40 protein-coding genes and 2 tRNA genes (1 of these 42 running past the window's edge) are annotated in these 53,985 nt (G+C 41.2%); 18 read left to right on the forward strand and 24 right to left on the reverse strand.

The genetic code is table 11. From position 1 onward, the window contains the following. The 8 genes in view from Q0M21_RS05700 to panC are tightly spaced (at most 56 nt apart) and all read right to left on the reverse strand, a layout consistent with a single transcriptional unit that may run on beyond the window. Window positions 1–452 carry the 5' portion of a PQQ-dependent sugar dehydrogenase gene (locus Q0M21_RS05700; RefSeq protein ID WP_295335509.1) on the reverse strand. Its footprint begins 922 nt before the window's first position, so 452 of the gene's 1,374 nt are visible here — the first part of the coding sequence; the start codon lies at window positions 450–452; the stop codon falls past the left edge of the window. A 51-nt stretch (window positions 453–503) separates the two neighbouring features. Beyond that, complete coding sequence (locus Q0M21_RS05705; RefSeq protein WP_295335511.1) at window positions 504–2,456, reverse strand: transglycosylase domain-containing protein; 1,953 nt, start codon at window positions 2,454–2,456, stop codon at window positions 504–506. Continuing rightward, window positions 2,456–2,917 (reverse strand): hypothetical protein, encoded by a 462-nt coding sequence (locus Q0M21_RS05710; RefSeq protein ID WP_295335513.1) that lies wholly within the window; start codon window positions 2,915–2,917, stop codon window positions 2,456–2,458. The genes Q0M21_RS05705 and Q0M21_RS05710 overlap by 1 nt, the downstream gene beginning before the upstream one ends. 54 nt (window positions 2,918–2,971) lie before the next feature. Next, window positions 2,972–4,333: a DNA repair protein RadA gene (gene radA, locus Q0M21_RS05715; protein ID WP_295335515.1), complete on the reverse strand. Its 1,362-nt coding sequence runs from the start codon at window positions 4,331–4,333 to the stop codon at window positions 2,972–2,974. Then, complete coding sequence (locus Q0M21_RS05720) at window positions 4,333–5,598, reverse strand: alpha/beta hydrolase-fold protein (protein WP_295335517.1); 1,266 nt, start codon at window positions 5,596–5,598, stop codon at window positions 4,333–4,335. The genes radA and Q0M21_RS05720 overlap by 1 nt, the downstream gene beginning before the upstream one ends. A gap of 56 nt (window positions 5,599–5,654) precedes the next feature. Next, entirely contained in the window at window positions 5,655–6,620 is a 966-nt protein-coding gene (locus Q0M21_RS05725) for a lysylphosphatidylglycerol synthase transmembrane domain-containing protein (protein ID WP_295335520.1), read from the reverse strand. A 3-nt stretch (window positions 6,621–6,623) separates the two neighbouring features. After that, window positions 6,624–6,974: an aspartate 1-decarboxylase gene (panD, locus tag Q0M21_RS05730; protein WP_295335523.1), complete on the reverse strand. Its 351-nt coding sequence runs from the start codon at window positions 6,972–6,974 to the stop codon at window positions 6,624–6,626. A gap of 13 nt (window positions 6,975–6,987) precedes the next feature. Further along, window positions 6,988–7,836 carry a pantoate--beta-alanine ligase gene (gene panC, locus Q0M21_RS05735; protein ID WP_295335526.1) on the reverse strand — a complete coding sequence of 283 codons (849 nt, stop codon included), beginning with the start codon at window positions 7,834–7,836 and terminating at the stop codon, window positions 6,988–6,990. A 105-nt stretch (window positions 7,837–7,941) separates the two neighbouring features. Between panC and Q0M21_RS05740 the strand changes: the two genes are divergently transcribed. From Q0M21_RS05740 to bioA, 11 genes are all read left to right on the forward strand, one after another. Next, window positions 7,942–8,748 carry a glycogen/starch synthase gene (locus tag Q0M21_RS05740; protein ID WP_295335528.1) on the forward strand — a complete coding sequence of 269 codons (807 nt, stop codon included), beginning with the start codon at window positions 7,942–7,944 and terminating at the stop codon, window positions 8,746–8,748. Between the two features lie 16 nt (window positions 8,749–8,764). Next, complete coding sequence (locus Q0M21_RS05745; protein ID WP_295335531.1) at window positions 8,765–10,426, forward strand: DUF4270 domain-containing protein; 1,662 nt, start codon at window positions 8,765–8,767, stop codon at window positions 10,424–10,426. 11 nt (window positions 10,427–10,437) lie between these two features. Then, window positions 10,438–12,285: a glutamine--fructose-6-phosphate transaminase (isomerizing) gene (gene glmS / locus Q0M21_RS05750; RefSeq protein WP_295335533.1), complete on the forward strand. Its 1,848-nt coding sequence runs from the start codon at window positions 10,438–10,440 to the stop codon at window positions 12,283–12,285. A 285-nt stretch (window positions 12,286–12,570) separates the two neighbouring features. Further along, window positions 12,571–15,408: a TonB-dependent receptor gene (locus Q0M21_RS05755; RefSeq protein ID WP_295335535.1), complete on the forward strand. Its 2,838-nt coding sequence runs from the start codon at window positions 12,571–12,573 to the stop codon at window positions 15,406–15,408. 29 nt (window positions 15,409–15,437) lie between these two features. Next, on the forward strand, window positions 15,438–16,970 hold the full coding sequence (locus Q0M21_RS05760; RefSeq protein WP_295335537.1) for an SGNH/GDSL hydrolase family protein: 1,533 nt from the start codon (window positions 15,438–15,440) through the stop codon (window positions 16,968–16,970). 215 nt (window positions 16,971–17,185) lie between these two features. After that, window positions 17,186–18,697 (forward strand): F0F1 ATP synthase subunit beta, encoded by a 1,512-nt coding sequence (atpD, locus tag Q0M21_RS05765; protein WP_295335539.1) that lies wholly within the window; start codon window positions 17,186–17,188, stop codon window positions 18,695–18,697. Window positions 18,698–18,769: 72 nt separating this feature from the next. Beyond that, window positions 18,770–19,051, forward strand: a complete 282-nt coding sequence (locus Q0M21_RS05770; RefSeq protein WP_295335541.1) for a F0F1 ATP synthase subunit epsilon — start codon at window positions 18,770–18,772, stop codon at window positions 19,049–19,051. A gap of 235 nt (window positions 19,052–19,286) precedes the next feature. After that, window positions 19,287–20,444, forward strand: coding sequence for an 8-amino-7-oxononanoate synthase (locus Q0M21_RS05775; protein ID WP_295335543.1), 1,158 nt, complete (start codon window positions 19,287–19,289; stop codon window positions 20,442–20,444). Between the two features lie 41 nt (window positions 20,445–20,485). Then, window positions 20,486–20,887 (forward strand): GxxExxY protein, encoded by a 402-nt coding sequence (locus Q0M21_RS05780; protein WP_295335545.1) that lies wholly within the window; start codon window positions 20,486–20,488, stop codon window positions 20,885–20,887. 36 nt (window positions 20,888–20,923) lie between these two features. Beyond that, entirely contained in the window at window positions 20,924–21,547 is a 624-nt protein-coding gene (bioD, locus tag Q0M21_RS05785; RefSeq protein ID WP_295335547.1) for a dethiobiotin synthase, read from the forward strand. 35 nt (window positions 21,548–21,582) lie between these two features. Beyond that, the gene (bioA, locus tag Q0M21_RS05790) at window positions 21,583–22,854 is read left to right on the forward strand and encodes an adenosylmethionine--8-amino-7-oxononanoate transaminase (RefSeq protein WP_295335549.1); all 1,272 of its coding nucleotides are present in this window, start codon (window positions 21,583–21,585) and stop codon (window positions 22,852–22,854) included. 239 nt (window positions 22,855–23,093) lie between these two features. Here bioA and Q0M21_RS05795 read toward each other — a convergent pair whose 3' ends face one another. Beyond that, window positions 23,094–23,234 carry a hypothetical protein gene (locus tag Q0M21_RS05795; RefSeq protein ID WP_295335551.1) on the reverse strand — a complete coding sequence of 47 codons (141 nt, stop codon included), beginning with the start codon at window positions 23,232–23,234 and terminating at the stop codon, window positions 23,094–23,096. A 301-nt stretch (window positions 23,235–23,535) separates the two neighbouring features. Between Q0M21_RS05795 and Q0M21_RS05800 the strand changes: the two genes are divergently transcribed. Then, window positions 23,536–24,750, forward strand: a complete 1,215-nt coding sequence (locus tag Q0M21_RS05800) for a beta-ketoacyl synthase N-terminal-like domain-containing protein (protein ID WP_295335606.1) — start codon at window positions 23,536–23,538, stop codon at window positions 24,748–24,750. 522 nt (window positions 24,751–25,272) lie between these two features. Here the strand turns inward: Q0M21_RS05800 and Q0M21_RS05805 are convergent. Next, window positions 25,273–25,743, reverse strand: a complete 471-nt coding sequence (locus Q0M21_RS05805) for a regulatory protein RecX (protein WP_295335553.1) — start codon at window positions 25,741–25,743, stop codon at window positions 25,273–25,275. Window positions 25,744–26,904: 1,161 nt separating this feature from the next. Here Q0M21_RS05805 and Q0M21_RS05810 point away from each other — a divergent pair. Further along, entirely contained in the window at window positions 26,905–34,101 is a 7,197-nt protein-coding gene (locus Q0M21_RS05810; protein ID WP_295335555.1) for a T9SS sorting signal type C domain-containing protein, read from the forward strand. Window positions 34,102–34,167: 66 nt separating this feature from the next. Here Q0M21_RS05810 and Q0M21_RS05815 read toward each other — a convergent pair whose 3' ends face one another. The 4 genes from Q0M21_RS05815 to Q0M21_RS05830 form a co-directional block, all read right to left on the reverse strand. Further along, complete coding sequence (locus Q0M21_RS05815) at window positions 34,168–35,037, reverse strand: cupin-like domain-containing protein (protein ID WP_295335557.1); 870 nt, start codon at window positions 35,035–35,037, stop codon at window positions 34,168–34,170. 100 nt (window positions 35,038–35,137) lie between these two features. Further along, window positions 35,138–36,223, reverse strand: a complete 1,086-nt coding sequence (gene bioB / locus Q0M21_RS05820; protein ID WP_295335559.1) for a biotin synthase BioB — start codon at window positions 36,221–36,223, stop codon at window positions 35,138–35,140. A gap of 78 nt (window positions 36,224–36,301) precedes the next feature. Next, window positions 36,302–36,742 (reverse strand): hypothetical protein, encoded by a 441-nt coding sequence (locus Q0M21_RS05825; RefSeq protein WP_295335561.1) that lies wholly within the window; start codon window positions 36,740–36,742, stop codon window positions 36,302–36,304. A 120-nt stretch (window positions 36,743–36,862) separates the two neighbouring features. Further along, window positions 36,863–37,795, reverse strand: a complete 933-nt coding sequence (locus Q0M21_RS05830; RefSeq protein WP_295335563.1) for a bifunctional riboflavin kinase/FAD synthetase — start codon at window positions 37,793–37,795, stop codon at window positions 36,863–36,865. 214 nt (window positions 37,796–38,009) lie between these two features. Between Q0M21_RS05830 and Q0M21_RS05835 the strand changes: the two genes are divergently transcribed. Then, entirely contained in the window at window positions 38,010–40,673 is a 2,664-nt protein-coding gene (locus tag Q0M21_RS05835; RefSeq protein ID WP_295335565.1) for a reprolysin-like metallopeptidase, read from the forward strand. A gap of 46 nt (window positions 40,674–40,719) precedes the next feature. On the opposite strand, the gene pth is transcribed toward Q0M21_RS05835, so the two are convergent. From pth to Q0M21_RS05850, 3 genes are all read right to left on the reverse strand, one after another. Further along, window positions 40,720–41,340, reverse strand: coding sequence for an aminoacyl-tRNA hydrolase (pth, locus tag Q0M21_RS05840; RefSeq protein ID WP_295335567.1), 621 nt, complete (start codon window positions 41,338–41,340; stop codon window positions 40,720–40,722). Window positions 41,341–41,536: 196 nt separating this feature from the next. Continuing rightward, the gene (locus Q0M21_RS05845; protein ID WP_295335570.1) at window positions 41,537–42,145 is read right to left on the reverse strand and encodes a 50S ribosomal protein L25/general stress protein Ctc; all 609 of its coding nucleotides are present in this window, start codon (window positions 42,143–42,145) and stop codon (window positions 41,537–41,539) included. 196 nt (window positions 42,146–42,341) lie between these two features. Continuing rightward, window positions 42,342–43,283: a ribose-phosphate pyrophosphokinase gene (locus tag Q0M21_RS05850; protein WP_295335608.1), complete on the reverse strand. Its 942-nt coding sequence runs from the start codon at window positions 43,281–43,283 to the stop codon at window positions 42,342–42,344. A 419-nt stretch (window positions 43,284–43,702) separates the two neighbouring features. Here Q0M21_RS05850 and Q0M21_RS05855 point away from each other — a divergent pair. Next, window positions 43,703–43,782 (forward strand) — tRNA-Leu (locus Q0M21_RS05855). 165 nt (window positions 43,783–43,947) lie between these two features. On the opposite strand, the gene mgtE is transcribed toward Q0M21_RS05855, so the two are convergent. The 6 genes from mgtE to serS form a co-directional block, all read right to left on the reverse strand. After that, window positions 43,948–45,300: a magnesium transporter gene (gene mgtE / locus Q0M21_RS05860; RefSeq protein ID WP_295335573.1), complete on the reverse strand. Its 1,353-nt coding sequence runs from the start codon at window positions 45,298–45,300 to the stop codon at window positions 43,948–43,950. Continuing rightward, window positions 45,290–46,069 carry a 16S rRNA (adenine(1518)-N(6)/adenine(1519)-N(6))-dimethyltransferase RsmA gene (gene rsmA / locus Q0M21_RS05865; RefSeq protein WP_295335576.1) on the reverse strand — a complete coding sequence of 260 codons (780 nt, stop codon included), beginning with the start codon at window positions 46,067–46,069 and terminating at the stop codon, window positions 45,290–45,292. The genes mgtE and rsmA overlap by 11 nt, the downstream gene beginning before the upstream one ends. A gap of 41 nt (window positions 46,070–46,110) precedes the next feature. Next, window positions 46,111–46,332: a GIY-YIG nuclease family protein gene (locus Q0M21_RS05870; protein WP_367273710.1), complete on the reverse strand. Its 222-nt coding sequence runs from the start codon at window positions 46,330–46,332 to the stop codon at window positions 46,111–46,113. A 136-nt stretch (window positions 46,333–46,468) separates the two neighbouring features. After that, window positions 46,469–46,780 (reverse strand): DUF4286 family protein, encoded by a 312-nt coding sequence (locus tag Q0M21_RS05875; protein ID WP_295335579.1) that lies wholly within the window; start codon window positions 46,778–46,780, stop codon window positions 46,469–46,471. A 77-nt stretch (window positions 46,781–46,857) separates the two neighbouring features. Continuing rightward, window positions 46,858–48,636 (reverse strand): tetratricopeptide repeat protein, encoded by a 1,779-nt coding sequence (locus tag Q0M21_RS05880; protein ID WP_295335582.1) that lies wholly within the window; start codon window positions 48,634–48,636, stop codon window positions 46,858–46,860. A gap of 79 nt (window positions 48,637–48,715) precedes the next feature. Next, entirely contained in the window at window positions 48,716–49,987 is a 1,272-nt protein-coding gene (gene serS / locus Q0M21_RS05885) for a serine--tRNA ligase (protein WP_295335585.1), read from the reverse strand. Between the two features lie 179 nt (window positions 49,988–50,166). Between serS and Q0M21_RS05890 the strand changes: the two genes are divergently transcribed. From Q0M21_RS05890 to Q0M21_RS05900, 3 genes are all read left to right on the forward strand, one after another. Beyond that, window positions 50,167–52,086 (forward strand): M1 family aminopeptidase, encoded by a 1,920-nt coding sequence (locus Q0M21_RS05890; protein WP_295335587.1) that lies wholly within the window; start codon window positions 50,167–50,169, stop codon window positions 52,084–52,086. 78 nt (window positions 52,087–52,164) lie between these two features. Beyond that, window positions 52,165–53,511 (forward strand): RIP metalloprotease RseP, encoded by a 1,347-nt coding sequence (rseP, locus tag Q0M21_RS05895; RefSeq protein ID WP_295335590.1) that lies wholly within the window; start codon window positions 52,165–52,167, stop codon window positions 53,509–53,511. An 83-nt stretch (window positions 53,512–53,594) separates the two neighbouring features. After that, window positions 53,595–53,668: transfer RNA gene (locus Q0M21_RS05900), tRNA-Asn, on the forward strand. Window positions 53,669–53,737: 69 nt separating this feature from the next. On the opposite strand, the gene Q0M21_RS05905 is transcribed toward Q0M21_RS05900, so the two are convergent. Continuing rightward, the gene (locus tag Q0M21_RS05905) at window positions 53,738–53,869 is read right to left on the reverse strand and encodes a hypothetical protein (RefSeq protein WP_295335593.1); all 132 of its coding nucleotides are present in this window, start codon (window positions 53,867–53,869) and stop codon (window positions 53,738–53,740) included. Window positions 53,870–53,985 lie beyond the last annotated feature (116 nt).

Below are 53,985 nucleotides of genomic sequence, written 5' to 3' on the forward strand. Positions count from 1 at the left end.
CCAAACTTAATCGAACCGCCATTATGGTTGCTAAAAGGTTGGTTCACGGTCAGTAAAACCACTCCGCTGGAGGCATCGGCTATGTTAGGATCGGAAGAAACCGTGTAGCGGGCAATAACTGTTGCGCCATCACCGGCACGGGTATAATTCACATAAAAATAGCCGTTGGAAGCATAATTGGGATGAAAGGCCAAACCCAACAATCCTCGTTCACCACCCGATAAGATCGTGGAAGCGGTTAAGGTTAAAAAAGGAGTGGTATTGATGGTGCCGTTCGGATTTAAAATGCGAATCAAACCGCTTTGTTGTACCACAAACAAACGAGCATCGTTTGGCGGATGGGCAATTTCAACCGGTGAAGAAAATCCGGAGGCAAAACTTTGTAAGCCTACAGTTTGGGCTGTAATTACGGTACAACAAAATCCAAAAAAAGAGAGTAATAGTTTTTTCATAGCAGTTGGTTTTGGGTAAAGTTAAAAAAAACCAATTACTAATACAAGTGTTTAAAAATCAAACTCTTCCATATTCAGGCTGTCGTTTTCCACAGTTGCTATGGTTTTTTGTTTTAAGTACTGTTGTGCCGCCCCTGAGATGGTTAACGGGAAATTGCCGATAGTGTCTGTGTCGGTCAATAGTTTTCTTCTCAACATCAATCGGGTTAGAAAATCGTTTTGTTGGCGTGCAAAGGGTTTAAGTTGTTGTTCGCCGTCAAAGCGGTACATAAATCCTTTGGGTTTCGGAACTATGGTGGCCAAAAACAAGCATTCATTCAAATTCAAATCGGCCGGTCTTTTTTGGAAGTAAAACTGAGCCGCTTCACCAATACCGTAAACATTCGGTCCCCATTCGATAACGTTGAAATACACTTCCAACATCCGCTCTTTGGAACTGATTCGATTGTTTTCTAGGATATAAACCAGTAAGATTTCTTCCAATTTACGGGATAGGGTTTTTTCGCGGGTAAGAAAAACATTTTTCACCAACTGCATGCTAATCGTGCTGGCACCGCGGGCGAATTTTTTGGTTTTGATGTTTTTGACAATCGATTGTTTAAAGGCTTCTCCGATAAATCCGCGATGGTTAAAAAACGATGGATCTTCACTGGTGAGTACGCATTTTTGTATGTAAGGCGAAATCTCGGCTAGAGGTGTGAAATTAGGATTCGACGGGCCAACCACAATCGGGCGTTGCGGGATACCTTTTTCAATGGCGCGATAAGTAAATTCTCCGTTGATTTTATTTAAATCGGCTTCTCCGTATTTGGTAATTTTAAGGCCTTCGGGTTGGAGTTTGCTCTCAAAAACCAACTCTTTGGGTTTGTGATTATTGTATTCAAAGCGCAAAGCATAACTGAAGTTTCCTTGGGCTTCCATACCCTCAAAATGACGAAACAATCCGGTTGGTAACGAGTTGATGAAATCTTGTGCTTGCATTTTCTGAATGTCCAATTGCAGGGCGTAAATTTTGTCTTCTTGGTTGGTGTAAGACATATAAGGACGGCATTTGATGTTGTTTAATTGCAAAGCCGAAGTGCTGTCGAGCGCCAAAAAGCGTGAGCCGACAATCCAACGGTAATCAAATCTGGCGTTTTGGATAACCACATCTTTAGAAGCAATTTTAGGATGGTTGACTACTAAATTTCGTATGGAAGAATAACCGTCGATGTGTAATTCGCCACGGTTCATTGTGAGATTTTCCAAGTTGAAATGAATTGATTGAAATCCGGTTTTCAACTGAAATTTTTGGTCTAAATAAGGCAGTCGAATCGTATCACTTTTCGGATTGAAGAACTCCAAATCGGCTTTGCGTTCCCGCGGATCGGCAAATCCGTTAATGGCCCATTGCTGGGAGAAATTTTCCGAAGTTACGGTAATCAAAGTCGTCAATTTTTTATCGGATAGCGCCAATTGATTGAAATCGAATACCACTTGATGTCCCAAATCGTCAATTTTTACGACAAATCCTTTCACTTGCATGTTGGTAGGCACCAAGTCGAGTAAGTTAGACGTAATACGATTAAGTAATTTGGCGTAATTGACTTCGGTAGTTTCTTGTTTTTCCTTTTTGGACCGAAGAAACGCCTCGAAGTTGCTGCCGTTTTTGGTTTTGACCAACTGTATATAACCACGGTTGATGTCGAGTTTGCCCAATTGGATGTCGCCCGTGAATAGTTTCCAAAAATTCACTGTGGTCTTTAAATTATCTATACGTACCAAAGTGTCAGCTTGGTTCGGCACCAGCGTAATGTGTTGGAACTCTAAGTCGGACAATCCCTGAAATTCCGCTTTGGCCACCTGAAATCGACATTGGTAGTCGCGTTGCATTTTGGCATCAATCCTATCAATCACTTTGTTCAAAAGACTGCCCCGAAACACAAAAAGCAATACTAAGCCCAACAGCAACAAAACGCTGCCAATTTTCAAGCCTAGAAAAACTTTTTGTCGAGTAGTTCTCATCAGTTCGATTTTTCAATGGTAATGCCCAAGTTAGAGATATTGGGCACATAAGGATGTCCAAATTTATGAAAAACCGTAAAAGTATATTTCCCTTTCCTCAGTGGGAAATTGGTTTTAAAAGTCTGTTCCAAATCGCAGATATCGCCCAGGCAGTCGCCTAAGTCTTTTCCTTGCGCATCTTTGAGGATTAGATCGAAGAACACTACTTCGGTTTTTCCTTCCGGATAGGTGATGCCAACGCCTAACGGAATCCGGTCAAATTGGTAATCGTAAACGTGACTGATGTTGAGGGACAAGTGGTAGTTTTGAGCCGTTTGGTTGTCAAATTCAAACGACTTGACATCGTCTTTCATCCACTGATTGGCAGTGAAATCGGAAGTGCTTTCGGAGTAAATGAATCTTTCTTTACAAGAAATGAAAAATACGAACGAAAACAGGAGTAAAGTTGGTTTTAGTTTCATAAGGGTTTCGTTTACCATAACAACGAGTGAAAGCTTGGTTTATTGTGTTGGAAATCAGCCAAACAATTGTTCGACCACTTCTTCGATTTTAGAAACCAAGACAATTTTGATGAGCGGATTTTTGATGGCAATTTTATTGTATTTGGAAACAAATATGGTGGCAAAGCCTAATTTTTCCGCTTCCTGTATGCGTTGCTCTACGCGGTTCACGGGGCGAATTTCTCCCGACAGACCTACTTCTCCGGCAAAACAAACGTCTTTTCCAACTGCAATATCTTCGTTGGAGGACAAAATGGCCGCGACTACCGCCAAATCAATCGCCGGATCATCTACCGAGATACCGCCGGTTACGTTCAAAAACACATCTTTAGTACCTAAGCGAAATCCGGCACGTTTCTCTAAAACGGCCAAAATCATATTCAATCGTTTGGCGTTATAGCCGGTAGTGCTGCGTTGCGGTGTTCCGTAAACAGCGGTGGAAACGAGTGCTTGAATTTCAATCATCAACGGGCGCATGCCTTCTAACGTAGAGGCAATGGCTGTGCCCGAAAGTTCTTCTTCCCGATGGGAAATGAGGATTTCCGAAGGATTAGAAACTTCTCGTAAACCGGAACCTTGCATTTCGTAGATGCCCAATTCGGCTGTAGAACCAAAACGGTTTTTGAGCGATCGCAAAATGCGGTAAACGTGGTTTCGGTCGCCTTCAAACTGCAACACCGTGTCAACCATGTGTTCCAAAATCTTCGGTCCGGCTATGTTGCCGTCTTTGGTGATATGACCAATCAGGATGACCGGGATATTGGTTTCCTTGGCAAATTTGATTAATTCAGCCGTAGTTTCCCGAATTTGAGAAATGCTTCCGGCAGTCGATTCTATATGGTCGGTATGCAGGGTTTGAATGGAATCAATAATCACTATATCCGGTTCCACTTCCACTATATGTCGGAAGATGTTTTGGGTTTTGGTTTCGGTTAAAATTAAGCAGTTTTCACTGTTGGGGTTGATGCGTTCCGCACGCATTTTGATTTGCTTCTGACTTTCTTCGCCCGAAACATAGAGCGTTTTATAAGGTAATTTTAGTGAAATTTGAAGCAGTAATGTACTCTTTCCAATACCGGGTTCACCTCCCAAAAGAATCAATGAGCCGGGAACGATGCCGCCACCTAATACACGGTTCAATTCGCCGTCGGTGGTGTCCATACGGACTTCCTGCGTCGAATCGATTTCTTTTATTTTTAAGGGCTTGGAAACCCTTTTGTTTTCGGTTGCGGTAGGTTTCCAACTTGTTTTTTCTTCTTTTTGAATAATTTCCTCCGCTATGGTATTCCATTCTTTACAAGCATTGCATTGCCCTTGCCATTTGGCGTATTGAGTGCCGCAATTTTGACAAAAGAAAGACGTTTTGAGTTTAGACATTATTCTGATTTTTTCTCTTCCGTAGGGGTTTCTGTCGGGGTTTCACTTGGCGTTTCTGTCGGCACTTCTTCTACAGGAGTTTCTTCTATAACTTCTTTTCCTTTTTGGCCTTTTTTAGGAAGTGATTTTTTCAATTCATCGGCTCTTTCCATCATCATGTCTTTGGTCAAATCACCTACTTCTGCTTGTTGGAATGCGGCCAGGTACGATTTTACAGCTCGAGCGTTATCGCCTTGTTTTTCATACATCTGTGCCATATGGTAGTCGGCCAACATGGTTTTCGGATAATGTTTTCGGGCCAGTTGTGACAATTGATCGAATTCGTTGTACGCTTTGTTTTTCAGGATGGCGGCTTCAATCGCTTTGAAATCATTCATTCTGATTTGTAGTTTCAGGTTGAATGATTTTTCCAACACATCGTATTTCTGAATCAAATAATCTACATAACCTGAAGGCAAAACGGCGATTTTCTCCTGAAATTCGATAGTGGAAATCGGTTGGTAAACCGAGAATATTTGGTACAATGCACTCGGAATGGCATGTAAAACCAAGGAGTAATGCGAAGAACCTTTGAAATCATCGTAACGGTAATTTACTTTCGGATTGTTAATTTTACTTGCCAATTCATCCAAAGCCTGTATGCGCGTTCTCATTTTTTTGACATCGCCGTCGGCAGAACAATGGTAGTAAAAAAGCGGTTGTTGTAGCGTTGTTAAACGTTCCAAGATACGTTCTTCCATTTCGGCACCCAACTCCGGACTCATCGAAATAAAAGCGTTAAAAATAGGTTGGTCTTTGTACAAATAGCAATTTAAAAATCCGGCTGTTGTGTCTAATCCGGCGGCAATGCGGAACGGGGCAACACGGAAGTTTTTCTCAACCATCGGAATCAATTCCATCCCAATGAATTCAAAGAAAGCTTCTCCTTTTTCAGAGGGTAAACCGGTAGTTTCATCCAACATACAGTCGGTTTCGCGCTCATTGTTTTTATTTTGACTGATGGCTACTACAATCACTTCAGGCAAATCATCCCAATAGTAGCCGTAACTCAAAGCACCTTGAAAGGCATCGTGTAGGAACTCGCCGTCCAACAGTAACAACATTGGGTATTTTTGTGCTTTGTTTTTGGAATAGGAAGGCGGCAGAGTGATTTTAATTTCGCGGTCTTCATTCAGTTTCTTGGAAGTGATGGTATCCGTTATGGTTTTTTGAGCCATCACAGTACCGGAGCAAACCAACAGTAATAGTAAAAACAGTTGTTTCATGGGCTTTGGTTTTGGTTAAATAGACAATAGTGCTAAAAGACTAGCAATATAGTAAATTATTTATTGCGGTTGAATACCGGCAATAAAACATAAGAAATGAGCCCAAGTAGTATGGTTAGTACTGTTTGCGAGGTCCAAACCAACCAACCGTAAGCTGTTCCAACATCGTTAGAGATACCGTAAAGTGAGAAAATAAGCGCAATTGAAAAAGGATAAGCGCCTAAGCCGCCATTGGAAAACCCAACAGCCAAACTCCCGAAAATGAATCCCATAATGACAATGTCAAAACTCATATCCGCTGTTTCCGGTAGAGCAAAAATCGAGACGTAAAACATCACCAAATAGGAGAACCAAATAAAGAATGAATGAAAAATATATTCCCATTTTTTCTCCATTTTGAATAGTGTGGTCATCCCTTCGATCAATCCCGAAAGCTTTTTTTTGAGTTTTAGTATAATTTTCCATTCGGCATAAATCCAAATTAAGAGAAAAATGAGTCCCATAACCACGGCAAAAACCACGTAATAAAGTATGGTTTGCAAGGAAATGTTTTTGCTTAGCAGGAATTGGTAGATGGCTTCAAATTGAGAGACAAAGCCAATAAGCACAAATAGAAAAAAGATGCATAAGTCTACAATTCTCTCAGCTACTATAGTTCCGAAAGCTTTGTCAAAAGGCACATCTTCGTATTTTTTCAATAAAGCAGCACGGGAAATTTCGCCTGAGCGCGGCACCGTAAGGTTGACTAAATAAGAAACCGAAACGGTAAAAAAATTGTTGTAAAAACGGGTTTGGTAACCCAAATGGTTCAGGGCGAATTTCCAACGGTAGGCTCTCGACCAATATCCGATAAGGGCAATTACTAATGACAACAAGATGTAGTAATAATTGGCCTTTTGAAAACTGATTTTTATCTTCTCAATTTCATCGGGTTTGAGCGTGGTGTATTGGTAGTAAATGATACCGATTCCTATCAAAAGAGGAACGAGTATGGTGAGCCATTTACGAATATGATTTTTCAACGTTTAGGTAAGAGAATTGTCTTTTTCGTTAGGGAAAACCAACCACGGTTTAAAGGTTTTGGCTTCTTCAAAATCCATGATGGCATACGACATAATGATTATGATGTCGCCTTTGTGTACTTTGCGGGCAGCCGGACCGTTAAGGGTAATTTCTCCGGAGTTTTTCAGTCCTTTGATAACGTAGGTTTCGAAACGCTCGCCATTGTTCACGTTTACGATAGACACTTTTTCCCCTTCGATTAGGTTGGAGGCGTCCATCAGGGCTTCATCAATAGTGATGCTGCCGATGTAATTTAAATCGGCACCGGTTACTTTAACACGGTGTATTTTAGATTTTACTACTTGAATTTGCATGGGGCAAAGGTAATTAATTTAATGAAATAGTGTCAATCAATCGGACATTGTTGACAAAAACTGCAATGAAGGCGCGGTATTTTTTGTTTTTGCTTTTACGGATACAAGGCAACAAAGTGGCTTCGTCGGCAATTTGGAAGTATTCCAAGACAAAATCAGGATGTTTGGCAAAGCTTTTTTGTACCCAATGGATGACCTCGGCGGCCGATTTTTTAGCAAACAGTTTTCGGCTTTCCTGTAATATTTTGTAGATAACGGCGGCTTCATTTCGTTCTGCCTCGGAAAGTCTTTCGTTTCTTGAGCTCATCGCCAAACCGTTTGGTTCTCTTAAAATAGGGCAACCGATGATGTTTACCGGAAGTTTCTCTTTCGCGGTCATTTTCTTAACAATTTGCAACTGCTGGAAATCTTTCTCGCCAAAGTAGGCGTTAGTGGGTTTTACAATTTCAAATAATCGCTTTACAATAGTGCCCACACCGTTAAAATGGCCGGGACGGAATTGTCCTTCCATTTGATGTTCGAGTCCGTCAAAATCAAAAGATTCCGAAACGGTATTGCCTTGGTAAATATCGTCTACGCTTGGTGCAAATACGATGATTTTATCGGAAACGGTTTTGATTTTGGCCACATCGGTGTCTAAGGTTCTCGGGTATTTGGCCAAATCTTCCGCATTGTTAAACTGCGTTGGATTTACAAAAATACTGATGACGGTGATTTCGTTGTTCGCTACAGCGGCTTTGAGCAATGACAAATGACCTTCGTGCAAAGCCCCCATAGTAGGCACAAAACCAATGGTAGAATTGAGTTTAGAAACGGAAGCTAAATGAGCAACTAATTCATTTTGACTGTTAAAAATGAGCATTGGCTTGTGTAAATGAGTTGCAAACTTACTATTTTCATAAATAACTGCATAAATTTTTGTACTTTTGCCTGTTTTTTATTGCCAATAAATAAAGTTACATAAATTATGGAAGATAAGAGGATATTGTATGTATCATCTGAAGTGGTGCCTTACTTGGCTGAAAATGAGGTTTCTTTAATGTCGTATGACGTTCCCAAAATGATTAATGATCAGGGAGGACAAATAAGAATTTTCATGCCGCGATACGGAAATATCAACGAAAGAAGACACCAACTGCATGAAGTGATTCGTTTGTCCGGAATGAATTTAGTGGTGAACGATTTAGACATGCCTCTAATTATTAAAGTGGCTTCAATTCCAAAAGAAAGAATCCAGGTTTATTTTATCGATAATGATGAGTATTTCAAGCGCAAGGCCACTTTTAGTGATGAAGAAGGAGTGTTGTATCCAGATAATGATGAAAGAGCCATTTTCTTCGCCAAAGGTGTGGTCGAAACGGTAAAAAAACTCAATTGGGTGCCCGATATTATTCACGTACACGGTTGGATGGCCAGTTTGTTGCCGGTGTACATGAAGCACTATTACAAAGACGAAGCGTTGTTCTCTGACACCAAAATAGTAACCTCAGTTTACGGTCAGTCTTTCGATGGTACTTTAGATCCGGAGATGATTAACAAAGTTAAGTTTGACAACGTTCCCGAAGAAGCGGTTAAGGAGTTGGAAATACCTAATTACGAGCATTTAATAATGGCTGCTGTTAAGCACTCCGATGCTGTAATTATCGCCTCAGAAAGCGTGTCGCCAAGTTTAACAAAATTTATAGAATCTTCAGACAAACCTTTTTTACCTTTCACCCCGAAAGATAAATTTGCAGAAGCATACACCAACTTTTACAAAACGATGCTTCCTTAAAAAATTACTACATTTTATGTTTAAAAAATCATTTTTACAACAGTTTGCATTCGGGCTTATGGCCTTGTCTTTATTGGTTTCTTGTGATAAAGATTTTAATGAAATCGGAACCGATATAGTTGGGGATGACCATTTCGGATTTGACAAATACACAGGGGCAACTGTCAAAGCATACAATCAAAAGTTAGGGCCGATAGCCTCTAATAATTTGCCGATTAACCCTTTAGGGTTTTATCAAAATCCGGCATTTGGAACAACCCAAGCCAACTTTGTAACTCAAGTAGAATTAGGAACTACAAATCCGCAGTTTAATAATATTGATCCGGAAGAATACGACACTGAGCCTACAGCCATTGACAGTGTGGTTTTAGAAGTGCCTTACTTTAGTAAAGTTGTCAGCAGAACCGGAAGAGTTACAACTTATAAATTAGACTCTATTTACGGAAATCCGGAGTCCAAATTTCGATTGAGCGTTTACCAATCTAATTACTATTTAAGAGATTTAGATCCGGACCAGTCTTTAGGACAACAGCAGTTGTTTTATACTGATATGGATGCTGAAATTAACAATTTCAAAGTGCCTACGTTGTTAAATGATTTGCCATTATCCGATCCGAGAAATAACGGCGGACGTCAAAATGAGGCATTCTTTTACGACAAAAATGAGCACATGACACCGATAGTTGACGCTGAAGATAACAGCGTAGATTCTTTGAGGTCTGCTCCTTCCATGCGTTTGAATTTAAACAAGGAGGTTTTTACAAACCTTATTTTGAATGCGCCATCAGGACAGTTGGCTAACAACCAGGTCTTTAAAAATTATTTCAGAGGCTTGTATTTCAAAACAGAGAGTACCGGTAATCCGGGAAGTATGGCCATGCTCAATTTCAAAGGCGGTAAGATTACCATTTACTATAATGAAGATCAAAAAACCATAGATGAAGGACAAACTGTTTTTACCAGAGTCAACAAAACGCTTTTACTAAACTTTACAGGCAATACGGTAAGTTTATTGAACAACAGTAATGAAAATCCGGATTACTTGAATGCCACAGCCAATACTACTCAAGAAGCAGCTAGGCTCTATTTGAAAGGCGGACAAGGAGCTATGGCAGTTATTGATGTTTTCGGGGCGGATGCTGATAACAATGGGATAGCTGACGAAATTGAGGCGATTAAGGCCAACGGTTGGATGATAAACGAAGCCAATCTGACTTTCTACGTTGACCAAACAGCCATGAACAACACCGAGACCTATGAGCCTAATCGAATTTTCTTATTTGATTTGAATAACAAAACCCAATTGGTGGACTACATTTTCGATGGTTCTTCTAACGGAACCTATCCAAAATTTAATAAGTTTATCCATGGCGGCATCATTGAGAAAGAGGTGGTTCAGGGAGTAGCAGGAAGAGGCCTCAAGTATAAAATCAGAATTACCAATCATGTGCGTAATTTAATCAGCAGAGACTCTACCAATGTCCGATTAGGATTGGTTGTAACCGAAAATATTAATAACGTAGGGTTTTCTAAATTGAAAACCCCTAATGCAAGTACTTTAAGTGCTCCAAGTATGTCGGTATTAAATCCTTTAGGAACAATTTTGTATGGCTCTGACCCTTCTGTTCCGGAGGATAAAAGACTGAAACTTGAAATTTATTATACCAAACCAGATTAATCTATAAAATTATGTGTGGAATTGTTGGCTACATTGGGTACCGAGAAGCGTATCCTATAGTAATAAAAGGTTTAAAAAGACTGGAATACAGAGGTTATGATAGCGCAGGCATCATGTTGTACAATGGGACAGAACTCGAGATTTCCAAAACCAAAGGAAAAGTATCCGATTTAGAGGAAAAGTCAAAAGCACTGTCAACCTCAAAGGCTACTATAGGAATGGGACACACCCGTTGGGCTACTCATGGTGTGCCTAACGATGTGAATTCACATCCGCACGTCTCGAATTCCGGAAATTTAGTAATCATCCACAACGGAATCATTGAAAATTATGAACCGTTAAAAAAAGAATTGATCAAAAGAGGCTACACCTTTACTTCAGATACAGACACTGAAGTACTCGTCAATTTAATTGAAGACGTTAAAAAGAAAGATAATCTCAAAATTGGTAAAGCCGTTCAGGTAGCTTTGAACCAAGTAGTCGGAGCGTATGCCATCTGTGTTTTCGACCGAGAAAAACCGGACGAAATTGTAGTAGCTCGTTTGGGAAGTCCGCTAGCCATTGGCTTGGGTGAAAATGAGTTTTTTATCGCTTCTGATGCTTCGCCCTTTATCGAATACACTTCCAATGCCATCTATTTAGAAGATGAAGAAATGGCGATTGTAAGACTACACAAACCGCTTAAAATCAGAAAAATTAAAGACGATTCGTTGGTAGATCCTTATGTACAGGAATTGCAAATGAATCTCGAACAAATTGAAAAAGGCGGTTACGACCATTTCATGTTAAAAGAAATCTACGAGCAACCTAACGTAATCAAAGATACATATCGCGGAAGGTTGTTAGCCAATCAAGGAATCATCCAAATGGCCGGTGTAGAAGATAACTTGGAAAGGTTCTTGAACGCGCAAAGAATCTTAATTATTGCTTGCGGAACTTCATGGCATGCCGGCTTGGTAGCTGAATATATTATTGAAGAGTTTGCCCGAATTCCGGTAGAAGTAGAATATGCTTCCGAGTTCCGATACCGCAATCCTATTATCAATAAAGAAGATGTGGTTATTGCTATTTCTCAATCCGGAGAAACAGCGGATACTTTGGCTGCTATCAAATTGGCTAAAGAAAAAGGCGCTTTTGTTTTTGGCGTTTGTAACGTGGTGGGTTCTTCTATCTCCAGAGAAACGCACGCCGGAGCTTATACGCATGCCGGTCCGGAAATCGGGGTGGCCTCAACCAAAGCTTTTACTACTCAAATTACAGTGTTAACCATGATAGCCTTGCGTTTGGCCAAAGCTAAAGGAACGTTGTCTAATTCTGATTTCCACCGATACTTACAGGAGTTGGAAGTTATTCCGGAAAAAGTGGCGGAAGCATTAGAATCTAACGAAAAAGCCAAAGAAATAGCCAACAAATTCAAAGATGCCAGTAACTGTCTCTACTTAGGCAGAGGTTACAATTTCCCGGTAGCTTTGGAAGGGGCTTTAAAGCTAAAAGAGATTTCTTATATCCATGCCGAAGGCTATCCTGCAGCCGAAATGAAACACGGACCAATCGCCTTAATCGACGAGCAAATGCCGGTAGTGGTAATTGCACCGAAGCAAGGGCATTATGATAAAGTAGTGAGTAATATTCAGGAAATTAAATCCCGAAGCGGAAAAATTATTGCCGTGGTAACCAAAGGCGATATCCAAGTAAAACAATTGGCCGATCACATTATCGAAATTCCGGAAACCTCCGACGCATTGTCTCCGTTAATTACTACCATACCTTTACAGTTATTGTCTTACCATATAGCTGTTTTACGTGGTTGTAACGTAGATCAACCAAGAAATTTGGCCAAATCGGTAACAGTAGAATAATAAGTTTTACTTTACATATACCCCATACAAGCGAGATTTATTCTCGCTTTTTTTTTGCCTATGATTTGTGATTAATTTAACAGAAATGAAATTTTATATGTGCGCATAGTATTTTTTTTAACGTTTACGCAAAAACTTTAAAAAAAGCGTAAAGATTTTATAATTATCATATTGTTGATAATCAAGCTTTGTAATTCATTATTCTTAAAAACAAAGCGTGTTTTTTGATAATTAAAAAAAAATATTTGTACATTGGCTACTTAAACCAACAAAATTTAAAACCAAATGAAGATTTATTTATTTATCCTTTCATTGTTTTTTTGCGGTATCACTTTCGCGCAAACTTCAATATCCGGTTCGGTAAAGGACAGTAAAAACCAACCTGTGCCCGGAGCCAACGTAAAAGTGGTGGGTGACACTGCCGGAACAGTAACCGATGGGGATGGTAATTTTAGCTTGTCAACAACTAAAAAACCACCTTTCGACATCGAAGTTTCAAGTGTGGGTTATGGTTCAGCCATAGCAAATGTAACGGCCAACAACCAAAAAATTAGTGTGACTTTAAACGAGACTGAAACACAATTGGATGAAATTGTGGTTTCTGCCTCCAGAGCACCTGAAAAGGTCAGAGAATCTCCGGTAACCATCGAGAGAATGACCATTAAAGACGTTAAAAGAACGGCTTCGCCAACTTTTTATGACGGCTTAGAGAACTTGAAAGAAGTTCAAATGAATACGAGTAGTATGTCATTCAAATCCATCAATACTCGTGGTTTTGCTACCGTGGCCAATACTCGTTTCATGCAGTTGGTTGACGGAATGGACAACTCTTCTCCGCTACTAAACTTTGTTTTAGGAAACCTTATCGGAGTTTCTGATATCGATGTGGCCAGCGTAGAGCTTTTACCGGGAGCATCATCAGCGCTTTACGGAGCTAATGCTTTTAACGGTATTTTGTTCATGAACAGTAAAAATCCTTTTAAATACCAAGGAATTTCTACTTATGTGAAATACGGACAAACCAATCAAAAAGCAGCCGGAGCTAACGAATACTATGATTATGGTGTTAGAGCCGCTCATAAGTTCAATGATTATTTTGCAGCCAAAGCCAACTTTACTTACATGAGAGGTACCGATTGGTGGGCTACGGATTACACAGACAAAACAGTTGACGGAAGAGACAGAAGTCATCACAATTACAACGGGATGAACGTTTATGGTGATGAGGCATCTACTAACATCAGAAGTGTTGGTCAAACCCTTGTCGGTTTAGGATTATTACCGGCTTCAGCCTTGAACATTCTACCCAATGAAAACGTTTCCAGAACAGGATACAACGAGGTTGATTTAACAGACAATAAAGTAAGAAATGCCAAAATCGACTTCTCTTTGCACGCCAGACCTTTTGGTAATGAAAATTTAGAAATCATCTGGCAAAGTAAATTCGGTTTCGGTAACTCCGTTTACCAAGGAGCTAACCGTTACTACTTGAACGGATTTAGCATGCAACAACACAAATTGGAATTAACCGGTAAAAACTTCTTCTTGAGAGGTTATTATACTACGGAAGACGGTGGAAAATCATATGATATGTTGTTCACCGGATTAAATATCAACAGAGCTTGGAAATCCGATGCCACATGGTTTGGTCAGTACGCCGGTGCTTTTGTACAATCTACTTTAGCCGGTGCTACCCCAACACAAGCGCACTTGGCAGCAAGATCGGTTGCGGATACCGGTAGATTTTTACCGGGTACCCCTGAATTCCAAAATGCCTTTAATCAAGTTATTTCAGATTCAAACGTATTAACAGGATCTAAATTGGTAGATAACTCAAAAATTTACCACTCGGATGCCAACTATAACTTCAGAGACTTAATCAAGTTTGCGGAAATCCAAGTAGGAGGTTCTTACCGCAGATACGATTTGAATTCTTTTGGTAGAATTTATACCGATACGCCGCAATTCGGAGGTATTAGATATGATGAATACGGTGCTTATACTCAGCTTCAGAAAAAATTCTTGGACGACCGTTTGAAATTTACCGGTTCCGTTCGTTATGATAAAGCGGAAAACTTTGACGGCAATTACTCGCCAAGAGTCTCCTTTGTATACAATGCCGGAGAAGCTAAAAATCACATCTTCAGAGCTTCGTTCCAAACCGGTTTCCGTAACCCAACTACTCAAGATCAATACATCGGGTTCAATGTTGGAAATGCCATTTTATTAGGTTCTGCGCCGGATAACTTAACCCGTTATGAAGAAACCTTGCCGGTAACTTCTCCACTAGGACAAGCTTTAGTAGGGACAAACACTACCATCAACGGTATTAATGCTTACTATAACTCCTATACGGCTCAGTCAGTTGCTGCTTTTGCGGCATTGGCTCCATCAAATCCTGCTGCAGCTGCTGCCTTATTAGTAAGAACTAATGTGGATTTGGTTAAGCCTGAAACGGTGAAAGCTTTTGAATTAGGATACCGTGGAGAGGTAAAAGGATTTACCTATGATATTAACGGTTATTACAACATTTATAACGATTTTATCGGAAACTTAACTGTTGTGGCACCTTTATACGGTACAGCGCAAGATGCTCCGGATCTTTCTCAAGGACCAACCAATGCCGGAGTTCAATCGGTTGATGCATTAGTTACAGGAAATACCAGAGCTTTCCAATTGTACACTAACACCGATATCGAAATCAAATCATTAGGTTTTGGTGTGGGTGTAGCGAAAAAATTACCTAGAAACTTTGAAGTGTCTGCTAACTATAACTATGCGGAATTCAATTTCGACCAAGCAAAAGACCCTAGCTTTGAAGCCGGTTTCAACACGCCTAAACACCGTGTTAAAGCTACCATCAGCAACGATAATTTATTCAAAAACTTCGGATTCAACATCAGCGGAAGATGGAATGACGAATACCTATGGGAATCTACCTTTGCCGATGGTATGATTGACGCTGCTACGGTTATCGATGCACAAATCAGTTATTTGGTGCCAAGCATCAAATCAACGATCAAACTTGGTGCTACTAACATAGGTGGAAAAGAATACAGACAGCTTTTAGGACCTGGATTAATCGGCCAACAATACTTCTTGTCATTAACTGTTAATCCGTAATTATCAATCAGATTTAAAACATAATAACTATGATAAAAAATTTCAAATGGCTACTCTTGGTTTCTTTAACCTTCGTAGCATGTAATAGTGATGATGAGCCTTTTGTAGATCCTAATTCTACCGACGGCACACCATTAACTGCCGGAACTGCCGATTTTTCAAATTACGTAGCTTTGGGGGATTCCTTTGCGGCCGGATTTAGCGACGGTGCATTATTCAAAACAGGTCAAAGTAATTCTTATCCTAATATCATGGCGACACAGTTTGCCTTGGTTGGCGGCGGAGATTTCAAAACGCCTTTCATGAGTGATGAAATCGGTGGATTTTCCTTAGGTGGGGTTCAAGTGCCGCAATTTGGCCCACGCTTGTACTTTAATACTGTCAATAGTACGCCTACGCCTGTGCCGGGTGTTTCAGGTACTGAAATTACAGCTCAAATTTCCGGACCATTCAATAATTTAGGTGTCCCTGGAGCCAAAGCTATTCATTTAGGATTCTCAGGATATGCCTCGGCAAACCCTTATTTTGGAAGAATGGCTTCTTCTGCTTCAGCTACTGTCTTACAAGATGCTTTGGCTCAAAATCCAACTTTCTTTTCTATGTGGATTGGTGGTAACGATGTATTAGGCTATGCTACTTCCGGAGGAGATGGTTCAAATCCTATTACGCCTCCGGCAACATTTGATGTAGCTTATAATAGTTTAGCTTCTCAATTGGCTAGTGGCGGAAGAAAAGGCGTGGTGGCTAATCTGCCTTATATCAATACTTTACCTTATTTCACAACGGTTCCTCACAATCCGTTAACAGCCTCGGCTTTGGGACAAGGAAACCAAGCAGTGGGTGTGGCTACTATCAATGCTTTAAACGCTCAGTTGTACGGACCGCTTAAACAAGCTTTAACTGCTTTCGGCGCCGGCGACAGAATTGAATTGTTATCAACTACACAGCCCAATCCGGTATTGATAAAAGATGAATCGTTACCCAACTTATCAGCCCAATTGACAGCGGCATTTACACCTACATTAGGAGCGACTAATGCAGCTTTCTACGGAACGGTTTTTGGTCAGGCCCGACAAGCTAAAGCTACAGATTTAGTCTTATTGCCTACTCGTGCTGCCATTGCAGCAGCCCCGTCTGCTACGGATTCAGGATTAGGTTTTGCTCCTCCTGCGCCGTTGAACGTGTTTGGTGTTACCTATCCTTTGCAAGACAAGCATATCTTAATTCCAACCGAAATTCAAGAAATTGCTACCGCTACTGATGCTTATAATGTTACTATTCAGACAGCAGCGACCACTAATGGTTTGGCCTTTGTGGACGCCAAAGCTCTTATGACACAATTAATAAGCGGGGGTATCTCAGCTAACAATTATACCATGACGGCCACTTATGTTACCGGTGGAACTTTCTCTCTTGACGGTATACACCCAAGTCCAAGAGGCTACGCTTTAATTGCTAACAAATTCTTGGAAGCTATTAATGCAACATATGGCTCTAATTTTAAAGGAGTAAACGTGGGATTGTACCGAATTCTTTATCCGATGGATCCGTTAAATTTCTAACCTAACCAATTTTTTATAACTAAAAACCATCTGCTTCGTCAGGTGGTTTTTGCATTTTAAACCCTGAGGTTTATTTTACGGAAGCACGGAATTAAAAAATAAAGAAAAAAACTCGCAACAAAGATTGATTTTTTAAAATAGAAAATTTACCTTTGCGCACTGAAAAAAGAGGTATTTTTTCAAACCTAAATAGCTATTTAATAAATACATAAACAATGTCTAAAGCAATAGGAAAAGTTTCGCAAATCATCGGTCCCGTAGTTGACGTAGTATTTGATACTAAAGATGTTGAGTTGCCAAAAATTTACGACTCATTAGAAATCATTAACAAAAATGGTTCAAAATTAGTTCTTGAAGTTCAATCTCACATTGGAGAAAATACTGTGCGTACCATCTCCATGGACTCAACCGACGGTTTGAGCAGAGGTACTGAAGTACACGCTACAGGAGCTCCAATTCAAATGCCAATCGGTCAAGACATCTACGGAAGATTATTTAATGTAGTTGGAGATGCTATCGATGGTTTAGGAGATTTACCTAAAGACGGCGCGAACGGAATGCCAATCCACAAACAAGCACCTAAGTTTGAAGACTTATCTACTTCAACTGAAGTATTGTTCACCGGAATCAAAGTAATCGATTTGATCGAGCCTTACGCAAAAGGAGGAAAAATTGGTTTGTTCGGTGGTGCCGGAGTAGGTAAAACAGTATTGATTCAGGAATTGATTAACAATATCGCCAAAGGTCACGGTGGTCTTTCTGTATTCGCAGGAGTAGGGGAAAGAACCCGCGAAGGAAATGACTTGCTTCGTGAGATGTTAGAGTCAGGCATTATCAAATACGGAGAAGATTTCATGCACTCTATGGAAAACGGTGGATGGGATTTATCCAAAGTTGACAAACCGGGCATGAGAGAGTCTAAAGCTACTTTCGTATTCGGACAAATGAATGAGCCACCGGGAGCTCGTGCTCGTGTAGCCCTTTCAGGATTATCTATCGCGGAATACTTCCGTGACGGAGCCGGTTCAGACCAAGGAAAAGACGTATTGTTCTTCGTAGACAATATCTTCCGTTTTACCCAAGCAGGTTCTGAGGTGTCTGCATTGTTAGGGCGTATGCCTTCTGCGGTAGGTTACCAACCAACTTTAGCTACTGAGATGGGTGCGATGCAAGAGCGTATCACGTCAACCAAAAAAGGTTCGATTACTTCTGTACAAGCGGTATACGTACCTGCGGATGACTTAACCGACCCGGCACCGGCAACTACCTTTGCCCACTTGGATGCTACAACAGTATTGTCTCGTAAAATTGCCGAGTTAGGGATCTATCCTGCGGTTGACCCGTTAGATTCTACTTCACGTATCTTAACGCCGCTTATCTTAGGAAACGAGCATTACGATTGTGCCCAAAGAGTAAAAGAGATTCTTCAAAAATACAAACAGTTACAAGACATCATCGCCATCTTAGGTATGGAAGAGTTATCCGAAGAAGATAAATTAGCCGTATCTCGTGCGCGTCGTGTACAACGTTTCTTGTCTCAACCGTTCCACGTAGCCGAGCAGTTCACCGGTATCCCGGGCGTTTTGGTAGACATCAAAGACACCATCAAAGGATTTAACATGATCATCGACGGTGAATTAGATCACTTACCGGAAGCGGCTTTCAACTTGAAAGGAACCATCGAAGACGTAATCGAGGCCGGACAAAAAATGTTAGCAGAAGCGTAATCAATTATGAATTATGAATTACGAATGAATAATTTTCGTAATTCGTAATTTCAAATTCGTAATTAAAAATTTATGATTTTAGAAATAGTATCACCGGAAGCTACCTTGTTTAAAGGCGAAGTAACCTCAGTTACACTACCGGGTGTTGACGGTTCTTTCCAATTGTTGAACAACCACGCCCCTATAGTTTCTATCTTAAAACAAGGCACCGTTAAAATGGCGGGCACCGGTTTTAAGTTCGACAAAGATGTAGCCGATAAGTTTACCAAAGTAAACGACCAAAACTATACTTTGGAAATCAACTCGGGAACTATCGAAATGAAAGACAATAAAGTAATTGTATTAGCCGACTAATCCAATTCGAAATACTTCAAAAACCCAATCTTGCAAAAGGTTGGGTTTTTTTATGGGGAGCCCTATCTGTCGTCAGGAAGTTGTTCCGATCCCGTCTCAAGACGAAACTGTATCTTTTATTGTTTGTCACCCTGAGCGCAGTCTAAGGGTTTTTGCTAAACCAAAAAAAGATAGCTCCCGACTCTTCGGGAACATCCGGGCTAAAAACCACTCTCCTTTCCTTATATTTGTAGTCATGGAACTGCCAAAATCCCTTCAAGCCAAACTCCAACAGCGCCAAGACAACAACGCCTTGCGCCAATTACCCGAAGCCAAGTCTTTGGTCGATTTCGCGTCGAACGATTACATCGGCTTTGCCCATAGCGAAAATCTGTTTCACCAAATACATCAGTATCTTTTAGCCAACAATATCAAAACCAACGGTGCTACCGGTTCCCGCTTAATCTCCGGCAATCACCCTTTGTATGAAGTGACCGAGAACTTTATCGCCCAATTCCACCAAGCGGAAGCGGCCCTGATTTTCAACTCCGGTTACGACGCCAATGTGGGCTTTTTCAGCTGTGTTCCGCAACGCAACGACATTATCCTATACGATGAACTTTGTCACGCCTCGATCCGCGACGGCATCCAAATGAGCCACGCCAAAGCCTATAAATTCCAACACAACGACACAGAGGATTTAGAAAAACTGTTGCTCAAGTTCGAACCCGCAACCCGCAACCCGCAACCCGCAACCATTTACATCATCACCGAAAGCGTTTTCTCCATGGATGGCGATTCGCCCAACTTAGAAGCACTTACCCAACTCGCCCAAAAGTACAATGCCTACTTAGTAGTCGACGAAGCCCATGCACTCGGCGTATTCGGGGAACAAGGCGAAGGCCTGGTCCAAAGCTCCGGATTACAAAACCAAGTCTTTGCCCGCATCATGACCTTCGGCAAAGGACTCGGTTGCCACGGCGCCGCTATTTTAGGCAGTGCCGAACTCAAAAGCTACTTAGTCAACTTTGCCCGAAGCTTTATTTATACCACAGGTTTGTCGCCGCATAGTGTGGCTACCATTTTGGTTTCCTATCAAAATTTACAAAGTGAAAAAGAGACTTTACAGCAACTGAAAGCCAATATCGTTTTCTTCAATCAGGAGAAATTGCGATTAGGATTAAAACCAATGTTTGTGTATTCCAAATCCGCTATACAATCCGCTATCATTCCCGGCAACGATACCGTAAAAAACATCGCCACCCAATTACAACAACAAGGCTTCGATGTCAAACCAATTTTATCTCCAACCGTACCCGAAGGTCAAGAACGCCTCCGTTTTTGCTTGCACAGCTACAATTCCGAAATGGAAATCTTGAATGTGTTGGAATTGTTAGCTACCTTTGTGTTTTAGCCACGGATGAAACGGATTTTACTGATTTATACAGTTTGCAAATGACAAATTTATTGCACAAACCAATTACTGATGGTATCTTAAAAGTATATTTTGATGTCTATAATCATTTGGGTTATGGATTTCTAGAGAAAGTTTATAAGAATGCAATGTATTTTGAATTAAAGGAGAAAGGCTATAAAGTTGAAATTGAAAAACCAATTAAAGTTTATTTTAAAGAACAACTTGTAGGGGAATATTATGCAGATTTGGTTGTGGAAGATAAAGTAATAGTTGAATTAAAAGCAGCTCAATTAATTATGAATGTCCATGTAGCTCAAACAATCAATTATCTTAAAGCTACTCCAATTGAAGTTGGCTTACTGTTAAATTTCGGTGAAGAACCCGAGTTTAAAAGGCTAATTTACACTAATGATAAAAAAAATAATTTAAAAAATCAGTGATAATCCGTTCAATCCGTTTTATCCGTGGCTAATTATATGAAACTATTCATCACAGGTATCGGTACCGATGTAGGTAAAACAGTCGCTTCCGCCATAGTAACCCAAGCTTTGGAAGCCGACTATTGGAAACCCGTTCAAGCGGGCGATTTGGAACTTTCCGACACGCATAAAGTCAAAGACCGAGTGGCCAATCAAAAGTCGCAATTTCACCCCAACGCCTATGCGCTCAACACGCCGGCCAGTCCACACTTGGCGGCCGAGTTAGACGGAATTACCATCGACTTAAATCAAATCAAAGAACCCCAAACCAACAACCACTTAGTCATTGAAGGCGCCGGTGGTATATTAGTCCCGCTGAACGATACCGATTGTATCATCGACTTAATCCGTCCCGATTATAAAGTCATCGTAGTGTCCCGTCATTATTTGGGCAGCATCAACCATACCTTGCTCACCATCGAAGCCTTGAAAAGCCGAAACATTCCGGTGGCCGGTATTATTTTTTCAGGCGATGAAAACCAAGCCTCAGAAAGCATTATTCTAAATAAAACAGGCGTTAAATGCCTCGGACGCATCGATAACGAACCCTATTTCGATGCCAATGTGATTGCCTATTACGCCGATAAGTTTCGCGATAACTTGACGAACTTGCAAAGCTAAAATCAAAAATCGTTAATCAACAATCTTCACGCCCAATGACACTCTCCGAAAAAGACCAACTATACAACTGGCATCCCTACACCCAACACAAAACCACCGGTCCGCTACCGGCCATTGTAAAAGGGGAAGGCGCGCTGCTTTGGGATGACAACGGCAAAGAATACATCGACGCTATCGCCTCTTGGTGGGTGAATCCTTTTGGCCACGCCAACAAAGTCATGGCCGAAGCGATTTACAACCAATTGACCACTTTAGAGCATGTATTATTCGGTGGTTTTACCCATAACAAAGCGGTCGAATTATCCGAAAAACTACTGTCGATTTTACCCGCCAATCAAAAGCGCATTTTCTATTCCGACAACGGTTCCACCGCGGTGGAAGTAGCCCTTAAAGCCGCTTTACAATACAACTACAACCAAGGCCTAAAACGCACCAAAGTCATCGCTTTTGAAGACGCTTTCCATGGCGATACGTTTGGCGCTATGGCGTCCAGTGGGATCACTTTTTTTACTGAAGCCTTCAAAGGGTCGTTACTTGAAGTGGTGCGCATTCCGGTCCCTGTTCCCGGGAAAGAAGCCGAGGCGTTACAAGCATTAACCCAATTGGTACAAACCAACGAATTCGCGGCCTTTATCTTTGAGCCTTTAGTGCAAGGCGCCGCCGGTATGGTGATGTACGAAGCTACAGTTTTGGATCAAATGATAGCCGTTTGCCAACAACACCAAGTGTTTACCATAGCCGATGAAGTGATGACCGGATTCGGAAAAACAGGCAAGACCTTTGCTTCAGATTACCTGCAAAACAAACCCGACATGCTGTGCTTGTCCAAAGCGCTTACGGGCGGAACGATTCCGATGGCCATCACCACTTTTACCCAAGTAATTTTCGATGGTTTTTACGATAACGATGTCAACAAAGCCTTGTTTCACGGCCATACGTTTACCGCCAATCCAACGGGTTGTGCCGCTGCTTTAGCCGCCATCGGTTTGCTGGAAACACCCGAAATGCAACACAACATCGCCCGCATTAACGCCCAACATTGGGCCTTTGCCCAAAAAATGCAAAGCCATCCCAAAGTGAAAACCACTCGCGTACAAGGGGTGATTTTCGCCCTCGAAATCAAAACCGAAACCCACGAAAGTTACTACGGTTCGATGCGCACGAAACTCTATAATTTCTTTATCGATAAAGGCGTGATTTTGCGCCCGGTGGGGAATATCGTGTACATCTTGCCACCGTATGTTATTACCACCGAACAACTGGAAAAGGTTTATGGTATAGTGGAACAAGCAGTGGGAATGGTTTGATTTTTTTTTGCCACAGATTACACGGATTACACGGATTTTCTATCTGTGTTTATCCGTAGTATCTGTTTTATCCGTGTGCTCAATATCAGCGGTTAGATTGGTTTGATTTTTTTGCCACAGATTACACAGATTACACGGATTACACGGATTTTCACGGATTTTTTTCGCCACAGATTTTATCTGTGTTTATCCGTAATATCTGTTTCATCCGTGTGCTCAATATCAGCGGTTAGATTTTTTTAGCCACGGATTACACGGATTTTCACAGATTTTTTTCTGTGTTTATCCGTAGTATCTGTTTCATCCGTGTGCTCAATATCAGCGGCTAGATTGGTTTGATTTTTTTTGCCACAGATTACACGGATTACAAGGATTTTCACGGATTTTTTTCGCCACAGATTTTATCTGTGTTTATCCGTAATATCTGTTTCATCCGTGTGCTCAATATCAGCGGTTAGATTTTTTTAGCCACGGATTACACGGATTTTCACAGATTTTTTATCTGTGTTCCAATTTAATCACACACAATCGCTAAACTTTCCCTGTAAACTGAGACTGAGACTGAAAACTTTTTCTTCAGTATATCTCTGTGTAACTTCCAACCCGAAACCCGAAACCCAAAACCTTCATCCCTAACTTTCCCCAAGAATAACTACCTTTGCCGTACATTATTTTACCATGTTGAAAACCAAAATCTCCATAACCTCGCTAGCTTCTATCTCTCCTTTAGGAAAGGAAGCCGAGTTGATTTGGAAGCAATACCTTTCGCCCGAAACTTTAATTAGTGTTCAATCCTTCAACGGAAAGCAGCAGTTCGCTGCCACGCTGCCACAGGAGTTGCGCCATGCTATCAACGCCTTGCGCAAGGAAGACATTAAGTACAAAGCTTTAGACGAAACCGTACTCATGGCCATTTTAGCCTCGCGACAAGCCATAGCCGAAGCCGGTTGGACAGTAGACGATGCGTTCGGGATTAACATCGGTTCTTCTCGCGGCGCTACACAACTGTTCGAGAAATACCACAAAGAGTTTATCGAAACCGGCAAAACCGCCACACTAACTTCGCCTACCACAACCTTGGGAAACATTTCATCATGGATTGCCCACGACTTAAAAAGCACCGGTCCCGAAATCTCGCATTCCATTACGTGTTCTACGGCTTTGCATGCCGTGTTGAATGCCGTGGCTTGGCTGCAATCGGGCATGGCGACTAAATTTTTGGTAGGTGGCAGTGAAGCACCTTTAACGCCTTTTACCCTGGCGCAAATGCAAGCGTTAAAGATTTATGCCAATCCGAACCCAAACGATACTAACAACCCGCAACCCGCCACCCGCCACCCGCAACTTCAAGATGTTGAAGCCTATCCTTGTCGCGCCTTCGATTTTACCAAAACCAAAAACACCATGGTCTTGGGCGAAGCCGCAGCCGTAGCCTGTTTGGAGGTAGGCGACAACCCAAAAGCCTTAGGGTATATTACCGGAATCGGGTATGCGACGGACAATTTACAACACAACATTTCCATCTCCGAAGAAGCCTTGTGTTTTCAAAAATCGATGGCGATGGCCTTGCAAAATACGCCTTTAGAGGAAGTTGATGCCATAGTGATGCACGCGCCGGGCACACTCAAAGGCGACAGCTCGGAATACAAAGCCATTCAAAAAATATTTGGCGATAAACTGCCGATGCTCACCACCAACAAGTGGAAAATCGGACACACCTTTGGCGCTTCGGGAATGCTGAACCTCGAGTTGGCGCTACTCATGCTCCAACACCAAACTTTTATCGGAATTCCGTATATCGATGAGCCTAATCCGAGACCACAACTTCGAAACATACTCATCAACGCTGTCGGTTTCGGTGGCAATGCAGTGAGTGTTTTGGTGGCTAAGCGATAGTTTAAGGTATAAGGTTTGGCACACGGATGCCACAGACCTGACTGCCTGCCGGCAGGTTACACTGATTTTTATTGATTTTTTAGGCCACAGATTACACGGATTACACAGATTTTCACGGATTTTTTATCTGTGTTTATTCGTAATATACGTTTCATCTGTGTGCTCAATATCAGCGGTTAGATTTTTTTAGCCACAAATTACACAGATTTCCACGAATTTTTTTAGGCCACAGATTCCACGGATTAAACAGATTTTCACGGATTTTTTTATCTGTGTTTATCCGTAGTATCCGTTTCATCTGTGTGCTCAATATCAGCGGTTAGATTGGATTGAATTTTTTGGCCACAGCAGCCACGGATTACACTGATAATACTGATTTTCACTGATTTTTTCATCCGTGTTCCACTTTAATCACACACAATCGCTAAACTTTCCCTGTAAACTGAGACTGAGTCTGAAAACTTCCCTTTCGTGAATCTCCTTTTACCTCAGTGTATGGCTGTGTAACTCCCAACCCACAACCTACAACTTTTCCAACTCCTTCATCTTCTCATAGACCAGTTGACTTTCCCAACCTCTTCGCAATAGGTAATCACAGAATTTTTTATTCTTTTTTTGTCCATCGCGTTCGGTTAAGCTGTTCCAATGGCGTTGCGCCAGGGTATCAAAAATCTGATAGTATTCGGTGTCATCAATTTCGCTTAAAGCCGCTTTGATATTGGGTGCCGAAATGTGTCTTTGTTTGAGTTCATTAACAATTCTGATTTTGCCCCAAGATTTGATACGGTGTTTGCCCCGAGCGAAACTTCGGGCGAAACGTTCTTCGTTCAGGAAATTGTGTTGCAGTAAATGCACAACGATTGCATCAATTTCGTCACTTTTCATGCCCAGTTGGTACAACTTATCCACCACTTCCTGATGGCAACGCTCTTGGTAGGAACAATAATATTCCAGCTTGAGTGTGGCTTCGGCAAGGGTTGGTTTTTCAGGCATAGTATCTTCGGAATAGGTGTAAAAGTAACGATTATTTAGAAAATGGAAACCGGTTGCTTTGGATTAGCGCAGGGATGCCACGGATTTTCATAGGTTTTTTTCGCCACGGATTACACAGATGCCACGGATTTTCACGGATTTCACAGATTTCACAGATTTCACAGATTTTCACGGATTTTTTCTGTGTTTATCCGTAGTATCCGTTTTATCCGAGTGCTAAATAACAGCGGTTAGATTGGTTTGGTTTTTTTGCCACAGATTACACAGATTTTCACTGATTTTTTCTGTGTTTATCCGTAGTATCCGTTTCATCTGTGTGCTCAATATCAGCGGTTAGATTTTTTTTAGCCACAGATTCCACGGATTACACAGATTTTCACGGATTTTTTATCTGTGTTTATCCGTAGTATCCGTTTCATCCGTGTGCTCAATATCAGCGGTTAGATTGGTTTGGTTTTTTTGCCACAGATTACACAGATTTTCACGGATTTTTTTATCTGTGTTTATCCGTAGTATCCGTTTCATCTGTGTGCTCAATATCAGCGGTTAGATTTTTTTTAGCCACAGATTTCACGGATTTCACAGATTACACGGATTTTTATCTGTGTTTATCCGTAGTATCCGTTTCATCCGTGTGCTAAATAACAGCGGTTAGATTGGTTTGGTTTTTTTTGCCACAGATTACACGGATTACACAGATTTTTTATCTGTGTTTATCCGTAGTATCTGTTTCATCCGTGTTCCAAAGAATTAGTTGATGCCCGGAAGATAATTACGAGATCAAAGTTGAATACCAACCCGCAACTCGCAACCCGAAACCCGCAACCCGCAACTCAAAACCCGCAACTCAAAACCCGCAACCCGAAACCCGCAACCCAACTTAAACACTTATTAAAACACTGTTTTTCAAACCAATACGACAGCGTTTTTTTACAAATTTTGCAACAAAAAGCCGCTTTGTAAGACTTTCATTTAATTATCCGTAAAAATTACATTTTCATGATGATTTCTTAAGATAAACCCCTTGTAAATAATTAATTTAGATGTAGTTTTGTATGCCCATTTTTCTACTACATTCCGCTTGACCTTTTTTTGTGCGCACTATTGTGAGTGTCGTACAAAATGCTAATGACTATGAAACTATAGAATCATTATCGTTATATGTCATTAAAAAAATTACTCGTTGCGTTTATTTTGGTGTTGTTTGGAACTGTTAGTTCGTTTGCTCAGATTGCGATACCGAACACTTCGCCAGTCACTCAAAATTTTGATGGGATTGGAAATACAGCCACAGCAACATTGCCAAGTGGTATTAAAATTGGCCAAAATGCTGATTATACAAATGTAGCAAATACAACAGTAACAAATCTAGCATATGGTTCAACAGGTGCGGGTGTTGTGACAGGTACTTCTTCGGGGGGCTGTATAAATTGGGCGAATGGAATTACAGCTTCATCAACAGACAGAGCTTTAGGTTTTTTGACTACTGGAAGTTATTCTAGCCCTAGAACAATTTTTGTTGCAATTCAAAATACAGGTTCAAGTAACATTACGGATTTGTCTATAACTTTTGATTACGAAAAGTATCGCTCAGGAACTAGAGCATTCAATTGGGCCTTTTTTCACGGGGCAACTTCAACGGCAGTTAACACTTCTGCGACAGCTGGAGATCAGGCTTATGCTGCTGATGCCAATAACACTACAATCAATAATCCACCAACGTCTATTACAAAAACAGTAAACTTAACAGGATTAAACATAGCACCTTCAGGATTATATTATTTGTGTTGGACATTTACGGGTGTGGGAGGTTCAACTAATGGGCAAGGAATAGGAATAGATAATTTAAGTCTCACGGCAACATTTTCTGGTCCAAGCGCTACCCTAGCCGACAACGGCACCCAAATCGCCGCCAACACCGTAGGCCAAGGCACTACCAATCATATTTTGTCTTCGTTTCAAGTCACCGTTGCCAATGCAGTAGCTACTTTAAACACGGCTTCGTTTACCACTTCGGGCAATTACCAAGCGGCCGATATTGCGGCTTCGGGCTTTACCCTTTGGTACAGTGCCACAAACACTTTTGGGTCGGCTACGCCTTTGGGCACCTTAAGTTCGGCATCAGCCGGCAGTGGGGAAACGCTCAATTTTACAGGCTTGAGTCAGTCGCTGCCGGTAGGCGTGGGCTATTTTTGGGTTACCGCCAATATTGCTTCGGGCGCTACCGTTACCCGTACCATCAACCTAAACGCCATAGCCAATACCAACTTAACGTTTGCCTCGGGTACCAAATCGGGCAGCGCAACTGCCGGCGGTACGCAAACCATTACCGCACCGGTTTTTATCACCGCTATACCCGGTTCATGGCATGTGGGTGCTACTTGGGTAGGAGGGGTAGTCCCGTCAAGTACCGATAACGTAATCATTGCTCACAATGTAATCAACGTAACGAACGCAGCCGCCATTTCCCGTGGTGCGGGCACTACTACGGTTGTTAATGCCGGAGTGAGTTTGTCTACCGGTGCGTTTACTTACACCAATGGCGGAACAACCACCGTAAACGGAACTTTTATCATCCAAAACGGAGGCTGGGCCACCGGAAACAATTTTGTTTATGGGCCGGCCAGTACGTTAACTATGAATCACAACACTGGAGTTCTTTATGATGTTAATCCGTCACAAGCCTTTTGGCCGGTAGCCAATCCGCCGTTTAACGTAACTATTTCGGCCAATTCGCCAACAAGCATCAATATGATAGTTGGTCCTGTGAATGGAACCTTAACTGTGAGCGCTGGTTTGGTTGTTACTGTGGCCAATGCTCTAACCGTAAATGGGACAGCACTTTTAAATAACGGATTAAATATTGCTACGGCCAATGCTGTAACGGCCAATGGTATACTGCGAATTAATGCCGGGGGCTTTATCTTAAATAATTCACCTATTTACGGCAACGCTTCTATTTTAAGATATTTCTCAGGCGGTACCTACGGAAGAGGTGCTGAATGGATGGCTCTGGGAGTAGGAACCATAGGCGTAACACCGGGTTATCCGAATAATGTTGAAATTCAAAACAACACTACGCTAGATTACATCAACGGAGCCGCTTCGGGTGCCGTAGGTATTAAAGCCATGGCCGGTTATTTAAATATTGCTACGGGTGCGGCACTTCACATGAACTTTGGAAGTGTTTCTGCCGGAGGTGCTTTAGTAGTAGGCGGTGCTGTTACAGTTAACGGAACTTTAACCCTCGGACAAGCCGCAGGAGACGATATTAAAATAGGTGGTAACTTAGCCGTTACCGGTACCTTTAACGGCAACGACAGAGCAGTATTCTTTACCGGAACTACACAAACCGTAACGGCTTCAGCCACGCTAACACTGCCTTATGTGGTGTACCAACCGGCTTCGGGAAGCACCACGGTACAGTTAATCGGAACCGGTCCTTACATTGTTTCGGCTCCGCTGGGAGGCAATGCCATCAGCTTTAGCAATGCCGGCGATGTTTTCGATATCAACAACAGAACATTAACCATCGGAACCACCGGTTTGGCCAATACCATTAGTGGTGCCGGAACCTTTAGAGGCGGTAATACTACTTCGGCTTTAACACTTTTAGGAACAGGCTCCATAGGTACCCTGCGATTTAGCGGGACTGCTGCCCAACAAACCGTAGCGAATTTCACTGTTAACCGTACTTCGGGCGCTATTGCCGCAGTGATGGGTTCGGCGGTAACCATCGGCACCAATTTGGCTTTAACGGCCGGGATTGTTGACCTGGATGTGAACACGATGACTTTAAATGCGGCAGCTACCATTTCGGGAGCAGGGGCTTCCAATTATATCATTGCCGAAAACACCGGAATTTTAAGAAAAGAGTTTACAGCCCTCGGAAGTTTTGTGTTTCCGATTGGGGATAAAACCGGGACTATGGAGTACTCGCCGGCTACCATTAACATCACCGCGCAAACAGGATTAGGAACCGGTGATTATGTAGGAGTGTCAGTAGTAGATGCCAAACACCCGAACATGACCGCTACTTTGCATTTCATCTCCAGATATTGGTCGATTACCAAAGCCGGGACTTTTACCGCTACTTACGATTTCAGTGCAAATTATTTGACAGCCGACATCAGCGGTACACAAACCACTTCGCTTTCTCAACAATGGGACGGCACGGCTTGGTCGCTCACCGGAACAAGCCCTTTGAGCAGTAATACATTAACACTAACTAACATAACAGCTTTACCAACTACCAACCATTGTACAGGAGGTTTGCGCGATCCTGAGATCAACATCAAACAAGGCGCAACCAGTTATCCGTCGGGTGGCACAGGCTATACTTTTACCAGTACTACCTCCGGCGCTTCAACTTCGGTCACTTTTACCATAGAAAATTTAGGCAATCAAAATTTAATCATCACCGGAAATACCTTTACCGGAAATCCGCCATTCAGTTTAAATCCGGCGCTAACTTATCCTATTTCGATAGCCAATAGCGGGACAACAACATTTACCATTGTATTTGCGCCCACTGTTCCCGGACCATACAGCGGCAGCATCACCTTTGCCAATAACGATTCGGATGAAGCCAGTTATGTGTTGAATTTTTCAGGTACTTGTTTAGGCAGTGCTGCTTCGGATATTTTAAAGGTAAATTTGTCTGAACCACTAACCATTCCAAGTACTAACATAGGCACCATAGCTTCAGTAACCGATGGAGTAGAAGTATGGCAATTTAATTTAAGAGATGGTGGCGCAACAGCCGATGCGGATTTATTGCCAACTATCATGACCAATTTGATCATTACCCAAATACCAGCAGACGAAATAGGCAACTGGAATGAGGCCATAGAAGATATTGTTTTGGTAGATGTTTCTTTGGGAACCATTTTGGCGCATGGTGTTGTGACTACTAATCAAATTCAGTTTTCGGGATTTAGCACAACAGCAGCCGATGGCGGGCAAAAATTATTGGCATTGCGATTAACTTTGAAATGTCCGCTGGGCGCAGGAGCTTTAGAAACCGACGACTTTGTGTTTACCATTTCAAATGCGAATGTAACTTTTGACCCGTCAGGTTCCGGAAAAACCACTTTTACCGCACAGTCTTCTACCAACGACAGAAATGCGTTGTCTATGGTAGCCACTAAGTTATTGTTTACTACACAGCCAATTACCACCGGCGTTAACAGCACCATGGCTAACGTAGTGGTTTCGGCTACAGATAATTGCGGTAACTTAGATATCAATTTCACCGGCAACGTTAGCCTAACAAGTACCGGAACTATGACCAGTGCGCCTATTACTGTAGCGGCTGTTGGCGGATTGGCCACTTTTACCGGAATTATTCATACCGTTGCAGGAACCGATTATACCATGGGAGCTACTGCCGTTGGCTTAACCGGCGCCGGTAGTACCTTGTTTGATATTTCGGTGGTTACTGTTTTAACGCCGGGCGATTTAGCCGTGTTGGCCATTAACACCAATACCGAATCACCTTCGGGCTGCGACTTGATCAGTTTTGTGTGTTTCCGCGATTTGTTACCGGGAACTACTTTATTTATTACAGATAACGGTTACGAGCGAAAAACAGCCGGCCTTTGGGGTGGAACAGAAGGCGTAATTACCATTACGCGAACCGGAGCCGTTTTACCTAAAGGAACCATCATCACCATAGAAACCACTACGGCCAACGTAACGTCAGGAACACATTACAACGTATATACTTGCGGAGCCATCGATACCAACTGGACCAAAACCGCTGTTTCCGGTGGAGGTGTGGGGGGTTTTAACCTTAATTCTGACGACGACGTTTGGTTTATGCAAGGCGGTGTTTGGACCAATGATACCGCACATGCTTCAACCTATACCGGTAATGTGTTGTACGGCTGGACAGAAAGTGGCTGGGATTCGGCACCGGGAGGAGCTTCCGGCGATACCAAGTGGTCTACTTTATATCCGCAGAAAGAATGTTTCAGTACCATAGCCCCTCTTGGAGACGGTTTTGTAAAATATGACGATCCTAACAATCCCGATTTTTCAACTTTAACCAACGGTAAATTTGATTGGATTGCTTCTATTAATAATCAGGCTAACTGGGATTCCTATGCCGATAACGCTGCTTTTGATGCCGGAGGATACAATTACAAAGGCAATTGTACGTTAGTGGCTATCGATACCGATATATACATCAACGGAAGATGGAGCGGTCGCAAAGACACCAACTGGTTCAACTGTGAAAACTGGGATACTTTAATAGTACCGGATGCTACGGTGGATGTTTTGATTCCCGACAATACGCTTGATCGTAAGGCAGTGGTAGACGCAACGGCACCGTTTGCCGTTTATCAAAATTACATTGCTAAAGCCAAAAATTTAACCCTAAGCGGTGAAGCCTTAGAGATATCCGGTAATGCTAACAATAAGTTGGAAATTCACGGCAATTTAACCATCGCCAATACAGTGGCAGATGGTGCTTTAGATATGAATGACGGGAACAACGCTACTGCCGATGGGCAACTTTATTTGTATGGCAACTGGACCAACAATAAAAACAACAATGCTTTTGATGAAGGTAACGGAACCGTGCATTTTGTTGGAGCACCAACACCGCAAATTATCAATGCCGTTGCGCCACTGGGGACAGAAGTGTTCTACAATGTAATAATGGACAACAACTTCATCACTTCGGTGTCGAATGATTTGGTGGCTACGGGCGACTTGACTCTGGCCACAGGAAGAACTTTGACGGCTAGTGTAGGCGATTATATTCGAGTGAACAACCGATTAACCAATAACGGTAACATTTTAATTGACGACGATGCCCAGCTGATTCAGGTTAACGATACCGATACCAATGCCGGAGATTACACCAGCACTACTACAAAATTCCAAGTCAGAAGAGGCTTTACTGCCAAACATATTGATTATGTGTATTGGAGTGCTCCTATAGATAATTATAATGTAAGCGGCTTGCCTAGTGGTTTGCGCTATGCTTGGAATCCTACGCAAGTCAATACTAACGGTACCATGGGGAACTGGACACCGGCCAGTGGTTTAATGGTGAAAGGGAAAGGCTATATTGCCCGCACGTTTAACGGTTCGGCTACGCCAATTACGGCTACACACACTTTCCGTCAAGGGAAACCACATAACGGTTTGTTTACCTTGCAAATTAAGCGCGGAACATACAATGGTGCAGATTACGATGCCGATCCCGTTAACACTACCAATGCCTTAACTACAAAGTACGACGATAATTGGAACTTAGTAGGAAATCCTTATCCGTCAGCTATTGATGCAGATAAATTTATGGCACTAAACGCCACTAAAATTGAACCGGCCATTTGGATATGGCGACATGGTTTAGGGTTGTCCAACACCTCCAATCCGTATTATAATAATTTCGGATACAGCTACTTGCCGGATTATTTAATGTACAATAGTTTGGGTTCGACAGAACCAAGTTTTAACGGAAAAATTGCATCCGGACAAGGATTTATGGTGAATATGCTGCACAGTGCCGGGACTTTATTTTCAACCGGTCCTGATACTTATGCAGACAATCTAACCTTTAACAACAGTTTGCGTTTAGGAACTAACGACGCCGTGTACAACAACTCAGCTTTCTTCCGAAGTGCTACGGCAGAAACCAATTCAACCGATAGTGAAACTGTAATTGAAAAAAGCCGCATTTGGTTAGATATTATCAACACAACCGATGGACAGGTAGATACTACTTTGTTGGGATATGCCACCTCGGCTACTTTGGGAAGAGACAATACTTTTGATTGCTTTTTTGCGCCTAGAGGTAAAGTGAGTTTGTATTCGTTGATAGATCAACAACCTTTCATTATTCAGGGTCGTCCGTTGCCTTTTGATATCAATGATCAAGTCCCGATGGGAATCAATATCGTTTCCAACGGTAGCCATACGATAGCCATTAAAAAGACCGACGGAATTTTTGTGGATGATGTTACCGTTTATTTACAAGACTTAGCGTTGAATGTGATTCACGATTTAAAACAATCGCCTTATACTTTTACCGCCAATAAAGGAATCATCAACAATCGATTTGTTATCAGGTACACTAACAATACCTTAGGCAATACAGATTTGGAAACTTTAAGCAATTCAGTTAGAGTTACCGGTAATAACGGACAGGTTACGGTAACCTCTTTAAGAGAAAACATCAAGGAAGTAATGGTGTATGATGTTTTAGGCAGGGCATTATTAGAGGCTAAATCCATCAACAATCTTAACTTTAGCCGAGGGAATGTTACCCAAAGCAATCAAGCCTTAATTGTGAAAGTTACTTTGGAAAATGGGGCAACGGTGACTAAAAAAATAGTCTTATAGCCTAATAGGAAATAAAAAAAGCATAACGCTTAAAAGTCGGTATCTTCGAGAATAAATCTCGAGTCACTATCCGATTTTTAAGCGTTTGTTCGTTTGGAGAATAGCTTGTTCGTTTTTGTAATCTATCCATTTTTGCCCTTTCCACCGGCGCATTAAATTGTCGAAATGACGCATTACAAATACATTGTAAGCGGCTTTAGACAGATTGCTTAAGCTTCTCGGGAAGGCTCTTAAACTCATCGAAAATCCGGGAGTAACATATTTCATGTAGTGCCAATAGCCTTCGGGCATGTAAAGCATTTCACCGTGTTTTAAATCGGTTACCAATCCTTCCGCCTTTTGGAGTGCCGGCCATTTGTCAAAATCCGGCTGGTCAAAATCGATGTCTTCTCTCGAAATTAGGGCATGAGGGACTTTATACAAATAAGGTGTTTGGTCGGGCGCAAAAAGAATACATCGTTTTTTGCCGTGAAAATGGAAGTGCAAAATGTTGGAGTAGTCAATGTCAAAGTGCATGAATACTTTGGAGTTTTCTCCGCCAAAGAAGAGCATCGGTAATTGTTTGACCAATTTTAATCCGATATCCGGCCATTTGAAATCGTTTTTCAATACCGGAACTTCTTTCATCAAATTGTATAAGAAAATACGATAATTAGTAGGCTTGGCATTCAACAAGTCGATGTAATCACTCATTTGCATTTGCGCATGTGCTTCGTTGAAGCCATCTTTATGTGAAACCGGTCGGTCATCATACAAAGGTACTATCTTATCACCGGCGACTTGTTTGATGTATTCCAGGTTCCACTTTTCAAAAGCAGGCCAATCTGCGGTTAGTTGTTCTACCACCACCGGTTTTTGCTTTTTAACATACAAGTTGTAAAAGTCCTCCTTTGAAATGGTTTTTACGCGTTCAATTTCTGTTAGTTTTAAAGACATAGACTGTTCGTATAAAAGATAAAAAAACTCCCGGTAAAAAATACCGAGAGCAAAGTTATAAAAAGCTTAACAAATTAGTAATCTTTAGGATTATGTTAACTTATTTTCCTTTAGTTGAGGCTTCTAAATTACGCTCAATAACATGACCAGGTCTTGACCATTTTGGCTTTTCTCCCAATGGTTTGTACTGGGAATCTTCGGCTTCCACAGTTTTTGGCTGCATGATTTTGATGAACGGTTTTTGCGGTTGCAATCCTAACATTTCAAACATTTTCATATCTTCATTTACGTCAGGATTAGGAGTGGTTAATAGCTTATCTCCGGCAAAAATAGAGTTGGCTCCGGCAAAGAAACACATGGCTTGGCCTTCGCGAGACATTTCCGTTCTTCCGGCAGACAAACGCACTTGTGTTTCTGGCATCACAATTCGGGTAGTGGCTACCATGCGAATCATTTCCCAAATTTCTACAGGCTTTTCGTCTTCCATAGGCGTTCCTTCAACGGCAACCAAAGCGTTAATCGGCACTGATTCCGGTTGCGGATTCAAGGTAGATAAAGCGACTAACATTCCGGCTCTGTCTTCAATGCTTTCGCCCATTCCGATAATACCACCGCTACAAACGGTAACATTAGTTTTGCGTACATTTTCAATAGTTTGCAAACGGTCTTCAAAACCGCGGGTAGAAATCACTTCTTTATAATATTCTTCCGAGGTGTCTAAATTGTGGTTATAGGCATACAATCCGGCTTCGGCCAAACGTTTGGCTTGGTTTTCGGTAAGCATTCCCAAGGTGCAACACACTTCCATGTCGAGTTTGTTGATGGTTCTTACCATTTCCAAAACCTGATCAAATTCTTCTCCGTCTTTTACATTACGCCAAGCGGCGCCCATACAAACGCGGGAAGAACCGCTGGATTTGGCTCTTAAAGCCTGTGCTTTTACTTGGCTAACTGTCATCAAATCGTTGCCTTCTATGTTGGTGTGGTAACGAGCGGCTTGCGGACAATACCCACAATCTTCCGGGCAACCACCGGTTTTAATAGAAAGTAAGGTGGAGACTTGTACCACGTTAGGATCGTGATGTGCTCTGTGAATCGTGGCTGCTTCGTAAAGCAAATCCATCAGAGGTTTATTGTATATAGCGATAATTTCTTCTTTAGTCCAATTGTGTTTAGTCATACTCATAAGTGCAATTTTATAAAGCACCAAAAGTAGGTAATTTGTCTGTAAGTTACAATGTTGACTGTAACAAAAGGAAAGGAATTAATCGGAAGAGGAGGTTTTGTTTCTCCAAAGTTGCATGGCTATAAAAACCACAATAACGGCTGAGGCGATTCCTTCAAAGAAAAGACCCAAGAGGTATTGATTGGCAGTTGGGTTCCCGCCAAAAATAAATTCCCCGGAGAGCTGACCTACATAGTCATCGCCACCTTGTAAATAAAGATAGCCTGTTAACCCTAAGATGCTTAAAAATACACCGATGAATGCTGTTAGTCCGGCGGAAATCAAGTTGGTTACATAGCCGGTTTCGTCGTCTTTAAAATTGGATTTTAAAGTGCATCGAACACCATAATAAATAATGGCGGCGTTCAGAATTCTGAGGTAGATGATTTTAGAAAAGCCAAAAAGCTCCATCATCAAAAAGAAAAACGAAATACCGAAAAAAATCAATATACCGTTCGAGATTTCTTTGGTTAGTCTCATCTTGCAATGTTTTAAGTTAAATGCAAAATAGCACTATCAAAGATAGTAATTTAACCTAAGCAAAAACTTGAGATTAACAAAAAATAATATTTAAAGTTTTGTAAGTCAGTAATTTGCGTCTTACTTTGTGGTTTCTATAAACTGTTCTGTCTCGGATCGATCGGAAAATAGTTGTGCTTTCAAAGCTTCTAGAGATGGAAATTTCTGCTCGTTGCGCAAACGTTTTAAAAAAGAAACGCTAATGGTTTTGCCGTAAAGGTCCTCATTAAAATCTAAAAAGTGAACCTCTATGGTTTGTTGGGTCCCGGCAACAGTTGGACGGGTGCCAATGTTCATCATGCCGTATACCTTTTTTTCGTTAATTTCACTGTATACTACATAAACGCCGTTTAGCGGGATGAGTTTATAGTCTTCTTTTACAAAAATATTAGCAGTTGGGAAACCGATGGTTCTACCCAATTGTTGGCCTTGAACTACCTCTCCGGTCAAGGAGTAAGCGTAGCCCAAATAGTCATTGGCCAGGTCAACATTACCTTCGTTCAGCGCTGTTCTGATTTTGGTGGAGCTAATGGAAACGTCATTGAGTTCTTCAGCCGAAATTTGCGCCACTTCAAATCCGTAAGTAGCTCCGAAGGCTATTAGGTCATTAATGTCGGCTGTTCTGTTTCTGCCGAAACGATGATCGTAGCCTATGAAAATTTTCTTCAACTGAAACGTATCCACTAAAACATCTTTGACGAATTCCTCGGCGGTCATACGCGAAAATGTTTTGTCAAATGGATGGATTACCAAATAATCTACACCAAGTTGGTCCAGAAGCGCTGTTTTTTCCTCGATGGTGTTTAGTTGTTTCATTTCAGTTCCTTCCTGTAGCACCATTCTCGGGTGTGGAAAGAAAGTTAATACCAAACTTTCGCAATCATTGATTTTGGCTGCTTCGGTAACTTGACTTACAATTTTTTGGTGACCCAAGTGTACACCGTCAAAAGTGCCAATAGTAACCACGGTGGGTTTTTTGGTAACAAAAGATGCTATGGAATGGACTATTTTCAAGAGAAAAAACGATATGGGCACAAAAATAAGCCTTAGAAACCAAATATGATAATTTTATCACACTTAAAACTGAAAATAAGGAATAATCTGAAATAATCAGTTTTAACAAGAAGGTTTTTAAAAAATAAGTAAAAAAAATTCAAAATCAACACTAAACTTTGTAAATTCTTGAAAGATGGCTATATTTGACAACGTTTTATTTAACCAATCCACAATGAAAAAAATTTTACTTTTAGTGCTCTTTATCACTTCAGTGTCAAGTGTTTCAGGACAACGAAACAATGCTTGGCAAATACTGAACAGTGATAAGGTAATTACTTCAGAAAAAATCAGAGAAGTGACCTACTCTGAAAACCAAAAATTACTGCAGTTTGATGCGGTACAATTCAAACAAATACTTGCTAATGTTGCTGAAAGAGGGTCCGGACAAGCCGGTGTTGAAATTCAGTTGCCTAATACGCAAGGAAAGTTTGAGACTTATTTGATTTGGGAATCGTCAAACTTTGCGCCTGAATTACAGGCTCAGTTTCCTGATATCAGAGCTTATGTAGGAAAAGGAGTTACCGATCCTACTGCCATTTTAAATTTAAGCTTTTCTCCACAAGGTATTCAAACCATGGTGTTTAGAGCTGACAACGGTTCAGAGTATATTGAGCCTTACACCAAAGACCGTTCGGTATATGTGGTTTTTGATTCTAAAACAAGAACCAAATCAGCTTTACCTTTTGTGTGTTCTACCGAAGAGGTGGCTATGGAAAGCGGATTACGCCAAAGCATTACCAATGTTACCCAATCCAATGATCAAGTGTACCGAACTATGCGTTTGGCCTTGTCTTGTACAGGCGAATATGGTGTTTATCACGGTGGAGTTGCCGGAGCTTTAGCGGCTATGAATGCCACCATGACCCGTTGCAACGGTGTTTTTGAAAGAGATTTGGCAGTGAAATTAATTATAATTGCTAACAATACAGCTGTAATTTATACCAATGGCGGTACTGATCCTTACAGCAACATGGGAGGTTGGAGTTCCGAACTGCAAAATACTTTGACCAGTGTAATCGGGGAGTCTAATTATGATATTGGTCATTTATTTGGATCTACCGGCGGCGGCGGATTTGCAGGATGCATTGGATGTGTTTGTGTGAATGGTGTTAAAGGAAGTGGTTATACTTCTCCTGCTGACGGTGTTCCTATGGGAGACACTTTTGATATTGATTATGTAGCGCACGAAATGGGTCACCAAATGGGAGCCAATCATACCTTTACCCACACCGGAGAAAATAATGCCGTAAATATGGAGCCGGGAAGCGGATCAACCATTATGGCCTATGCCGGAATTGGTGGTGGCGGTACGGATATGCAGAACAACTCTGATGATTATTTCACCTACAGAAGTATATTGCAAATCCAAACTAATTTATCCGGTAAAACTTGTCCGGTATCTACTAATATAGCGTCTACTAATCCAAGACCAACTGTTTCTGCCGGACTAAATTATTCTATTCCTGTAGGAACCGCCTTTAAATTAACCGGGACAGCTTCTGATACTGCCGGTCAAACACTAACCTATTGCTGGGAGCAAAATAATGATGCTACTGTCGTTGGAGGTACTTCTACTTTCCCTTCGCCAACTAAAACAGATGGGCCAAACTGGAGGTCAAGAATACCAAGTTCTTCTCCGGTTCGTTTCATGCCGCCTTTTGAAAATGTTTTAAATGGCCAATTGGTTAATATTTGGGAAACTGTTTCAACTGTGCCCAGAGCAATGCAATTTTCATTTACCGTTAGAGACAATGTTTTGGGTGGAGGTCAAACCAATACCGGTATTATGAATGTAAATGTTGTTGATGCCGGAGGGGCTTTTGCAATCACTAATCCTGCTGTAGAAAACGTTTCATGGGTTCCGGGCTCAACCCAAACAGTGACTTGGAATGTAGCAGGGACAACCGGAAGCGGAATTAATACAGCTAATGTTAATATTTTGTTTTCTACCAATGGTGGAACAACTTTTACCACTTTGGTTTCCAATACGCCTAACGATGGGTCTCAGTCTATCACTTTACCTTCAACACCTGCTCCTAATTGCAGAATTATGATTGAAGCAGTAGGTAACATTTTCTATGCGGTGTCTAAAAATATTGCCTTAGGGTATACATATACATCTACGTGTAATACTTACAGTAATAATACTGTATTGAATATTCCTGACGGTTTGGCTGCCAATGTTGCCGGAGCTACAGCTCAAAAAACAATTTCGGTACCGGCTACGGGAACCATTTCAGATGTTAATGTTACCGTGGTGGGAACACATACCTATTTCTGGGATTTGATAGTAGCCATGAATCATCCTGATGGAACACAGGTGGCTTTATTAAACAGAAATTGTAACCAAACTTCTACCGGATTTAATGTCTTGTTTAATGATGCTTCTCCGGCTATTGTTTGTGCCCCTAACTTAACGGGAACTTTTGCACCGGCTTCTGCTTTGTCTACTTTGAACGGAAAGCCAATGAACGGAACATGGAGGTTGTTGGCTAATGATAATTATATAGGAGATACCGGTTCTATTGGCAATTGGTCTATAGAGGTGTGTTCAGTAACAGTTACCTTAGATACGCCGGAAAATAGTTTGGCTGATTTTAAAGTTTTCCCTAATCCGAATAATGGTAACTTTACTTTGCAATTTTCAAATGCGGCTTCTTCAGAAATTGAAGTATCTGTATTTGACATGAGAGGAAGAAAGATATTTGAAAACACTTACAACAATGAAGGAGCTTTCAATGAAAACATCCAATTGAGTAACGCGCAAACCGGAATTTATCTGGTTTCGGTTACCGACGGGGTGAATAAAATTGTAAAGCGAATTGCGGTTGAGTAATTCATTGTAATTTCATAAAAAAAGGGAACCAATTCGGTTCCCTTTTTTATTTGCCGTTAAAGCTGTTCATGGTATTATTTAATCCAGCCAAAGCAAACGATTCGATGATTTGCTTAGCCACTTCATAGCGTTCGGGTAATTTGGCTTTTTCTTCCTCGGTCCATTCCCCTAAAACATAATCGACTTGTTGGCCTTTTTTAAATTGGTCACTGATACCAAAGCGAAAGCGCGGATATTCGGTAGTGTTTAGTAATAGTTGAATGTTTTTCAAACCGTTATGACCGCCATCGCTGCCTTTGCCTTTAATGCGAATGGTGCCGAAAGGCAAGTTTAAGTCGTCGGTAATGACTAATACATTTTCTTTGGGAATATTCTCTTTCTCCATCCAATAGTGGACGGCCTTACCGCTGAGGTTCATATAGGTGTTAGGCTTCAGAAGGATTAGTTTTCTGCCTTTAACACTGAACTCGGCTATAGCGCCCAGTTTAGCGGTTTCAAACGATACGCCTTGCTGTTGGGCTACAAAGTCTACAATTTTAAAACCAATATTGTGACGGGTATTCACATATTCAGCCCCGATATTTCCTAAACCAACGATAAGGTATTTTTTCATATTTGTATTGTGCTCCTTGGGTTTACCGGCAAAGAGTTTAGTTAACCATTTCATGAGGCAAAATTAAACTAATTTATCGCTTTCGTTGCTTGAGTAATGTGAATTTTTTAGCCACGAATTACACAAATTTCCACGAATTTAATTTGTGCTAATTTGTGTAATTCGGGGAAAGAACAGCGATTTTACATGCGCTTCTAAATAAAAAAAGCCCCGTTTTTCAACGAGGCTTTCACTATAACTTGGAAATGAATTATTTTTTCTTTCCTTTTGCCGGAGCTTTGGCTGCTTTGGCTGCTTCTTGAGCGGCTTTCATAGCGGCACGTGAAATCTTCACTTGACAAACCACAGTATTGTCCGGGTGCATCAATTTGAAGTTGTTAGTCTCCAATTTGGTAACGTATAATTTGTTACCCATTTGCAATTCAGAGATGTTAGCCTCCACAAAATCAGGAAGATTTTTAGGTAAAGCTTTCACTTTTAATCTTCTTTGGTTCAAACGTAAATCACCTCCTAACAATACACCCGGAGAGGTACCTGTAATTTTCACAGGAACTTCCATGATGATTTCTTTGTTGTCGTTCAACTGGAAGAAATCAATGTGTAAAATTTTGTCAGACACCGGGTGAAACTGAATGTCTTGAAGAATAACGTTAGACGTTTTTCCGTTCAAATCAACTACAACAGTGTGAGCGTTTGGAGTGTAAACCAATCCTTTGAATGCTTTTTCTTCTGCTGCAAAATGTACTGGTTGGTCTCCTCCGTAAATAACGCAAGGGATCATTCCAGCATCACGTAAGGCTTTCGTTGCTTTTTTGCCTACGCTTTCTCTTTCTTGTCCTTTAATCGTAATCGATTTCATTGTAAAAATATATAGTTAATAAATAAAAAATTCGTTGTTAGTTATCGGTTGTCTGTTGTCACACTTTCCGATAATCATTTAGCTTCGCTCCGTTCGCTTTTTGGGCTCGGCTGGGCGTTTCCCTTCGGGTCGGGCCTTCCGCAGTACACGGTACTTGCTGCAATCCCTAACGCAATCTCTACTAAACTTCAAATAACTACATCAGGAATTTACCACTGATGGAATTGTTGTGTTGCACCATGTGCATTACTTCGGCGAAGAGCGGTGCACAACTCACCACTTTTATTTTGTTCGACTCTCTCTTTAACGGAATTGAATCGGTTACAATCAATTCTGATAACTTAGAGTTCTCAATTTTCTCATACGCTTCACCCGAAAGTATCGCGTGTGTACAAATGGCTCTCACGCTAAGTGCTCCTTTCTCCATCATCAAATCCGCAGCTTTGGCTAAGGTTCCTCCGGTGTCAATCATGTCGTCTACCAAAATCACATTTCTGCCTTTTACTTCTCCAATCAGTTCCATGGTGTCAATTACATTGGCTGCTTTGCGTTGCTTGTAACAAATGACCACATCCGATTCTAAAAATTTAGAATAGGCATAGGCTCTTTTCGAACCGCCCATATCCGGAGACGCGATGGTTAAGTTTTCCAACTGTAAACTTTTTACATATGGTAAAAAGATAGTCGAGGCAAACAAATGATCCACCGGTTTTTCGAAGAATCCTTGAATTTGATCGGCGTGTAAATCCATGGTCATGATTCGGGTAGCGCCGGCAGTTTCCAATAATTTGGCTACTAATTTGGCACCAATCGGCACACGAGGTTTGTCTTTACGGTCTTGTCTGGCCCATCCAAAGTACGGAATTACCGGAGTAATGTGTCGGGCTGAAGCGCGTTTAGCGGCATCAATCATCAACAATAGCTCCATTAAATTGTCGGCACTCGGAAACGTAGAGCAAACAATAAAAACGCGTAATCCTCTTATGGATTCCTCAAACGAAGGCTGAAACTCGCCATCACTATATTTTGAGAACGTAACTTTACCCAGCGGCACACCATAGTTTTTAGCTATTTGTTCGGCCAGATAGACGCTTTGGGAACAGGCAAATATCTTTGCTTCGGGTTCTAAATGCGACATTGTAATTTGTTGTTTAGTTCCGATGTGTTGCTGCTTTTTTGCTGTTTGGAACTCCAAAAGCCGGTAAGCATAAACGCCTCGGATGTAGTTAGTTAGTTGTGTGTTGCTGTAATGCGGTGCAAATTTAGAAATTAAATCCGACTCTGAAAGCATTTTTTTGTCTATTTTTTTGAGGATATGAGAAAAAATTATTTACATTTGCACCCACAAAACACCAAAAGTGTTCCGCACGGTTTTCAAGTTTTGTCTGATTTTCTAAAAATCACCAAACGATTTCCGAAAAGAACTTGCCCGGATGGCATAACTTTAATTAATTTTTTCTAAAAATTAACTAAACCATCCGAATTTGGAAATGCCCGGATGGCATAACTTTAATTAATTTTTTCTAAAAATTAACTAAACCATCCGAATTGGGAAATGCCCGGATGGCGGAATTGGTAGACGCGCACGACTCAAACTCGTGTTCTTAGGAGTGTGGGTTCGATTCCCACTCCGGGTACTAAAGAAAACCTCTCAATATTGAGAGGTTTTTTTATTTATAATATTTCCGCATTCTTAAGATTGTGGGTTCGACCTGCCTGCCTGCCTACTGGTTTCCACTCCGGTCTGTCTATCGGTAGGTAGGGTAAAAAGAAAACTCCTCCGTACTGAGAGTTTTTTTATTTTAAAATCCTAGAATCATTTTAGCAATCGAAAAGTAAATCAAAATCCCGCAAATGTCGTTGCTGGTGGTAATGAAAGGTCCGGTAGCCAAAGCCGGATCAATACCAAACTTGTTAAGCAATAAAGGAATTGAGGTTCCAATTAGTGAGGCAATAATGATGACCGAAATTAAGGCAACCGTCACGATTAGCCCAATAGTGGTTTCTACACCCAACAAAAAGTGACTGCCTAAAAACAGGATGGAAGCCAGAATCACACCGTTTAACAAACTCAATGAGATTTCTTTCAGCAAACGGTTAAAGATAGAACCGCTGATAGATTGATTGGCCAAACCTTGTACAATAATCGCCGAAGATTGTACGCCAACGTTCCCGGCCATCGCAGCAATAAGCGGTGTAAAGAAAAATAATTTGTAGTGTTCTTTCATTGCACCTTCAAAAAGCCCTAACATTTCCACCGAGATGAATCCGCCTAAAAGTGCTAAAACCAACCAAGGCAAACGCGCTTTGGTGAGTTCGATAATGCTGTCATCGGCCTCTACATCTTGAGAGATACCCGCTGCCAACTGGTAATCTTTATCGGCTTCATCCTTGATTACGTCTACAATGTCATCGATGGTGATTCTGCCCACCAATCGGCCCATTTCATCTACTACCGGTATGGCTTCCAAATCGTATTTCTGCATGATGCGAGCCACATCGGTATTCGGAGTGTCAACGCGAACGTAATCTACTTTTTTGATGTAAACCTGACTGATAGGCGTTTTGGTGGATGTCGTCAATAAGTCTTTTAAAGACAAACGGCCTTTCAATCGGTTTTCATCGTCCACCACATAAATCGAGTGTACGCGAGTCACATTTTCCGCTTGGATACGCATTTCTTTGACGCAAGTCAGTACGTTCCAGTTTTCGTTGACTTTCACCAATTCTTTTCCCATCAAACCGCCGGCAGTATCTTCGTCGTAACGCAACAAATCGACTATGTCTTTGGCGTGTTCTACGTCTTCTAATTCAGAGATTACTTCTTCTTTTTTGCTTTGGGAAAGTTCGGCTATAATGTCGGCAGCGTCATCAGTGTCCAACTCGTCCAACTCTTCAGCAATTTCTTTAGCCGATAAACCTTGGAGGATTTTTTCACGCAAATCATCTTCCAATTCCGGTAAGATTTCCGCGGTGATTTCGCTGTCTAAAATTTTGAAAATATAAGTCGCTTCTGCAATTTCCAATTCTTCGAAAATCTCTGCAATATCAGCATGATGCAGGTCGTTAAGCAATACTTCCAATGCCGAATCATTCTTGGCATGGATGAGTTGCTCAATTTGTGCTAAAAGTTCTTTGCTGATTTTAAACTGCATTGGCTTCTATTTTTTGGGTAAGTTCGATAAATTGCTCAACACTGAGTTGTTCCGGACGGAGGTCAAAGATACTATCTTCTTTTAAATTATCCGTCAAATTAAAGGATTTTAGACTGTTTCGAAGTGTTTTTCGGCGTTGTTGAAAGCCTGTTTTTACCACCGAAAAGAATAATTTTTCACTGCATGGCAAAGTGAAATTGGCTTTTCTGCGCAAACGCAATACACCCGATTTGACCTTTGGTGGCGGATTAAATACATGTTCGTGTACCGTAAACAAATATTCAGCGTCATAAAAGGCCTGCACCAAAACTGATAAAATCCCGTAAGTTTTACTGCCTTTCTTTTCGCAGATGCGTTCGGCCACTTCTTTCTGAAACATCCCGGTAAACTCGGGTACTTGGTCGCGCAATTCCAAACATTTAAAGACAATTTGCGACGAAATGTTATACGGAAAATTGCCGGTGATAGCGAACGGTTTGCCTTCAAACACTTCGTTAATGTTGTACTTCAAGAAATCTTTGGAGATAATCTTACCGTGTAATTTCGGATAATATGCATTAAGGTAATCTACCGATTCCGTATCGATTTCGATGACGTAAGTGTTAATGGGTTTTTCTAACAAATATTTGGTCAGCACGCCCATACCCGGACCAATTTCCAATACGTTATCGTAGCCTTCCAACCCTAAGGTATCGGCTATGTCTTTGGCAATACTCTCATCCGTTAGGAAATGTTGCCCGAGGTGTTTTTTGGCTTTTACTTGGCTCATGGATACTCTTTTGTCATTCCCGCGCAGGCGGGAATCCATTGTTAATTATTCCAATTTTCAGAGAGATCTTTCCAATCTTTATTTTCTCCTTCAATCAAGTTTATTTTCCATTGACGATTCCATTTTTTGAGTTGTTTTTCTCTATCAATGGCATCGTTTATATATTGGAATGTTTCATAATAAACTAACAATTTTACATCATATTTTGCTGTAAAACAGTTTGGGTTTAGCTTTTTTTTGTGTTCATCAATTCTTCTTTCAATATTTTTTAGTTACGCCAATATATAACGTGCCATTCTTTTTGTTGGCTAAAATATAAACATAGTATTGACGAAAGGACTGCATTCTAGCTGCTTTTATTTGTAGATTACCGCCTACGCGGGAATGACAAAAACGGGGTTAATGGTCACTAATCAATTCCAATTCCGTTCTGAATGCCAACATTTTATCGCCAAACAAACGAAGTCCTTCTTCGCGCAATCGTGGGGCATCTTCTTCGTAATAACTTTGGAGGGTTTCGCGGCTGTCGGTGGTGTATTGAATAGAATAGGTAGTACCGCCCATTTCTTCTTCCACCAAAACTTTAACCATGCGTGCCGCTGAAAATTTGCCGGTAGCCAACACGTCTTTGATGTGTTTTTCCTGCATCCATTGCATCCATTGGTCGTGCACGCTTTCGTGTATATTGATGGTAACGTTGTAAAGTATCATGTGAATGTAGATTTTTGAGTAACGATTTTAGATTTCAGATTAAATAATGATTTGCCAACTGTGACTGCGACTGAAAACTATAAATTATTGTCCCCGCGCAGTTTTCGGTATTTGTTCCTTGAGTCGACAAAGTAAATGCTGTCCTCGTGTTTGAAAATGATTTCTTCATACAACGGTTTGGCTTTTTCTGCATCGTTTAGATTCATATTGTAAATTTCGGCTGAATAGTACAGTGCTTCATCGCGGTAAATACAATCTGTATGGTTGTTCAGTAGGTTGGCGTAATAGTTTAAAGCTTGGGTATAATCGCCCATTTTTTCATAGGTTTTTCCCAGGCGAAGCAAAGTCACCGGTTCAATGGTTTCGCCTTTGTGCTCTTTTAAAATGAGTTGGAACTGCGCTAAGGCTTCCGGTTTTTTATTTTGGTACAACAAGAAATCGGCACGTGCCAATTTTTTCAATGCCACTTGAGTCGAATCTTCCACGGTATTGTCACTGATGAGCAGGAACAAATCTAAAGCATCGTTGGCAATCAGTTGAGTGGAAGCTGATTTCAGTACTTTGAGTTGGTGCGAAGCCCATTCGAAATCACCTTTGTAATAGCTGGTTTTGGCCGTTTTGAGTTGCGCTTCTTGTCCGGTAACATCGCCGCTCATGTCTTCGCTGACTTGCGAATAATAAATTAACGCTTGGTTGAATTTTTCTTCAAACAAAAGAATATCCGCCAATTGCATTTTCAAATCGGCTATTTGGTAGCGGTTCACCGGCATTTCCATGGCATTTTTCAAAATGGTTTTGGCTTTTTCTGGATTGTTCAAATGGAATGCGGTAAAATCGGCCTCCAATTCTAGCAATTCTAAAGTGTACGGACTAACCCCGAATTCTTTGATTAGTTTGTCTAAAGTAGCCGTGATTTCGGGATAATCTTTTGCTGTGGCGCGCTCAATTTTCATGTCTAACAAATACGAATGCGCTTGGATGAGCAACTCCAAATCGTTGGTGTTTTCCAAAACAAAAGTCAGAATCTCCGAAGCTGAATCTTGGTCGTTGTCGCTGATGGCCATCTGTGCCAAGTTAACGATATTACTGAACGAATCCGGATTTCTTTTGTAAATGGCTTTTTGTTGGATAAAGGCCTTACCGTATTCTTTTTGTTGGACAAAAAACCAGCTCAAAAAGTCGTTCCAAAATACATCTTGCGTTTTTTGTGCGCGCAATAACAATGCTTTTTTTAAAGTATCGTTAAAATTGGCATCGGCATCTTCGGTCATAAAACGCGACAACTGATTTTGAATGATGGGTAAGTTTTGCGGATTTTGATAGGCTTCTAACAAATAGGTTTCTATCATCAAATCGGGTTCGCCTTTTTGACCGTAAATCACGGCCATTTGAAAGTTAAAGCTCAATCTGGGATCGATTTCCAAAGCCGTTTTGTACGCTAAAAGGGCATAATCAAACAAGGCCTTTCGCTCGAAAATATAGGCAATCCCGTAGGCTTCAGGCGCATTTTTTCTGATTTTAACTATGGCTTGATCGTAATATTTGTTGGCTTTTTCTTGGTTTTTTTGAAGTTGGTAGTTGTATCCTAGTTCCACCAATAACGTGCTTTGGCGGTATTTTTCTAAGCGCGCTTGTATGGCTTTTTCGGCTTTGTCGTACTGCTGTAATTGTTGGTAACATTCTACTACTCTTTGAAAGTAGTTGGTGTTGCCTTGTTGGCCTTTGAGTAGTTCTTCATAGCTTACCAAAGCCTTTTCAAATTCGCCACGGTCAAAGTAATTGTTGGCCAATTGTTCGTTTTGAGCCTGAGCCCAAATCGACAGTAAAAACAACAAAACAGTGAGTAATTTTTTCATGACTACAGTAAAACAACAATGTACTAAAGTAACACTTTTTGTGTTCGTTTAGTACATTGTTTAGGTAAGTTTAACGCAATTAGTTAATGATGTCAAAACCGGTGTACGGTCGCAACACTTCCGGAACAACAATACCTTCCGGAGTTTGATAATTTTCTATAATACCCGCCAATACGCGTGGTAAAGCCAATGAGCTACCGTTTAAGGTATGTGCCAATTGGGTTTTGCCGTCTTTTCCTTTAAAGCGCAATTTTAAACGATTGGCTTGGTAGGTTTCAAAATTTGACACCGAAGAAATTTCCAACCAACGGTCTTGTGCGGTTGAGAACACTTCAAAGTCGTAGGTCATGGCTGAGGCAAATCCCATATCGCCGCCGCACAAACGCAAAATACGGTACGGTAATTTTAATTCTTTTAAAATCGATTTTACGTGTTCCACCATGCCGTCTAAGGCCTCGTAGGATGTATCAGGATGTTCAATGCGAACAATTTCTACTTTGTCAAATTGGTGCAAACGGTTCAAGCCGCGAACGTGCGCGCCCCAAGAACCGGCTTCTCTTCGGAAACAAGGCGTATAACCCGTAGCCAAAATAGGCAGGTCTTTTTCTTGTAGAATCACATCGCGGTAAATGTTGGTTACCGGAACTTCGGCAGTAGGAATCAGGTACAAATCGTCTTTGGCATCGTGGTACATTTGACCTTCTTTGTCCGGCAATTGTCCGGTTCCGTAAGCCGAAGCTTCATTCACCATGTGCGGCACTTGAAATTCTTGATACCCGGCTTCAGTGTTTTTGTCTAAGAAGTAGGAAATCAAAGCGCGTTGTAGTTTGGCGCCTTTGCCTTTGTACACCGGAAATCCCGGAGCGGTGATTTTCGTTCCTAATTCGAAATCGATAATGTCGTATTTTTTGATCAAATCCCAATGCGGTAAAGCTCCTTCGTGCAATACCGGAATCTCACCTTCCTGAAATACGTTTAGGTTGTCATCGGCCGATTTACCGTGCGGGACTAAATCGGCAGGCGTATTCGGCAACAAATACATTTTTTGCAACAACTCATTAGCATAACCGTCTAGTTTCTCCGATAATTCCTTGCTGGTTTCTTTGAGTTGACTTGTTTTTTGTTTTAAAATTTCGGCTTTGGCTTTTTCTCCGCTCTTCATCATTTCGCCTATGGCTGAGGAAAGTTTATTGGCTTCCGCCAAGGTATTGTCGAGGGCCACTTGAGTGCTTCTTCGGTTTTCATCTAACTGTATGGCTTCTTCCACGATGGCGGTAGCATCCATATTTCTTTTGGCTAAAGCGGCCAGCACTTTTTCCTTATTTTCTCTGATGTAACTAATTTGTAACATGACGGTTTTCTTTATTACGCCCGCAAATTTAATGAAATGTTTGATAAAACCTTTGGGATGCTCAAAAACTTGCATAGGTAACCAAATTAGGGTCAAAGGAATACTAAACGGTTTTATCATTTGTTTGACTATGCTTAAGAGCAATTATTGTTATATTCGCAGCAATTCAATCGCTTACTATGAGAAAACTCTACTTTTTACTGTTTTTTTTGACTATTACATCGATTTTTGCCCAAAGCGATGTTTTAGAAACCCAAACGATTGCGGAAATGGAAGGGAAATCGGCTTCAAGAACCTTAAATTTTCAAGCCAACGCCAATACGCTCAATTACGATGTAACCTATCACAAGTTAGAACTCACCGTAGACCCGGCGGTTTATTTTGTTAACGGAAAAGTAACCACGACGTTTACGGCCTTAGACAATATGAATACTGTGACTTTTGATTTGGCTAATGAATTGGCAGTAACATCTGTAAAACAAGGAACAACTAACTTGAGTTTTGTACAAAACGGAAACAATGAGTTGGTCATTACTTTACCGACTACTTTAGCCACCGGAAGTTCAGCCACCGTAGAAATGGTTTACTCGGGAGCACCGCCGCAAAATGCTTTTGAAGCGTTTGCCATTAATGTGCATTCGGGAGCTGCCGGCATGTGGACCTTGTCTGAACCATATGGTGCTCGCGATTGGTGGCCTTGCAAGCAGGATTTGAGTGATAAAATCAACACTATCGATGTTTACATTACAGCCCCTAGTCAGTACGTAAGTGCAGCCAATGGGATGGAGCAATCTCAAGTGGTAAATGGTAACGGGACCAAAACAACTCATTTTCGACACACTTACCCGATTCCGGCCTATCTGATTGCCTTTGCGGTTACCAATTATCAAGTATACACCCAAACCGCCGGAACTGCTCCGAATACTTTTCCGATTGTGAATTACATCTATCCCGAAAATTACAATTCGGCAGTGACTGCTGTGGCCCAAACTTTACCTATCATGAATTTGTTCGAAACCTTATTCGAACCCTATCCGTTTCGTAATGAAAAGTACGGGCATGCGCAATTCGGTTGGGGCGGTGGCATGGAACACACCACGGTATCGTTCATGGGAAATTTCAGTCGGGGATTAATTGCCCACGAATTGGCTCATCAATGGTTTGGCGATAAAATTACCTGCGGTACTTGGAAAGACATTTGGCTCAATGAAGGATTTGCTACCTATTTATCGGCTTTGGTAATAGAAAATTTAGATGGGCCTAATGCGTTTGTGGCGCAAAAAGCGAGTATGGTTGATTTTATTACTTCCAGTCCATCGGGGAATTTGTATTTAACCGATGCCCAATTGACCGATGTAGGCAGAATTTTCAGCAGTCGCTTAAGCTATAACAAAGGAGCGATGGTTTTGGAGATGTTGCGTTTTAAAATGGGTGATACTGCCTTTTTTCAAGCCTTGCAAAATTATTTAGCCGATCCAAATTTAGCTTATGATTATGCCGTTACTACCGATTTAAAAGCGCATTTAGAAGCGGTGTACGGACAAAGTTTAACGGAGTTTTTCAACGATTGGGTTTACAACCAAGGCTATCCTACGTATAGTATAACGGCTCAAAATTGGGGTTCGGGTCAGGCGCGATTTGTAATCAATCAAACCCAATCGCATGCCTCGGTGAGCTTTTTTGAAATGCCGGTGCCGGTAAGAGTTTTTGGTTCGAACGGAGAAACGGCCGATTTGATTTTGAACAATACCGCCAACGGACAGGAGTTTATTGTGGATGTGCCGTTTGCCATCACCAACGTGCAGTTCGATCCTGAATACCACTTGATTTCTCGAAATTCTAATGCTACTCTCAGCAGTGAAACATTTTCATTAAACCAAGCCATAGCTTTATATCCCAATCCGAGTAGTGCCGAATTACACCTTCAAATGCCTAACAATGTGATTTTGGAAAAAGTGACAGTATACAACAGTTTAGGGCAAAAAGTATTCGAAAATACCGGTTTGGATTTCGAGATTAGCAGTTTATCAGCCGGAGTTCATTACCTTAGTATCCAAACTTCTGAAGGAACCTTTCATAAAAAATTCATAAAAAAATAACCAAAGACAAATAATGTGTACGGGAGTAAGGTGAAAACCTTACTTTTGTGCGTTTAAAAGAAATGACAGTTTAAAAACATGGAAATTGCAATCAAACTTTCTCAGTTCTTACTGAGTTTATCAATACTTATCATTTTACACGAATTAGGGCACTTTATTCCGGCCAAATTATTCAAAACCAGAGTCGAAAAGTTCTATTTGTTTTTCGATATCAAATATTCTCTACTCAAGAAGAAAATAGGGGAAACCGAGTACGGTATCGGATGGTTGCCTTTGGGCGGGTATGTGAAAATCTCGGGAATGATTGATGAAAGTATGGATACCGAGCAAATGGCACAAGAGCCGCAACCTTGGGAATTCCGCTCTAAACCGGCTTGGCAACGCTTAATCATCATGTTGGGCGGTGTCACGGTGAATTTTATTTTGGCCTTCATCATTTACATAGGGATGACCTTTTTCTACGGTGAAAAATACATCAATAACAACGATGTGAAAGATGGGATTTGGGTACAAAATCAAGAATTAGAAAAAGCCGGAATACAAACCGGAGATAAACTATTGGCCATCGATGGTAAGCCAATAACAAAATTTGATCCTTCGGTAAATATGGAGGTATTGATGGCTAAAACCGTTTTGGTAAACCGCAATGGTGAAGAGAAAACCATTACACTGCCAAATAATTTCATTGGAAAGTTTATCGACCAAGATAAAAAAGCTTTAATTGCTTTGAGAATGCCGTTTGTGGTTGGCGGTTTTGCCGACAATTCACCCAACAAAGAGCAACTGAAACCCAAAGATATTTTAGTCTCGATGAATGGACAATCCTTGCGTTATTTCGATCAGGCCGGTCCGGCTTTTGCCGCCCATAAAGGGAAAAAAGTAGAAGCAGTTGTGTTGCGTGACGGTAAAGAAACTAAAGTAACCTTAGCCGTAAACAACAACGGAAAAATCGGAGTCGCCCCTGCTCAGATTACCGAGACGAATCTGGAAAAATTAGGCTATTACCAATTCAGTACCGAAACGTTTGGCTTTTTTGAATCCATTCCGGTTGGAATCAACAAAGGATTTGCCCAATTGGAAAATTATTGGAAGCAGTTAAAATTAATCTTCAATCCAAGCACCGGAGCTTATAAAGGTGTTGGTGGATTCCACGCTATTTACAATGTATTCCCGGATACTTGGAGTTGGGAAGCTTTTTGGAGTATTACAGCATTGTTGTCTATCATGTTAGGCGTAATGAATTTATTGCCGATTCCGGCCTTAGATGGTGGTCACGTGATGTTCTTATTATACGAAATGATATCCGGTAAAAAACCAAGTGATAAGTTCATGGAAAAAGCGCAACTGGTTGGCTTTGTTTTACTTATTTCATTGTTGTTATTTGCTAACGGAAATGATATTTACAAAGCCATAGTCGGCAAGTAATTTTTTTTAAAATTTTATTCATTTTTATTTGCAAAAAATAAAAATCGTTCTATCTTTGCAACCGCTTAAAAGATATAACATCTTCCTCCTTAGCTCAGTTGGTTAGAGCATCTGACTGTTAATCAGAGGGTCCTTGGTTCGAGCCCAAGAGGGGGAGCAACAACTGAAATCCAATCTATTTATTTAGGTTGGATTTTTTGTTTTTACTCACTTCTCATCATTTTCATCAAGAATTCAATCTTACTAAATGCAAATTCCAGTGATATTGACCACCTAATTCCAATTTAAAGTGACCACCTGATTCCAATTCAAAATGACCACCTAATTTCGGAGCAAAATGACCACCTAAACTTTTCATTAAAAACTACTTTTTTTCATGAGTTATTTTGTTAATCAAATATACTAAAATTGCTCTTTGTTAATTCCTTTTTTCTTTCTCATGGATTCGCCTTGTAATTCAATTCGATGTGATTG

The sequence above is a fragment of the Flavobacterium sp. genome (assembly GCF_024710485.1).
Classification (GTDB): Bacteria; Bacteroidota; Bacteroidia; order Flavobacteriales; family Flavobacteriaceae; genus Flavobacterium.

Coding starts and splice junctions, on each gene's coding strand:
- Q0M21_RS05705 (WP_295335511.1), bottom strand. CDS start 2,456: ATGAGAACTACTCGACAAAAAGTTTTTCTAGGCTTGAAAATTGGCAGC.
- Q0M21_RS05710 (WP_295335513.1), bottom strand. CDS start 2,917: ATGAAACTAAAACCAACTTTACTCCTGTTTTCGTTCGTATTTTTCATT.
- radA (WP_295335515.1), bottom strand. CDS start 4,333: ATGTCTAAACTCAAAACGTCTTTCTTTTGTCAAAATTGCGGCACTCAA.
- Q0M21_RS05720 (WP_295335517.1), bottom strand. CDS start 5,598: ATGAAACAACTGTTTTTACTATTACTGTTGGTTTGCTCCGGTACTGTG.
- panD (WP_295335523.1), bottom strand. CDS start 6,974: ATGCAAATTCAAGTAGTAAAATCTAAAATACACCGTGTTAAAGTAACC.
- panC (WP_295335526.1), bottom strand. CDS start 7,836: ATGCTCATTTTTAACAGTCAAAATGAATTAGTTGCTCATTTAGCTTCC.
- Q0M21_RS05740 (WP_295335528.1), top strand. CDS start 7,942: ATGGAAGATAAGAGGATATTGTATGTATCATCTGAAGTGGTGCCTTAC.
- Q0M21_RS05745 (WP_295335531.1), top strand. CDS start 8,765: ATGTTTAAAAAATCATTTTTACAACAGTTTGCATTCGGGCTTATGGCC.
- glmS (WP_295335533.1), top strand. CDS start 10,438: ATGTGTGGAATTGTTGGCTACATTGGGTACCGAGAAGCGTATCCTATA.
- Q0M21_RS05755 (WP_295335535.1), top strand. CDS start 12,571: ATGAAGATTTATTTATTTATCCTTTCATTGTTTTTTTGCGGTATCACT.
- Q0M21_RS05760 (WP_295335537.1), top strand. CDS start 15,438: ATGATAAAAAATTTCAAATGGCTACTCTTGGTTTCTTTAACCTTCGTA.
- atpD (WP_295335539.1), top strand. CDS start 17,186: ATGTCTAAAGCAATAGGAAAAGTTTCGCAAATCATCGGTCCCGTAGTT.
- Q0M21_RS05770 (WP_295335541.1), top strand. CDS start 18,770: ATGATTTTAGAAATAGTATCACCGGAAGCTACCTTGTTTAAAGGCGAA.
- Q0M21_RS05775 (WP_295335543.1), top strand. CDS start 19,287: ATGGAACTGCCAAAATCCCTTCAAGCCAAACTCCAACAGCGCCAAGAC.
- Q0M21_RS05780 (WP_295335545.1), top strand. CDS start 20,486: ATGACAAATTTATTGCACAAACCAATTACTGATGGTATCTTAAAAGTA.
- bioD (WP_295335547.1), top strand. CDS start 20,924: ATGAAACTATTCATCACAGGTATCGGTACCGATGTAGGTAAAACAGTC.
- bioA (WP_295335549.1), top strand. CDS start 21,583: ATGACACTCTCCGAAAAAGACCAACTATACAACTGGCATCCCTACACC.
- Q0M21_RS05805 (WP_295335553.1), bottom strand. CDS start 25,743: ATGCCTGAAAAACCAACCCTTGCCGAAGCCACACTCAAGCTGGAATAT.
- Q0M21_RS05810 (WP_295335555.1), top strand. CDS start 26,905: ATGTCATTAAAAAAATTACTCGTTGCGTTTATTTTGGTGTTGTTTGGA.
- Q0M21_RS05815 (WP_295335557.1), bottom strand. CDS start 35,037: ATGTCTTTAAAACTAACAGAAATTGAACGCGTAAAAACCATTTCAAAG.
- bioB (WP_295335559.1), bottom strand. CDS start 36,223: ATGAGTATGACTAAACACAATTGGACTAAAGAAGAAATTATCGCTATA.
- Q0M21_RS05825 (WP_295335561.1), bottom strand. CDS start 36,742: ATGAGACTAACCAAAGAAATCTCGAACGGTATATTGATTTTTTTCGGT.
- Q0M21_RS05835 (WP_295335565.1), top strand. CDS start 38,010: ATGAAAAAAATTTTACTTTTAGTGCTCTTTATCACTTCAGTGTCAAGT.
- pth (WP_295335567.1), bottom strand. CDS start 41,340: ATGAAATGGTTAACTAAACTCTTTGCCGGTAAACCCAAGGAGCACAAT.
- Q0M21_RS05845 (WP_295335570.1), bottom strand. CDS start 42,145: ATGAAATCGATTACGATTAAAGGACAAGAAAGAGAAAGCGTAGGCAAA.
- Q0M21_RS05850 (WP_295335608.1), bottom strand. CDS start 43,283: ATGTCGCATTTAGAACCCGAAGCAAAGATATTTGCCTGTTCCCAAAGC.
- mgtE (WP_295335573.1), bottom strand. CDS start 45,300: ATGCAGTTTAAAATCAGCAAAGAACTTTTAGCACAAATTGAGCAACTC.
- rsmA (WP_295335576.1), bottom strand. CDS start 46,069: ATGAGCCAAGTAAAAGCCAAAAAACACCTCGGGCAACATTTCCTAACG.
- Q0M21_RS05875 (WP_295335579.1), bottom strand. CDS start 46,780: ATGATACTTTACAACGTTACCATCAATATACACGAAAGCGTGCACGAC.
- Q0M21_RS05880 (WP_295335582.1), bottom strand. CDS start 48,636: ATGAAAAAATTACTCACTGTTTTGTTGTTTTTACTGTCGATTTGGGCT.
- serS (WP_295335585.1), bottom strand. CDS start 49,987: ATGTTACAAATTAGTTACATCAGAGAAAATAAGGAAAAAGTGCTGGCC.
- Q0M21_RS05890 (WP_295335587.1), top strand. CDS start 50,167: ATGAGAAAACTCTACTTTTTACTGTTTTTTTTGACTATTACATCGATT.
- rseP (WP_295335590.1), top strand. CDS start 52,165: ATGGAAATTGCAATCAAACTTTCTCAGTTCTTACTGAGTTTATCAATA.
- Q0M21_RS05905 (WP_295335593.1), bottom strand. CDS start 53,869: ATGAAAAGTTTAGGTGGTCATTTTGCTCCGAAATTAGGTGGTCATTTT.